This is a genomic window from Streptomyces sp. NPDC031265, from assembly GCF_055570295.1.
Genome location: NZ_JBVIHM010000001.1, coordinates 406,283 through 463,953, shown reverse-complemented (window position 1 = coordinate 463,953; position 57,671 = coordinate 406,283). Strand labels below are relative to the sequence as shown.

Below are 57,671 nucleotides of genomic sequence, written 5' to 3'. Positions count from 1 at the left end.
ATTCGCAGTGCGTCCTGGGTCTCGAAGTCTCGCTGCCCCCGTTGGAGTTCCCAGGAGCGCCGCTCGTCGCGCAGCTTCTGCTCCCAGTCCCGCAGGTCGTCCGACGCGTGCACCTCGGCGCTGACGAACTCCACGCTCATGCCAGCGACCCGCGGCGGCACGATCACGCTGTACGCGGTCATTCGGTGACTGACCTCGGTCCGCACCGCGTTGACCTCCTCCACACGGTGCCCTGCGCTCACCGTCGGCAGGTCGCCGTCGCCCATCAGGTAGGCGCGCAACGGAACGGTGACGTCGATGACGCCCTGCCGGGCGATGACGGCCGCGTCGGTCACCTGGCAGGTGAAGGACGCCCGCACCGTGAAGTTGTCCGCCTCGCTCAACGACGGGAGCGTGCGCTCCACCTCGACCAGGCGCGCGCGGGTATCGACCAGGCTGACCGAGGAGGCGTCGAGCACGTCGAGGTGGGACGGGTCGAACACCATGCCCTCGGGAAACGTGCGGTAGTTCCCGCCGACCCTGAAGACGTAGACCGCACCGGGCGGTAGCTCTGGCACGTCGTCGCGTTGGCGACGCCGAGACCACCAGGTGCCCTGGACCGTGGCCAGGATGTGCTCGGCGATGACCGGGTAGTTCACTTGCTTCGGCCTCCTTGAACGGAAGTGAAGTGGGAGGTGGGTATGAGGGACGAGGTGGAGCGGCGGGAGTCCGCCGGCGGCCGGCCGCGCAGTGATCCGAGGAGTACCTGAGCCAGTTGGTGGGCGCCGGGGATCGCATAGTCGGGATGCTTCAGAGCGATGGACAGGTGGTGGCGCAGCGCGGCCCACTGGCGTCCGCTCATGGCGCTCTGCATGGCCTCGCCGAGTTCACGTACAGCGCCGGTGACGGACGGGTCGTCCCGCAGCTGCACCAGCGTCCGGCACAGCCCGCTGACCGCCCGGCTCCGGTTGCCGCTGTGCAGGACTTCCGCCCACAGGGACCCGAGGTGGCGGGCGCTGTCCGGGACGGTGCGCAGAAGTGCCGCGGTGACGGGTTCGGGGGCCTCGAGTCGCGCGACCTCCAGGAGCTGAACAGCAGTTCGCAGTGCGATCGACCGCTCTCGGGATCCCGGCGCCGCCTTGGCGATCACGGTCCGTACGTACCGGAGGACGAACAGCGCGCGTTCCGAGTCCTGTTCGGCGGTCTGCAGCAGCAGAACCAGGGAACGTTGCGCCGCGAAAGCGATCCGCTCCCCGCGCTGCGTCAGGAACCAGAGCCAGTTGAGCGCCTCCAGGCGATAGAGGGAGCCCAGGCGGCCCGTGAGCGCCATGGCCGCAGTCACGGCACGGCCCTGCCCGCTGTTGTCCGTCCAGCTCAGGGCGATGTTCAGGGCCTGCGGCGCGAGATGCTCGACGTCGCACATGAACTGCAGCGTCAGCGCGGCGGTCACTCGCTGGCTGGCAAGCCCCTCGGACCACACCGTCAACATGTTCTCGTCGACCTCGACGAGCGCGTGCCGGGCCAGGAGCGCGACGCCACGGGCCACCTCCGTACGGGTGTCCAGGTCGCCCAGCAGGGCCAGCTCGCCCAGCCACTGGCGCAGCGGGTACCAGAGCTCGTAGCCGTACAGGTCGTGCAGCTCCTTGATGACGAGCTCGCGGACGCGCGGCGAGGTGAACACCAGACGACGCTCGCTGCGCCCGGCGCACCCACCCGGCTCGGCCCGGTGCTCGGTCGTCACGAGCCCCACAGCCCGTTCCTTCCACCGGGCCCGGGACTGCTGGGCGACCGCACCGCGCAAGACCCCCGCGGCCTCGTCGTCCCGCTCCGCCACCGGTGTCTCGCCGCTCCGCTCCCAGTTGCGTACGTGAGCGGTGAGGGCGGAGCACTCCTTCTCGAACGTCCGCTCCGGGATGCCCTCCAGAAAGACCAGGGCCGCGAGCGGGATCAGGTCGTCCGCGGACGGCTGCTTGCGGAACAACTCCTGGACCAGCTCCCGATGACGGTCCCGCAGGTGGTCCAGCGCCTTCTCCGCACCCTCCCGGGACAGGACCACGGCCGCGGCGACGGCATCCGCCGGCCGCCTCAGTTCGCCGACCCGCTCCAGCAGCTCCTTCTCGGTGTCCGGCTTGAGGGCGGAGTACGGCAGCTTCTCCCGGCAGCGCTCGAACAGTTCCACGGAGTCCGGAGCCTGCCACGGCACACAGTGGTCCCGCAGCGCCAGCCGCCGACGGATCGTGCCGCCCGCCGTGATCACCAGGTACGACCCCTTGCGGCGCAGTTCCTCGCTCAGCCGCCCGATCGCGTACGCCTGCACGGCCTCGACATGCAGCTCGCCGACGTAGTCGAGGATGACGTACCCCTGCCCCGGCTTGAGGTCACGCGACACTGCCAGCTCGGCCAGGGCGTTGGCGGGCGACAGGCTGCGCAGCCTGGCCTCCTCGCCCAGGGTCTCCCTGAGCAGGGCGAGGGAGCCTGCGCCCCGGCCGCAGTTGTCGTCGCCGATCAGCACCACGAGGGCGTCCTCACGCAGTTTGCTGAGCGCCTCGTCGAAGCAGGGCTGCGGCGGGGCGTAGAACTGCAGGGTCCGGTCCGCCTCCTCTGGCTCGATGGTGCCGGGTGCGAGACCAAGAGACGAGGCGGCGCCGAAGCCGAACGCCGCTCCGGAGGCGTCGACGACGCCGTAGAAGTTGTTGTTGACGAGTTGCTGGACGCGGCGCAGTTCGTCATAGCCCCGGTCGTCTTCCTCGCGTTCGTCCGGCCACTTGCGTCCCTCGGGGGCCACGTCCGGTCCGGCACCCGGGCCGCGGGCGCCCTCCAGTGCCTCCGGCTCACCGTCGGCGTCCTCCGGTGGGGGCGACGCGACGTCCACGTCGGGTTCGGATACAGGCGGTACCACCGCCCCGTCGTCCGGGTCCGAATCGTCAGCCACCGACGCTCCCGAAGCCGAAGACAGCGCCCCGGGCGTCCAAGGAGCCGGCGACGTTGGTGACGTTGATCTTGTCGGCCCGGTACTCGTTGCTGATTCCCGTCCTGCTGTCGGCTCCGCCCGCGGCAGCCGGCTCCGTCCGGTCCGCTGCGGGCTCCCCCGGCGCCGGGACCGCGGGCTTCCCCGCCTCCAGGGCCACGGGCTCGTGCGAGGCGGCGGCCGGCGCGCCGAGCGCGGGCACGCAGAGCCAGGCCGTGGCCTCGTACTCCTTCACCTGGACGGTGACGCGGCTGAAGTCGCCAGTGGACAGGGTCGTGTGACCGCCCGCCACCGTGGTCCGGAAGACGTCGTCGGACAGCAGCAGCGCCAGGTCGACCTCGGGGTGCGCGGCCAGGGCGTCGTAGAGCGGACGTGCGTTCAGCAGGCGCGCCGTGGCCACCACGGCCGTGCCGGCGAAGCCGTTGTCAGCCAGCTCCACCAGTCCCTGGTGGATGACGGCCCGCAGCCGCATGCGGGCCTCGGGAACCCGCTGGGCGTTGTACTCGCGCAGCTCAGCCACGAGATGGCGGATGTAGTCGTCGACCAGTCGCGGTTCCTTGCCGTCGACGGGCCGCACCGCCAGCTGCTCGTCGCCCTTGCGCTGGATCTGCCACTGCGCGCGGTCCAGGCCGGCGCCCCTGGCGGCGCGGTCGAGAAGGCGCGGTAGATCGTGCTGGATGTCGGACTGCCTACGGTCGTTGTTGCTCCCGTATGCCTGTGCGTCCACGGCTATGCAGGTGCAGGGATAAAAGTCAGGCCACGCAGCCACCCGATCATTTCCTCTCTGGGCAGGCGATGGGCAAACACTGCCCACGAAGTGCTGCCCGAGAGGCTAGGAGACGCTGCGTGAAGTGATCCCGTATCAGTACGGGTTGTCAGCAAAGATTTTGGCGAATTTCAGCAACTGCGGAACGTCACATATGGTTATGCGTCGGTAACGGCGTTCCACCAGTCCATGAGCTGTCAGCACGGCCAGGTTCTTTTCTGCCGTGTTGAGCTTCAGGCCGGCCAGCGACGCGAGTTCCTTCTGTGTCAGCGTCACGCCGAGGTCGCACCGCTTGCCATCACTGTCCGGGGCGAGCTGGGCGTACGCCTGGCACAACTCGGCGAGGACCCGGGCCAGCCGGGTGAGCGAGTCGTAGGCCTGGAAATCGACCCTGCGCCGGTTGGCCCAGCGCAGCCGGGCGGACAGCATGTGGAGGATGGCCCGCATGGCGTCCGGGCGGCGGGCGAGGAAGGCCTCCAGCGCACGCACCTGGATGATCCGCGCGGTCACGTCACTGCACGCGATCACTGTGCCGGACCTGGGGCGCTCCTCGAAGGCTGCCATCTCGCCGACCAGGTCACCCGCTATACGCACAGCGAGCAGCATGTCGTAGCCGCTCTCGGCGCTGGCAACGACCTTCACGACGCCGCTCGTGATCAACAGGACATGGCGGCTCTCGTCGCCCTGTTGCAGCAGGGCGCGATGCGACGGATAGGTGATCGGGGTGCCCTCACCCAGGAGCTCTTCCCGTGTCGCGTTCCGTAACCGGCCGAGAAAGGTGGACGGCGGCCATGCCTGATTCACCAACACCCCCGGCGATCTCACTCCGCGGCGCAGCGCGCCGCTCAAGTGGCTGTCCATGCTGCCGTTGAGTCGTGTGCCAGCAAACAGACAGGACAGGATGTGGCCTGTTTTCTCGCTTCACAGCCGGGATTGACTGAATGCGCGTTCTTTACAAGAACCGTCGGCCCAGGATGGCAGGAGGGGAGGACTTGACAGCTGTTGCCTGAGGTCGCGCTGAGAGCCGTCTGGGAGCCATCCCGCTCCCCGACCCCTTCGCGACCACGCCAGCCCGATCCCCTGACCAGGGGAAACATCATCTGCACTGGCAAGGTCACTAAACGGACCTCATTCGAATCCGCAAATGCCGTAGCCCGACGTGCCGTTCCGCTCCGCATCGTTTGTGATGGGGGTGTACGAGCCGGACTGATGGGGCCAGTGGGGTCCCGGCAGCGGCTGTGTGAGTACCGGCTGCCGTGGAGAGCCCATGTCCGCACCTTCTCCCTCCGCGCCGTCCTCGCCGGGATGGCTGAGGAGGCTCGGGCAGTGGTGTGCCCGGCATTTCGTCGTGGTCATCTGTCTGTGGCTGGTCGCGCTGGGTGGGGTGCAGGGGCTGAAGCACGCGTTCGGCGGAACGTACACCGACAACTTCTCGCTGCCCTCCACGCAGTCGCAGAAGGGCTTCGCCATCTTCAAGGCGCACGATCCGACCGCCGGCGGATACGGCACGCAGATCGTCCTGCACGACGCCCGGGCACCGTTGACCGGCGTCCGCGACCAGGTCGACGGGGTCGTCAGCAGCCTGGGGCGGCTGCCGCACGTGGTGTCCGTACAGAATCCGCTGGCCGCGCCACCGCCGCCCACCGGGCAGCCGGACACCGGGCCGCTGTCCAGGGACGCCGCCACCGGCTACGTCACCGTACGTTTCGATGTCCTGCCCGCCACTCTGGGCGCGTCCTACCTGGACGGCGTGGACCGGGCCGTGGCACCGCTGCGTCAGGCGGGGGTGCAGGTCGAGTACGGCGGGCCGCTGGGCGAGCTCGCCCGGCCGGAGCCCAACGACCTGGTCAGTGAGCTGATCGGGTTCGCGGTGGCGGTCGTGGTACTGCTCGTCGCGTTCGGCAGCGTCCTCGCCGCCGGGCTGCCGCTGGTGACCGCGCTGGTCGGGGTGGTCGTCGGGCTGGGGGTGCTGGGGCTGCTCGCGGCGGCGTTCACCCTCTCCACCGTCTCGCCGACGCTGGCCACGATGATCGGCCTCGGGGTGGGGATCGACTACGCCCTGTTCCTGCTCACCCGGCACCGCCAGCAGATCATGGACGGGATGGATCCGGCCGAGAGCGCGGGGCGGGCGGTGGCCACCAGCGGGCGGGCGGTGCTGGTCTCCGGCTGCACCGTCATCGTCGCCCTGGCGGGCCTGTGGTTCTCCGGCATCGGCTTCATCGGCAAGCTGGGCGTGGCGGCCATGGTCACGGTGATCTCCGCGGTCCTTGGCGCGCTCACCCTCGTGCCCGCCCTGCTCGGCCTGGTGGGGCGGCGCATCGACGCGCTGCGCGTCCGTACGCCGATCGCCGAACCCAGCACCGAAGCCGGTACCGAAGCCGGTACCGAGGGCGCCCACGGCTGGCGCGGCTACGCGCGGCGCGTGGAGCGGCGTCCCTGGTGGTTCCTGGCCGGCGGCATCCTAGTCATCGCCGTCCTGGCCATCCCCGTGTTCTCCATGCGGCTCGGGCACATCGGCGACGGCGCGGACCCCACGAGCTTCACCGACCGGCGTGCCTACGACCTGATGTCGCAGGCGTTCGGGCCCGGCTCGAACGGGCCGCTGACCATCGTCGTCGACCAGAGCCGGGTGCCGGACGCCGACCGGTCGGCGCTCACCCAGACGGTGACCAAGGCCCTCACCGGTCTGCCCGGCACGGCCTCGGTCTCCCCGCTCAAGCCGACCTCGGACGGGCAGGTCCTTGCCGCCACCGTGATCCCGAAGGCCGCGCCGCAGGCGGCGTCGACCACCGACCTCGTGAACCACCTGACCGGGGACGTCCTGCCCGAGGCCGTCTCCGGCACCGCCGCGCACGGCTATGTGACCGGCACGACCGCCACCCAGGTCGACTTCGTCGACGTCCTCGCCAGCCGCCTCCCCCTGATCATCGGCGCGGTCGTGGCCCTGGCCTTCCTCATCATCCTGATCGTGTTCCGCGGACTGCTGGTCGCCGTGAAGGCGGCGCTGCTCAACCTGGTGTCCATCGCCGCCTCGTACGGGGTCGTGGTCGCCGTCTTCCAGTGGGGCTGGGGCGGCCCGGCGCTCGGCGTCTCGGGCACCGTCCCCATCGAGAGCTATGTGCCGATGATGATGTTCGCCATCGTGTTCGGCCTGAGCATGGACTACGAGATCTTCCTGCTCTCCCGCGTCCACGAGCAGTGGCTGCGCACCGGCCACCCCGGGGACAGCGTGGCGCACGCCCTGGAGATCACCGCCCGGGTCATCACCTGCGCGGCACTGATCATGGCCAGCGTCTTCGCGGCCTTCCTGCTCAGCGAGAACATCGTGGTCAAGATGCTCGCCCTGGGCCTGGCGGTGAGCGTCCTCGTCGACGCCACTGTCGTCAGACTGCTCCTCGTCCCCGCCGTCATGACCCTCCTCGGCAAACGTGCCTGGTGGACCCCGGGGTGGCTCGACCGCGTGCTTCCCCACCTGGATGTGGAGGGGAGCGACGTCGAGTGAGGGCGCGCCCTGCTGCTGGTGAAGGGTCCCGTACCCCTCCCGGGGCACCCCCGAGCGCGTCCCCCACTCGCCTCCCCCTCCCCCGCGCCCCGCCCGCCAGCTTCCGGCCATGGACACGCTGATCTTCGGGGGCTGCTGGTCGTCGTCCCTGCCCGCTCTGCACGGTGCAGCGGATGTTCATGCTGCCGGCCGCGCTCGGGGCCGCGTACGTCGTGCGGCAGGGGATGACCGGGCGGGTGCCCGGGAGCGACCACATGACCGGGTGGGGGCTCGCGCTCGTCGCTGGTTCCTTCCTGACGACCCGCCGCGCTGTCAGTTCTTCTACGACATCCATCTGCTGCCCTGAGTCCTCTCGGGCGGCACATCACGGCGTCGGGCCCGGGCCATCTGCTTTCTGGCCCGGGCCCCGTGCGCGGTCGGCCGGTTACTGCATCGGCCTCGACGCCTCTATCTCTATCCCCTTCACCATCATCCGGTCGTCGTACGCGACCCGTACGAACTGGCCGTGGCGGAACGCGCTCAGGACCCGCTCGATCACGAACTGGCTCGGGTGCGGCAGACGCACCTGACGCCCGTTGACCACCAGCGTCATGGCCGCCTCGATCCCCGGGAACGCGGCGATCGGAGCCTGCACCGCCGTGGCGTACGCCACGAAGTACTGCGCCTGGGACTGGGGCTGGGGCTGGGGCTGCGCCAGAGGCTGGGGCTGGGGCTGCGCCAGAGGCTGGGGGTGCGCCTGGCCGCCCTGGTGCTGGCCGAACTGCTGGAGCAGCGACTGGAACGGCTGCTGCTGGCCCAGCTGGTGCAGCTGCTGGAGGTGCTGCGGGACGCCCTGGCCCTGACCCTGGCCCATTCCCTGGCCCTGGTTCTGGCCGAAGCCCTGACCCTGACCCTGGCTCATCCCCAGGCCCTGCCCCATGCCCTGCTCGAACTGCTGCGGTACGAAGGACGTCATCTCTGTTCCCCTTTCGTCGTGTTGGGGTTCACCTCTCGCCCGTCACCGTCACGCCCACGACCTCGTCGTCATCGGTGTACCGGACACGTACGGCGTGGCGGCCGCCCGCGAACGCGGTGTGGACCGCGAGGCGGACGTGCGGCTCGGGGTCGCCGAGGGTGCGCCACGCCCCGTTCACGTACAGGCGCAGGCGCGTGGTGCTGTCGTGCGGGTCGGGCAGCAGGTCGTCCCGGAAGCGTTCCGCCAGGCCCTCCGTGATCCGGCGCGGTACGAGGTGGGCCACCGCGGCGCGCAGGTCCGGGCGGGTGCCGATGCGCTGCGAGGACGGGCGGCCGGGCGCCTCCCGCTGGGGCGAGCCGGTGCGGCGCAGGAGCTCACGCAGGGGCTCGGGCGCCAGCGGGGCCAGGCCCGCCGTGCGCAGCATGCCCTGGAGCGAGGCGAGCACGCCCGCGACCTGCGCGGACGCCGGTGATGTGCCGGAGAAGGCGTCCGTGTACCAGGTGTCCTCCGACTGGCCGCCCTGCAGTTCGCCCGGCCGGTTCCAGAAGCCGCCCGCCGTGGTGACCTCGTGGCCCCAGCCCTGGGCGTCCACCCGCGTACCGAAGTTGGAGAAGCCGAGGCGGGAGCGGTCGGGGCCGTGGTCGCGGCCGTGCGTGCCCGGGGGCGGGGCGCCCGCGCCGACCACGATCGCGCCGGAGGAGGGGGCCGCCGGGTCGAACGGGTTGCGCCACCAGGCCGGGAAGCCGTCCGGGCGTGCCTCGTACAGCGCGTCGTCCAGGCTCTCCGCGCCGTTGCCGGCCGCCTCGACGACCACCACGCCGCGCGCCGTCGCGTACCGTACGGCCGCGAAGTCGTCGGGCCACCACTCCAGCGGGATGTGGCCGCGCTGGTCGTCGTCGGCCGCGTATCCGAAGCGCGGGCCGGGGCGGTGCAGCGGGACCAGCAGGATGTCGCCGGGGGTGAGGCGGTCGGCGGCGCAGGTGATGGCCCGGGCCGTGCCGATGCCGTGGATCGACGCGAGCGCGAGGACGGCCTCCGGGGCGATGCCCAGCGTGCCGCTGCCGGTGCGGCTGCCGCCGAGCACCCCGAGCACACCGGTGCCGTGGTTGCGCCAGGCCAGGTCCTCGACGGGGGTGCCCGCGACGATCCCGGCGAGCCTGGGCCCGAGGTCGCGGTGGCCGAGCTGCCACGCGGCCTCGACGTCGACGATGCTCACGCCCTCGCCGGAGCCGCCCGCCTGGAGCCATGCCCAGGCCGCGTCCACGCCCTGGGGGGCGGGCCCCAAGTAGCCCTGGCGGCCGCTGAAGTCGGGGGTGGCGGCCCCTTCCTTCTCCCGCCGCCCTTCATCCGTACGCCCGTCCCCGTCGTCCCCGTCGTCCTTCGCACCGAACGGGCCCGTCGCCGGGAACGCGCTCGGCTTCACGTACGCCGTCTCGATCCCGGGGAGCCCCGCGAGCCGGGAGGCGAGCTCCTCCAGGCGGTCCTCGCCGCCGCGCACCCGGTGGAAGAGCGTGAGGTCGGGTACGTCGACGCCGTGCCGGGGGAGCAGCGCCAGCGCCTCCCGCACCCGGGCCTCACTGCCGAACAGCGGCTCCAGAGCCAGCTGTTGGTCCATCAGGAACATGTCCAGGGCCGACGATTCCAGGGGCGCGCCGGACGCCGAACCGTTCTCGGCGAGCTCGGGGCGGGCCACCACGATCAGCTCCCGCTCGACCGGGTGATACGCGAAGCCCGCGCCCTCGGGCCCGGGGTCCTGGGCCCCGGCCGAACCGGCCGAACCAGCCGAACCAGCCGAACCGAGCGAGTCGCCCATGGTTCCCACTCCCCATCCGTCCGTCGGTATCCATCCGTCGGCACCCGTCCGCCGGGGAGAACCCTGCTGCGGGGACCCCGACCTGTACAGGACGCAATCTCGACAAAGGCCGACGCGGCCGAATCGATGGGGACGGATATGAGACATCCCGGCCGACCGGCCCGGCCGGGGTCGGTGAGCAACCCGAACATCCAGGTCAGACCCCTTGTTGATACATCTCTGCATCGGATACGTTCACGTATCCGAGAGACCGGAGCCCAGTCCATGACCACAGCCACCGCCCCGGCGCAGCCGCCCACGCCCAAGCGCGTCACCACGCGTCGCGCCCGCACCCGGCGGCGGCTGCTCGACTCGGCGCTCGAAGTGTTCGCCGACGAAGGGTTCGGCCGGTCCACCGTCGAGCAGATCTGTGAGCGGGCCGGATACACCCGCGGCGCCTTCTACTCGAACTTCACCTCGCTCGACGAGCTGTTCCTCGCCATGTGGGAGGAGCGCTCGACCCGGCTGCTCGCGGATGTGCGCGCCGCCCTCGACGAGGCGTCGGCGGCCGCGCCCGAGGACGCCGTACGGGCCGCGCTGCGGGCCATCCCGGTGGACGACGCCTGGTACCGGGTCACCGCCGAGTTCACCGCGCACGCCCTGCGCAACCCCGCCCTGCGGCGGGTGATGGCCGCCCGGGAGCAGGCGATCCAGGACGCCGTGCTGCCCGCGGTCGTGGCGGCGCTCGGGCGCACCGGGCGCCGGGTGACCGACGAGGACGCGCTCGGGCAGGCGCTCGTCGCCGTCCACGACGGCACCGCCGTCCAGGTCCTGCTCGACCCCGGCAGCGAGGCCGCCCGGGCCCGCCGCGAAGCGCTCTTCCTGCACGTGCTCCAGGCCTACAGCACCGCAACCTCCTAACCCCTACCTCCCAGGAGACCGCCGTGAGTGACGACGCCGATGTCATCGTCGTGGGAGCCGGCCTCGCCGGGCTCGTCGCCACGTACGAACTCGTCCGCGCGGGCCGCAAGGTGCTCGTCATCGACCAGGAGAACGAGGCCAACCTCGGCGGCCAGGCCTTCTGGTCGCTCGGCGGGCTGTTCTTCGTCGACAGCCCCGAGCAGCGCCGGATGGGCGTCAAGGACTCGTACGACCTGGCGCTCGCCGACTGGATGGGCTCGGCCGGCTTCGACCGCGAGCGCGAGGACCACTGGCCGCGCCAGTGGGCGAAGGCGTACGTCAACTTCGCCGCCGGGGAGAAGCGGAGCTATCTGTACGGGCTCGGGCTGCGTGTGACGCCGACCGTCGGGTGGGCCGAGCGCGGCGCGGGCACGGCGGGCGGGCACGGCAACTCGGTACCCCGCTTCCATCTGACGTGGGGGACCGGGCCCGAGGTCGTCCGGGTCTTCCGCGAGCCGGTCCTGGAGGCCGCCGCGCGCGGGCTCGTGACGTTCGAGTACCGCCATCGCGTGGACGAGTTGATCGTCGAGGGCGGGGCGGCGGTCGGGGTGCGCGGGAGCGTCCTGGTGCCGTCGGCCGAGCCGCGCGGCGTCGCCTCCTCGCGGGAGGCGGACGGCGAGTTCGAGCTGCGCGCGCAGGCCGTCGTCGTCACCTCGGGCGGCATCGGCGGCGACCACGACCTGGTCCGCAAGAACTGGCCGGTCGAACGGATGGGGCCGGCGCCGCGCTCGATGGTGACCGGTGTGCCCGCGTACGTCGACGGGCGGATGCTCGGCATCACCGAGGGCGCGGGCGGCTCGATCGTCAACCGCGACCGCATGTGGCACTACACCGAGGGCCTGAAGAACTGGGACCCCATCTGGCCCGGCCACGGCATCCGGATCATCCCCGGGCCCTCCTCGCTCTGGCTGGACGCGACCGGGCGGCGGCTGCCCGCGCCGCTCTTCCCCGGCCACGACACCCTCGGCACGCTCAAGCACATCGTGGGGACCGGTCACGACCACACGTGGTTCGTGCTGACGCGGTCCATCGTGGAGAAGGAGTTCGCGCTCTCCGGGTCGGAGCAGAACCCCGACATCACCGGCAAGGACCTGAAGCTGGTGCTCTCGCGGGTGCGCAAGGGCGCGCCCGGCCCCGTGCAGGCGTTTCTCGACCGCGGCGAGGACTTCGTCGTCCGCCGCACCCTGCGCGACCTCGTCGACGGCATGAACGCGATCTCCCCCGGCCCCAAGCTCGAACTCGGCCAGGTGGAACGGGAGATCCTGGCGCGCGACCGCGAGATCGACAACGGTTACGGCAAGGACTTCCAGGTCATGTCGATGCGCAACGCGCGCGCGTACTGGCCGGACCGCATCACCCGGGTCGCCAAGCCGCACCGGCTGCTCGACCCGGCGCACGGGCCGCTCATCGCCGTACGGCTGCACGTGCTGACGCGCAAGACGCTCGGCGGCCTGGAGACGACCCTGGAGTCGCAGGTCGTACGGCCGGACGGGACCCCGTTCGACGGGCTGTACGCGGCCGGTGAGGTCGCCGGGTTCGGCGGCGGCGGGGTACACGGCTACAACGCGCTGGAGGGGACGTTCCTCGGCGGCTGCATCTTCTCGGGCCGGGCGGCCGGGCGGGCGCTGGCGCGGCGGCTGGCGTGAGGGCAGCGGGACCAAACCCTGTCTGGGAGTTACTCGTTGACCAGCACCGGCACGGACAGGACCGCGCTCGCCGCCTTCCCCGTCAGCGGGGCCTTCGGTACGGCGGTGAAGTCGATACCGGCGCCCTCCGCACGGGGCGCGGCGTGCCCGGCGGTGCCGTGGGCGGCCTCGCCCGCCTCGCCCTCCTCCGCGTACTGGAAGGATCCGGTGCCGACGAGGCGGCCACGCTCGTCGTAGAACGCGGCGCGCAGCTCCAGCGCGAGCACGTCGCTCACGTCGGAGGTGATGGCGAAGTGGCCCGTGACGGACGGCTTCTCGGAGGATTTCCCGGAGGGCTTCTCCGAGGACTTCTCTGAGGACTTCTCTGAGGACTTCTCTGAGAGCGTGAGCTTCGTGATCCGCACCCGGTCCGTGAACGGGCCCGGCTCCAGCCGTACTTCACCCGTCGCCGGGATCTTGGCGAGGGTCGCGGCGGGCGCCGGTGCACCGCTCGGCGCGGGGAAGGTGACGGCCGGGGCCGCTGCCTGCTCGGCCTGCACGGGGCGCTGCCCGGCGTCGGCCTTGTCGCCGTCGGAGCCTCCGCAGGCCGTGGTGAGGGCCAGGGCGGTCAGGGCGAGGGCGGCCAGCCGGATCGAGCGGTTCACTGCGTACTCCTGTGTCGGCGGGTGCGGGGCCGGGAGAAGGATGGTCCCCCGGCCCCTGGTATGGCTGGCCACGGCGGGTCAACCGCCGGGCGGGAGCGGGCCGTTGGGGCGACGTTTCACGTGAAACAGTGCGCGTTTCACGTGAAACGTCGCGCCGCCAACGGCCCTGTCGTGTCAGCCGCGCGGCGCCCGGCCGAACAGCGAGCGGTACATCTTGCCGTACAGCTCGGTGTTGATCTGGCTCGCCGCGAACTTCTCGGCGCCCGGCCCGTACGCGAAGATCGGCACGTCGGCGCCGGTGTGGTTGCCGGAGAGGTAGGTCAGCCAGAGGCTCGCGTCGGGGCTGCCGTCCTTGACGCCCGCCGCGTCGTCCGGCGTACGGAAGGTCGCCGGGGCGAAGTTCTTGGCGTCGCCGGAGCCGGCGCCATTGAGGATGCCGGACGAGCGGACCGGGTCCTTGGCACCCGACTTGTCGCGCGACGGCGTCGAGTTGTTCGCCGGGTTGCCCGCGTCCGTGTTGGCCGGGGGCGCGACGGACTCGGCGTTGGTGTACGTGCCCTTCTCGATGATGTTGAAGCCCGCGCACTCGTGGTCGGCGGTGACGACGACCAGCGTGTGCCCGTCCTTCTTGGCGAAGTCGTACGCGGCCTTGACCGCGTCGTCGAACGCCTTGACCTCGGCGAGCGTCTGGGCGGCGTCGTTGGCGTGCGAGCGCTTGTCGATCTGGGCGCCCTCGATCTGGAGGAAGAAGCCCTTCTTGGACCGGCCGTTGAGCAGGTCGATCGACTTCTTCGCCATGTCGGAGAGGGTCGGCTCCTGCTTCTGCGGGGCGTCCGCCGGGAGCCCGGCCTTGGCCTGCTCCACGGTCAGGTTGCCGCGGTTGAAGAGGCCGACGACCTTCTTGCCCTTGAAGCCGTCGAGGTCGGCCTTGGTGGCGACCTTCTGGCTGGCGGCGGTCTGGGCGGGCAGGTTCGCGTCGCCGAAGCTGCCGAGCACCTGGTAGCCCTGGGCCTGGAGGGCCTTCTGGTCGTCCGGCTCGAAGCGGGCGAGGCCGCCGCCGAGGACCACGTCGGCGGTGCCGTTGCGGGCGATCTGCTCGGCGACCGGGGTGATCAGCGTCTTGTCCTCGGGGGCCTTCTCGTACGAGCCGTCCGCGTTCTTCGGCAGGCAGGCCGCGTCCGAGTACACCGGGCCCTGGCAGCCGCGCAGCAGCACATGGCTGAACTGCGCGCCCGGGGTCGCGTCGGTGATCTCGGCGGTCGAGACGTTGCCGGTGGCGAAGCCGGCCTTCTTGGCCTGCTCCATCAGCGTCACGCGGCGCTTCTCGTACGCGTCCACGCCGAGCGCGGCGTTGTAGGTCTTCACGCCGGACGACCAGGCGGTGGCGGAGCTGGCCGAGTCGGTGACGAGCGCGGGCTGGTCGGTGCCCTTCTCGACGGCGTACGTGGCGACCGCGCCGGTGTAGGGCAGGCGCTCCATGTTCAGCTTGCCCTGGGCGCCGTAGTAGCGCTCGCGGCCGGCGGTGACATGGGTGCGGCCCATGCCGTCGCCGAGGAGGTAGATGACGTTGTGTATCTCCTGGCCGTGGCCCGGGAACGGGCGGGCATCGTGCTGCGGGGCGGAGTTGGCCGTGACGGCGCTGCCCGCCGCGACGGCGGAGGCCAGCGCCACCACCGTCAGCGCCTTGCGGCGCTTGTGTCCCATGGATCTCATGGCCGCGAAGCTATGAGCCGAATATGAACGAGTTGTGAGGTGCGGGCGTACGGCGAACGAACGGCTTCGCCTTTCCATGGTGTTGCTTCGTGGTGGTGCTCCGAAGTAGGGCGTGGTGCTCCGTGGTGTTGCTTCACCCGTACGAGAGGCCGGAGCAGATGCCGTCGTCCGCCGAGCGGGCCTTGTCCACGACCTCGGAGGGGACGGCGGGGGCGGCGGCCGTGGGGTCGGCCGCGTACTTCGAGCCGAGGATGACGCTGAGCCCCGCGCCCTTGGCCGGGCGCAGCAGCGCGCCGGGAAAGCGCTGGGCGAGCGCGTCGGCGTGGGTGCGGCCGCCCGGCCCGTACTCGATGACGGTGTGGACGAAGTCCTGGGTGGCGGCGGTCGCCGTGCCGGTGACCGTGTAGCCGCCCGTCTTCAACCGGCACGGCCAGCGCCAGGCGCAGTCGGCTGCGTCTGCGCCGCCGGGCCGGGGGCGCGCCGATGGCGCCCTTCCGGCTCCCGCCGCGCGCGTGTCCCGCCTTGTGGCTGCCTGCCATCCGTACGCCCCATCCGTGTCCGTTTGGTTGTACAGTTGCGCAATGTAGCAAGTCTTTCTGAGAGCAGCCGAGAGGGAAGGACGACGGGATGTTCCTGCGCAATGGCCTGGAGCCCTGGCATCTGCTGATCGTTGCCGTGGTACTGATCCTGCTCTTCGGCTCCAAGAAGCTGCCCGACACGGCCCGGGCGCTGGGCAGGTCGCTGCGGATCCTCAAGAGCGAGACGCGGGCGATGAAGGACGAGTCGGGGGGCGGGCCGGAGGCGCCGGGGGCCGCGGCGCCGAGCGTGGCCGCCCAGACCCCCGCCCAGACCCCCGCCCAGACGCCCACCCAAGCCTCCGCCCAGACGCCCCACGCCGCCGCCCAGACCCCCGCACCGCACCCCTCCGACGCGCCGCGCCCATAACCGCCACGACACCCGCTCGGCATGTACATGCGCCAAGTTGTCCACAGGCTGAGGACGACGTGGGCGGCTTGTCGGCGGGGCGGCGCATGATGGGGTCCATGAACGAGATGCCGGAGTGGGAGAAGCGGTTCAGGGCGCCCAGGGTCGGGCTCCCCGACTGGGCGGAGGACGCCCCGGACCGCTCGCTGTTCGTGTCCAACGCGACGGGGACGTACGAGCTGTACGCATGGGACCGGGCGACCGGCGCCCAGCGCCAGGCGACGGACCGGCCGAACGGGACGACGGACGGGGTGCTGACGCCGGACGGCGAATGGATCTGGTGGTTCAGCGACAGGGACGGGGACGAGTTCGGCGTGTGGATGCGCCAGCCGTTCGGCGGCGGTGACGACGAGCCCGCCGTGCCCGGTCTGGAGCCGTCCTACCCGGCGGGCCTCGCCCTCGGCCGGGACGGCACGGCGGTGGTCGGCCGCTCCACCGACGACGACGGCACGACGGTCCACGTCATACGGCCCGGGGCCGCGCCGGCCGAGATCTACCGGCACCGCGAGTCGGCGGGCGTCGGCGACCTCTCGTACGACGGGGCGCTGATCGCCCTGGAGCACACCGAGCACGGCGACGCGATGCACTCGGCGCTGCGCGTGCTCCGGCTCGACGGCTCCACGGCCGCCGAGCTCGACGACACCAAGGGCGGCGCGGAGGAGCTCGGCCTGGAGGTGCTCGGCTTCGCGCCGCTGCCGGGCGACACCCGGCTGCTGATCGCGCACCAGCGCCGGGGCCGCTGGGAGCCCATGGTGTGGGACGTGGCGTCCGGCGAGGAGACCGAGCTCGCGCTCGAACTGCCGGGCGACGTCGTGGCGGAGTGGTACCCGGACGGCTCGGCGCTGCTCGTCGTCCACAGCTTCGAGGCCCGCAGCGAGCTGTTCCGGTACGACCTGGCGGCGGCCGAGCTGGTCGAGGTGGAGACCCCGGCCGGTTCCGTCTCGGGTGCCACGGCCCGGCCCGACGGGACCGTGGAGTACCTGTGGTCGTCGGCGGCGCGCCCCTCCGAGGTGCGCTCCACCACGGGCGCGGTCGTCCTCGATCCGCCGGGGATGAAGGCACCGGGCTCGGTCCCGGTGGAGGACGCGTGGGTGGAGGGGCCCGGGGGCCGTATCCACGCACTGGTGCAGAAGCCGGCCGGATCCGGCCCGTTCCCGACCGTCTTCGAGCTGCACGGCGGCCCGACCTGGCACGACAGCGACGCGTTCGCGGCGGGCCCGGCGGCCTGGCTGGACCACGGGTACGCGGTGGTGCGCGTCAACTACCGAGGCTCCACGGGATACGGCAGGGAGTGGACGGACGCGCTCAAGCACCGGGTCGGGCTCATCGAGCTGGAGGACGTGGCGGCGGTCCGGGAGTGGGCGGTGTCGTCCGGCCTCGCCGACCCTTCCAAGCTGGTCCTGTCGGGCGCGTCCTGGGGCGGGTATCTGACCCTGCTCGGCCTGGGCACCCAGCCGGACGCGTGGACGCTCGGCCTCGCGGTGGTGCCGGTCGCCGACTATGTGACGGCGTACCACGACGAGATGGAAGCCCTGAAGGCAATGGACCGCACGCTGCTCGGCGGCACCCCGGAGGAGGTCCCGGAGCGCTTCGAGGCATCGTCGCCGCTGACGTACGTGGACGCGGTGAAGGCCCCCGTCTACATCTCGGCGGGCGTCAACGACCCGCGCTGCCCGATCCGCCAGGTCGAGAACTATGTGGACCGCCTGGCCGCGCGGGGCGCGGTGCACGAGGTGTACCGCTACGACGCGGGACACGGCTCGCTGGTCGTGGAGGAGCGGATCAAGCAGGTGCGGCTGGAGCTGGAGTTCGCGGGGAGGCACTTGAACAAATAAGCCCCTCCGGCGATTGAGGAGCGGGGGTCCCGGGGCACCGGTCCGGGGGCAGCGCCCCCAGCAGACGGCCTCGGCGGGCGGGGTCCGGGGCGTAGCCCCGGGGAGACGGGCGGGCACCCCGCAGCCCGGCCCCCCGGAGGGATTCCGTACCGTGGTGGTGTGTACCGGTTCCTGCTGACGCCCCGCTGGTGGGGGATCAACGTCTTCGTCGTGCTGGCCATCCCCTTCTGCGTGTTCATGGGGTCCTGGCAGCTCGGCCGCTTCGAGGACCGCGTGCAGTCGCACAACGCGGCCGAGAAGGAGCCCGACGCCTCCGAGCTGAAGGCCGCACCGCTGCGCGACCTGCTGCCCGTCGACCAGAAGACCTCGGGCCGCACGGCGAGCGCGACCGGGCGGTACGGGGAGCAGTTCCTGGTGCCGGACCGGCAGGTGGACGGCAGGAGCGGCTCGTATGTGCTGACCCTGCTGCGCACCGACGGCGGCAAGGCGCTGCCCGTGGTGCGCGGCTGGCTGCCCGAGGGGCGCCCGGTACCGGCCCCGCCCACCGGCGAGGTCACCGTCGACGGCGCGCTCCAGGCCTCCGAGACGCCAGGGACGGACGGGGTGAACGCCTCGGGCGGGCTTCCGCAGGGTCAGCTCGGGATGATCAGCGCGGCGTCGCTGGTCAACCTCGTGCCGTACGAGGTGTACGACGCGTGGATCACGCTCAACAAGGCCGACTCGGGGATGGCGGCCGTGCCCGCCGCCAAGCCGCAGAACACCGGCCTGGACCTGAAGGCGTTCCAGAACCTCGGCTACACCGGCGAGTGGTTCGTCTTCGCCGGGTTCGTGGTGTTCATGTGGTTCCGGCTGCTGCGGCGCGAGGCCGAGGCGGCGGAGGACGCGGAGCTGGGCCTGGCGCCCGAGCCGACCGGTACGGGCTGAGTTCTTCTGCGGGCCCGTGGGGGCTTGTCGCGCAGTTCCCCGCGCCCCTTTGGGCACGGATCCGCAGCGCACCACGTGCGAGGGAGTGGGGCGGGGCTGGAACCGGCCTCGCCCCCTCGTGCTCCTCCCCCTCGGGATGAGGAGCCGTCAGGGTGTGGCCGGGGCCGGCGCCGGGGCCACCAGGACACCCGTGCGGTAGATCGTTCCGGCACAGGCGTTGGGGATGGTCGCCTCGGCGGTCGGCGCGCCGGGCTCGGCGACATGGGTCACCGCGACCTTGCCGTCCGTCGGGGTGCCGGGCGTCACCGGGTCGACGGCGCCCATCTGGGGCTCGGTGCCCGTCGGTGCCGTACCGGTCCCGGTGCCGGTGGTCGCCCCGCCGCCGCCTCCGCTGACCGTCGACGGCGAGGGGTCGGGCGAGGGCTGCGGCTTGGGACAGGTCTCGGACGGCACCCAGGCGAACTTGACCTCGTACGCGGCCGACGGCTTGAGCACCAGACCGGTGGCTTCGAGCGAGGGGTCGGGCAGCCGGGCCGCCGGGTCGCCGGTGGAGTGGTCCACAACGGTGATCCGGGAGGCGTCGGCGGCTCCCAGCGCCTGGAAGTCGACCTTGCCGGCCCCGCTGATCTGGCAGAGCTTCTGCGAGACATTGGCGACGCGGAACGTGCCGTAGACCTTGCCGTCGACGTCGGGCTTGCTGATCCGGGCGGACTTCACGCCGAGTTCGGTCGCGTCGCAGACCGGTGAGCCGACGACCACGGGCCCGCCGACGGGTCCGGTCTCGCCGCCCACGGTGCCGCCCACGGCGGTCCGGCCGGGCTCCTCGGGCTTCACGGTCCCGGTCGGCGCCGGGGTGCGGGTGCTCCGACCAGAGGGCCTGTCGGCCCCCCGCTCACCGCCCTCCACGCCCGGCGCGGCGCCGGTGCCGCCGTGGGCCTGCTGGCCGTGCCCGGCGATGGTGGGCCGGTCCTCGGAGGCCGCACCGGTGTTGGCGACGTGCAGGAACGCGGGGATGGCGGTGCCGATGAGCAGTGCCGCGGCGGCCGCGCCGACCACCGCCTGCTTCTTGCGGGCCTGGCGGGCGGGGACGGCCCGGCGCAGCTGGTCCAGGGCTCCCTCGGACGGCTCCATGCCGTCCACCGCGCCGTGCAGCATCCGGCGCAGCGCGTCTTCGTCCGGGGTGAGGCCAGGTGGGAAGGGGTCGTTCACAGTTCTGTTTCCAGTCCGGTCGTCCAGAGGGCGGTCGGGCCCGTATGTGCTCTCCCCGTGGCGGCGTCCGTGGCCGCGGTCGCCGTGTTCGCCGTGGTGCCCGTGTTCCCCCCGGGCCCCGGCCGCGCCGTACGTGTCGTGTGTGCCGTCGTCCCGGCGGCCGCGGTGGTCACCGCGCTCCTCGCCGTCTCCCCGCCGTTCCTCCCCGTCCCCGAATCCCGCATTCCACTTGGCGCTCATACCGGTGCCTCCATGGCTATCCGGAGTGCCGCGATGCCGCGCGAGCCGTACGCCTTCACCGAACCCAGGGATATCCCCAGCGTCTCGGCGACCTGGGACTCGGTCATGTCCGCGAAGTACCGCAGCACGAGGACCTCGCGCTGGCGGCGCTGGAGGCCGCGCATGGCCTTGATCAGCGCGTCCCGCTCCAGCTGGTCGTACGCACCCTCCTCGGCGCTCGCCATGTCGGGCATCGGCTTGGAGAGCAGCTTGAGCCCGAGGATGCGGCGGCGCAGGGCCGAGCGGGACAGGTTGACGACGGTCTGGCGCAGATAGGCGAGCGTCTTCTCGGGCTCGCGCACGCGCGAACGGGCCGAGTGGACGCGGATGAAGGCCTCCTGGACGACGTCCTCGCAGGAGGCCGTGTCGTCGAGCAGCAGGGCGGCCAGCCCGAGCAGCGAGCGGTAGTGCGCGCGGTAGGTCTCGGTGAGGTGGTCGACGGTGGTCCCAGCGGCCATGGCGTCGTCAGTGCCCTCGCGGGCCGACGTCGGCTGGGCGGGGACGCGGGTGGGGCGCGCGGTCGGCATGGGGGCGATCACCGGCATGCCGCCGGCCGGCCGGGGCCGCCGGAGCGGACGGACCACTGCGCCGCGCACCGGAAGAGCGCTGATGTCGAGAACCTCTGCCACGCCAGTTGGACACGTTTCCCCCCGTCAGGGTTGTACGCGTACGACACCGTTTTTGACAGTGCGACAAATGTCCTCATGCGTACCCGATCTTCCCCAATGCCCGAATATTTACGGCACCTTGATGGGCGACCGCATAGACGCTCCATGCCGGGCTGCCAGTTGCAGGGACACGGAAATGAATCGTGTAACAGGGCAACAGCGCAGTTCAAGTGGTACAGACCAGCGACTTGCTCACAGAGCGTTCACAGATCCTACAAACTCTGTGGCCTTCTCGGCGGCGAAATCGCGCCGGTATTCAGCCGTTGAATTCCCCGGCCGCCAGCTCGGCGATCTGAGCGGCGTTCAAAGCCGAGCCCTTGCGGAGGTTGTCTCCGCAGACGAAGAGATCGAGCGCGTACGGATCGTCGGGCGAACGCCGCACCCGTCCCACCCACGCCGGGTCGGTGCCGACCGCGTCGGCGGGCGTCGGGAACTCCCCCGCCGCCGGGTCGTCCAGGAGCACCACGCCGGGCGCGGTCGCCAGGATCTCGTGGGCCCGCGCCACCTCCACCTCGTTCTCGAAGGTGGCGTGCACGGAGACCGAGTGGGTAGTGATCACCGGGACCCGGACACAGGTCGCGGCCACCGCGAGCCGCGGCAGGCCGAGCACCTTGCGGGTCTCCTCGCGCAGCCCCAGCTCCTCGCTGGACCAGCCGCCGTCGGCCGGGTCCCCGGACCAGGGCACCACGTTGAGCGCCACCGGCGCCGCGAACGGCCCGGTGTCCTCGCCCACGGCCCGGCGCACATCGCCGGGACCGGTGCCCAGTTCCGTACCCGCGACGAGGGAGAGCTGTTCGCGCAGGGTCGCGACGCCGGCCCGCCCGGCGCCGCTGACCGCCTGGTACGTGGAGACGACGAGCCCGCTCAGGCCGTACTCGGCGTGCAGCGCGCCCACCGCCACGATCAGCGCGAGGGTGACGCAGTGCGGGGAGGCCACGATGCCGCGCGGACGCAGCCGTACGGCATGGGGGTTGACCTCGGGCACCACCAGCGGCACGTCCGGGTCCATACGGAAGGCCGACGAAGTGTCGACGACCACCGCGCCCTTGGCCGCGGCGACCGGCGCCCACTGGGCGGCGACCTGCTCGGGCACCAGGAAGACGGCGACGTCGACGCCGTCGAGCGCCTCCTCGCCCAGGGCCAGGACCTCGGTCTCCTCGCCGCGCACGACGAGCTTGCGGCCCGCCGAGCGCGGGGAGGCGATCAGCCTGATCTCGCCCCAGACGTCCGCGTGCTGGGACAGGATCTGGAGCATCACCGCGCCGACGCCCCCGGTCGCTCCGACGACCGCGAGCGCCGGCTTGCGGTTCATCGTCCGGTGCCTCCGTAGACCACGGCCTCGTCGGAGTCGGAGTCCAGCCCGAAGGCGGTGTGCACGGCGCGCACGGCCTCGTTGACGTCGTCGGCGCGGGTGACCACGGAGATGCGGATCTCGGAGGTGGAGATCAGCTCGATGTTCACGCCCGCGTCGCTGAGCGCCTCGAAGAACCCGGCGGTGACGCCCGGGTTGGTCTTCATCCCGGCGCCGACCAGCGAGATCTTGGCGATCTGGTCGTCGTAGCGCAGCGACTCGAAGCCGATGGTCGCCTTGGCCCGCTCCAGAGCGTCTATGGCCTTGCGGCCCTCGGCCTTGGGCAGGGTGAACGAGATGTCCGTCAGCCCGGTGGAAGCGGCGGAGACGTTCTGGACGACCATGTCGATGTTGATCTCGGCATTGGCGATCGTCCGGAAGATGGCCGCGGCCTCGCCCGGCTTGTCGGGGACCCCGACCACCGTGATCTTCGCCTCCGAGACGTCGTGGGCGACTCCGGAGATGATGGCGTGCTCCACCTGCTGATCCCCTCGCGGTTCGTTGCTGACCCAGGTGCCCTGAAGTCCGCTGAAGGACGACCGCACATGGATCGGAATGTTGTAACGGCGTGCGTACTCGACGCAGCGGTGCAGCAGCACCTTGGAGCCGGACGCGGCCAGCTCCAGCATGTCCTCGAAGGAGATCCAGTCGATCTTCCTGGCCTTCTTGACGACACGCGGGTCCGCGGTGAACACACCGTCGACGTCGGTGTAGATCTCGCAGACCTCGGCGTCGAGCGCCGCCGCGAGGGCGACGGCCGTGGTGTCCGACCCGCCGCGCCCGAGCGTGGTGATGTCCTTGGAGTCCTGCGAGACCCCCTGGAAACCGGCCACGATCGCGATGTTGCCCTCGTCCAGGGCGGTACGGATCCGGCCCGGCGTGACGTCGATGATCCGCGCCTTGTTGTGGACCGAGTCCGTGATGACGCCGGCCTGGCTGCCCGTGAACGACTGGGCCTTGTGGCCCAGGTTTTTGATCGCCATGGCCAGCAGGGCCATGGAGATCCGCTCTCCGGCGGTCAGCAGCATGTCGAATTCCCGGCCGGTGGGCATCGGGGATACCTGCTCGGCGAGATCGATCAACTCGTCCGTCGTGTCGCCCATCGCGGAAACCACGACAACGACCTGATGGCCGTTCTTCTTGGCTTCCACGATCCGCTTGGCGACGCGCTTGATGCCCTCGGCATCCGCAACGGAGGAGCCTCCGTACTTCTGCACGACAAGGCCCACGTGCGCTCCTCGCTCAGTCCATTACTACGGTCGGCTCAGTCTAACGAGCGGCCCGGGTCCGCCCGGGAGGTGCCACATCGTGAGATGTCCCGCTCGCGATGTGATCTTGCCCCGGGTGGGGGGATCGGATCCGGTCCGCTCGTGAAGGGGCACATGCCCGGCCGGGCGGGTTGTACGCGGAGGTGTGGGGCGGCTCACAGGCGGACGCCGACGGGCAGAGGGCGGGGCGCCCGCCGGGAGGGGGCCGAACGGCCTTGTGCGCGGGCTCACTTGACCGTACGAGACCACTTGGATCCTCCGGGGCCACTTGGCCGTACGAGGGCTACTTGACCGTACGCAGGCCCAGCGGGCCCGCGATCTCCTCGGCCATGACGCGGCCCGCCTCCTCGGCGAGCGACTCCTCGGTCAGGTCCTCGTCCGTGTCGAGGCCGTCCAGCTCCTGCAGGGGCTGGTTGAGGCGGACGTGGGCGACCAGGGCCTGGAGGGCGCGCAGGGTCGCCGAGGCGGTCGAGCCCCAGTTGGAGAAGTAGGAGAACTGCCACCACCACAGCGCCTCGGTGGTGCGGCCCGCGCGGTAGTGGGCCAGGCCGTGGCGCAGGTCGGTGACGACGTCGGCCAGGTCGTCGGAGATCCGGCACGGCACGGGCGCCTTGCGCGGCTCGTACGGGTCGAAGACCTCGGAGTACACGTCGATGGGTTCGAGCAGGGCCGCGAACCGCTCGCGCAGATCGTCGACGTCCGGCTCGGGGCCGAGGTCCGGCTCGTACCGCTCGTCCGGGACGATGTCCTCGTGCGCGCCGAGGCGGCCCCCGGCGAGCAGCAGCTGGGAGACCTCCAGGAGCAGGAACGGCACCGCGCTGTCCGGCTCGTCGCCCCTGGCCACTTCCGTGACCGCGACGATGAACGACTCGATCTGGTCCGCGATCTGGACCGCGAAGTCGTCCGGATCCTGGTTGGCCGCGTGCAGCGTTGCGTCAGACATCGAGAAGTCGCCTTCCTTCAAAGGCCCGCCCCAGCGTGACCTCGTCCGCGTACTCCAGATCTCCCCCGACGGGGAGTCCGCTGGCCAGCCGGGTGACCCGCAGGCCCATCGGCTTGATCATGCGGGCGAGGTAGGTCGCCGTGGCCTCGCCCTCCAGGTTCGGGTCGGTGGCCAGGATCAGCTCGGTGACCGTGCCGTCGGCGAGCCGGGCGAGCAGCTCGCGGATGCGCAGATCGTCCGGGCCGACTCCCTCGATGGGGCTGATGGCGCCGCCGAGCACGTGGTAGCGGCCGCGGAACTCACGGGTCCGCTCGACCGCCACGACGTCCTTGGGCTCCTCCACGACACAGATGACGGCCGGGTCGCGGCGCGGGTCGCGGCAGATGTTGCAGCGCTCCTCCTGCGCCACGTTGCCGCAGACCGCGCAGAACCGGACCTTGTCCTTCACTTCGAGCAGGGCGTGCGCGAGCCGGCGCACGTCGGTGGGCTCGGCCTGGAGGATGTGGAAGGCGATCCGCTGCGCGCTCTTGGGACCGACGCCGGGCAGCCTGCCCAACTCGTCGATGAGGTCCTGGACCACGCCTTCGTACAACGGACTGCCTCTCGTGGGTCGTCTGGGTGCTTACGGTAGTTGGTGGGCGGGCGCCGCAGAAGGGCGGACCCGCGTTGTTCACCACTGTTCAGGAGCGCGTCTTCAGGAGCGGTCCCGCCCCTCGGCTCAGAAGGGCAGGCCCGGCATGCCGCCGAGGCCCTGCGCCAGCGGGCCGAGCTTCTGCTGCTGGAGCAGCTGCGCGTTCTCGTTCGCGGCCTGTACGGCGGCGACGACGAGGTCCGCGAGCGTCTCGGTGTCGTCGGGGTCGACCGCCTTCGGGTCGATGACGAGGCCGCGCAGCTCACCGGAGCCGGTCACGGTCGCCTTCACGAGCCCGCCGCCGGCCTGGCCGTCGACCTCGGTCGCGGCGAGCTCCTCCTGCGCGCGGGCGAGGTCCTGCTGCATCTGCTGCGCCTGCTGGAGCAGCTGCTGCATGTCGGGCTGGCCACCACCAGGGATCACGGTGCACTCCGTCTTCAGCGTCGTCGTCTGCCGGAAGGCTCCGGCACTCCGAGCCTACGTGGTCTACCCGCGCCCTGCTCCGCAACTCTTTCGAGTGAGCCGACGGAGGTTTGCCTACCTGATCAAGGCCCACTTACGGGGGGAAATACCGCGATATCGGCCCTCGCTCCCACCATTCGGCGGTAGGAAGGGCAGTCACGTCTCGGGGGAGGTCGGAGGTCGTCGCTCATGGTGATGTGTCGTAACTGTACGTTACGTCACCGAGTCGGACGGATGCCGATGATTTCGATACGCACCGCGGAGGGAGCGCCGGGTGAGCCAGCCGGAGATGCAGCCCGAGGGGCCCCCGGGACCGCCCCGGGACGAGCGCGACCTGACCGGGCGCCCGTTCCCGCTCGGCGACTGGGGCGAGCCGGCGGAACGGCTGGACGAGCTGTACCGGTGGGTCGAGGCGGGCGCGCTGCGCACGGCCGAGTGGTACCTGGCGGACCGGCTGTGGAAACGGCGGGGCGCGCGGGTGCTGCGGGTGTGCACGGCGGCGGGCGCGATCGCCGGGGCGACGCTGCCGCTCCTCGACGTGACGGGGGCGCTGTCGGGCGCGTCGGGCTGGGGCTACTTCTCCCTGCTGCTGGGGGCGGCGTGCCTGGCCTGCGACCGGCACTTCGGACTGACGTCCGGGTGGATGCGGGACGTGGCGACCGCGCAGGCGGTGCAGCGGCGGTTGCAGGGGCTGCAGTTCGACTGGGCGTCGGAGAGTGTGCGGGAGGTTCTGGGGCCGACGGAGGGGACGGCGAGTGAGGCGGCGGAACGCTGCCTCACCGTCCTCCGTCGGTTCTCGGAGGACGTCACGGAGCTGGTGCGCTCCGAGACGGCGGACTGGATGGTGGAGTTCCGCTCCGGCCCGGCCCCCTTGGTGATGCAGTCCCTGGCGTCCTCGTCCCCCCGGCCGGACGCGGCCCCCGGCCCCGGCCGCTTCCCCCTCCCCCCGGGCGCCCGCCCCAACATGCCCCGCCAACGCCCCCCGGAGGCTCCGCGCTGACGGTCCTGCGGCGGCTTTCCCCCACCCCGCCCCTTCCCGAAACCCTCCGGGGGTGGGTGGGGGTGGAGGAGGGTTTCCCGGGGGCTACGCCCCCGGCCCCCGTGGCGGGGCCTGCGGCCCCCGCACCCCGCTTACGGGGGTTACGCCCCCCCAGCACCCCCACTGGGGCTGCACGCCCTGCACCCCGCCTACCGGGGCTACGCCCCCGACACCCCCACTGGGGCCGCACGCCCCCGCACCCCGCCTACGGGGGCTTCGCCCCCCCGGCACCCCCGCTGGGGCTGCGCCCCCGCACCCGCTTCGGGGCTCCGCCCCGGACCCCGTTCGTCCGCGGGCCGTCTGTGGCTGGGCACGCAGTTCCCCGCGCCCCTGCCCACCCAGGGGCGCGGGGAGCTGCGCGACCAGCCCCCACCGGGCCCGCAGACGAACGCCGGAGTCCCGCGGGCGGAGCGCCGACCCACCCCCGGAGGTCACGCGGCGGACCCGCACAGCGGGAACGGGCGGGGTGGGGGCAAAGACCCCTCAGCGGCGCGGCAGCAGCGTCCTCGCCAAGCGGCGGGCCAGGGGCGACCGGGGCTTCGGGGGCGCCGCCGGGGCCGTCACCCGGGGCGGGGTCGAGGCAGCCGGCGCAGCACCCTCGTGCCGGGACCTCGGCGCCTCCGGCGCCACCGCCTTCTTGCCCGCGATCCGGATCAGCGGCGCCCCCGCCACCTCCTCCACCCCGTGCCACATGTCGGGGCGGGTCGAGAGCCAGGAGAGGAGCTCCGTGCGCGCCGGCTCGGGGTCCGACCACGTCCCGTAGAACTTCGTTCCCGTGATGCAGATCGGCCGCAGCCCGGTCGTCGCCACCGCGCCCCACACCGCCGCCGCCACCCCCGGACAGTGCTCCGCCCGGAAGTCGTCGAACGCCACGATCGCGTCGGGGGCCACCAGCGCCCGCGCCGCCTCGATGTCCCCGTACACGTGCTCGTACAGGTGCGACGCGTCCACGTGGACGAAGCGGCAGGTGGACGGGGAGACGCGGGACGTGATCACCGATGTGGGGGCCTGGACCACCACCGGGAGGTCGTCGTGGAAGGAGAGGTAGTTCGCCTCGAAGGCCCGCCGCGTGAGCGTCGCGTACGAGCGGTCCATCTCCTCGCTGTTGGGGTCGTCCGGCGCGGGCGAGTCGAACAGGTCGCAGACCGTGAACCTCTCGCCCTCCCGCAGGTACGACCCGAGGAAGATCGCGCTCTTGCCCAGGTACGCACCGAGTTCCAGCAGGTCACCACGGAGTTCCTGGCGCTCCTGGCGCGCCAGGAACCAGTCGAAGAGCAGTTGGTCGGCGGGCCAGAACCACCCCTTGACGTCGGAGAAGCGGGCCGGGGCGGCGGCGCTCTGGGCGCTCGTCGTTTGTGGCATGGAGGACATGAACCGGTCCTACTCCCGCCAAATGGCGCGGAGTTTACGGTCAGGGGTGGGGCCGGTGGTGCTCCGGCGACATCCCCCGCACGAGCCGGACCGGAGACGGACCGGAGAGGGACCCGAGACTGCGCGGCGCCGCGTCCCTCAGCTGAAGATGATCATAGAGCCCTGCGCCAGCGACCGCGTCGCCGCCGCGTGCAGCCCCAGCCACACGTGCCGCTCCCGCGCGAAGGGGCTCTCGTCGTACGGGATCGGGCCCGCCGGCTCCTCCAGCGAGGTCGGGCGGTCCGGCGGGGCGGGGGCCATCGGCGGGTTGACGGGGTCTATTCCGATCGCCGGGGCCACGAACTCCAGCTCCCGCAGCAGCCCGTGCGTGGAGCCCAGCGGACCGCCTCCGGCCAGCAGTTCCTCGTTGGCGAGCGGGGTGCGGAAGTCGACGGGCACGTACGCGCCCGCGTGGTCGTAGTGCCAGACCAGATGGGACTGCTGGGCCGTCGTCTCGAACATCTCCAGGAGCTGTTCGTAGTCGCCGCCGAGCTCGTCGACCGGGGTCACGGCGAGGCGGCAGAGCTGGAGGAGGTAGGCGCGGCGCAGGAAGTGCAGCGCGTCGTAGTCGAAGCCCGCGACCGGGGCGACGTCGCCCGACAGGCCGGGCATGTACGCGAAGACGGGCACGGGCGGCAGCCCTGCCTCACCGAGCGCCTTGTCGTACGAGGCGATCTCCTCGGCGAACGGGTTGTCGGGGCTGTGGCACAGCACGTCGACGAGGGGGACCAGCCACAAGTCACAGGCCACGGGGCTCCTTACGAGGTCGCTATGGTCGGGACAGCGTAGTCCGCCGAGCACGCTCCGCGAAGCTCGCCCGTCAACTCCCGTGCGGGGCAGGCGTCAACGCGGCGCGAAGCCATCGGCTCAGGCGCCACACGCGTATCAGAAGACGCATCACGACCGACCGGGAAGGGGCTCAGCGGCCTACGTCCCAGATCCATACCCCGTCCACCTGGCGGCCCTCCCTGCCGAGCAGCCGCGCCACCGTCGTGTACAGCGCCCGGTCGTTGTCCTGCGGGGGCAGGACGACGAGCCCGGCCTTCCAGTACGCCAGGTCCGCCCTCGCCTGGGCGCGCCAGGCGTCGCCGATGTCGGGGATCTCGCCGCCGTAGCGCACATCGCGCAGCAGGTTGGAGGTCCAGCGCGGGGAGGCGCCGTAGATGCCGATGCGGTCCGGGCCCCAGGGGCCGTTGAAGTAGCCGCCGGGGAGCGGGAAGCCGAGGTCGGCGCGGACCTGCCAGTGCAGGGCGTCGGCGGCCGCCGGGTCGGGCAGCGGCACCGTCACCACGGACTCGCCGGGCTTCACGTACGTACGCCACAGCCCGTCCGCGAAGAACGACGGCACCGGCGCCCGCTCGGTCACCGTGAACGGGGTCGGGACGATCGGCAGCAGCGCCAGGGCCACCGCCGCGAGGCCGCTCAGCCGGTTCACCCGGCCCGCCTCGGCCAGACGCCCCACCGCCAGCGCGACCAGCGCGCCGAGTGCCGGTGCGCAGATCATGCCGACCCGGCCCTCGATGACCGACTCGAAGAGCGGGCGATGGGCGAGCGCCCGCCAGGGGCCCGGCAGTTCGACGTCCGTGTACGGGATGCTGATCTTCTGGCCGAGCGAGAGCAGCGCCGCCGCGACCGCCGTGCCCGCGAGCGCCTTGACCAGGGCGTGGCGCCACAGCCGTACGGTGATCGCGAAGACCAGCGCGATCAGCGGCCAGCCGTAGAACGCGTTCTGCTCGGTCCGGTTGAGCGCCAGCTTGTCCGCCGTCGCCTCGTCGCCGAGCAGCGCCCGCCCGGAGAACTTCAGGAAGGAGAGCGGGCTGTTGCCCGCGCTGTCGCCGTGCAGCACCGAGTGGTAGCTCTGGTCCCCGAAGAACTGCCAGGTGAGGGGATACGCCACCAGGGGCAGACAGACCAGGGCGGCCACCCCGAGGCCCTTCGCCAGCGGGCGGGCCGCCTCGCGTATGACATCCCGCCGCGCCAGCGCGTACGACAGCGCGAAGAGCAGCATGCCGACCGAGGCGAGCAGCAGGACCTCCTCGCCGAGGAAGATCTGGTACGCGGTGAACAGCCCGAGCAGCACGCCGTCGCGGCGGACGTCCGCGGCCGGTGAGCACAGCCGCAGCGCGCGGTCGACGATCACTGGGATCATGAACAGGACGCAGAAGTTCGGGTGCGCGTTGGCGTGCGAGACCATCGGCGGCGCGAACCCGGCGAGCGCGCCGCCGAGCCCGGCGGCCCACGGGTTGCCGGTCACCCACCGCGCGAAGAGCCGGGACCAGGCGTACGCCGTCGCGGTCAGGCCCAGCGTGAGGACCAGCGCCCAGGTGACGGTCGGCCCCAGCGCGAGCGTGACGGGCGCGAGCGGCACGGACAGGCCCAGCATGGGGGTGTTGCCCATGAGGTTCACCCCGTCCGGGAAGCCCTGGAGGGTGGTGAAGAGCGGGTTGCGCAGATGTCTGACGTTGTCGGCGGTGACCGAGAAGAACCACTCCCACTGGTTCTGGTCCTGACCGGAGTCGGCGAGGTAGCCGCGGCCGAGGTCGGTCCAGAGGTCCTTGTAGAGGAGGACCGAGGAGAGCAGGAAGAGGGCGAACAGGGCGAGGTTCGGGCGGCTCGCGGAACGGGCCTTGAGGCGTACGAGTTCGAGCAGCACCCGGCCGTAGTCGGCGGGGCCGACCTTGGAGCCCTCCTGGTGGGACCAGCGGACCGGGACCTCGGCCACGGGCCAGCCGTGGCGGCGGAAGAACTGGAGGATCTCCACGTCGATGCCCCAGCCGTCCAGGCGGGCGTCCGCGAAGGCCGCGCGCGCCTTGTCGCCGTCGAAGAGCTTGAAGCCGCACTGGGTGTCGTGGATGCCGGGCACCGCGACGGCGCGTATCAGCCGGTTGCCCATCCGCCCCAGCCACTCGCGGACCCGGCTCTGGTGGACCGCTATGTCGGCCTCGGGGTGGGCGCGGGAGCCGATCGCGGCGGCCGCCTGGGCGCCGTCGAGCTCCTTGGCGAGCCGGTCGAGCTCGGCGACGGGGGTGGCCAGGTCGGCGTCGGTGAGCAGCACCCGGGCGCCCCGGGAGGCGGCGACGCCGAGCCGCAGGGCGTGCCCCTTGCCGCGGTTGCGGCCGGCGGCGACGAGGCGGATGCGGGGGTCGGCGGCAGCGGCGTCCTGGGCCACGTCCGCCGTCCCGTCCTCGGACCCGTCGTCGACGACGATCAGCTCCCAGGAGAGCGGCGCGTCGTGCAGGTGGTCCCGGATCGCGTCCAGGGTCGGTCCCAGGCGCCGCTCCTCGTTGTACGCGGGGACGACGACCGAGAGATCGAGGGGGCCGCCGTCCGTCACCGCTTCAGCCGCTCCGCCCAGGTGAGCGAGTGGTCGTTGTACGCGCTGATCACGGCGTACGCGGCGTCGCCGTCACCCTGGACCACCGCGTCCACGAGGTCGCCGTGGCCGTTCCACAGCCAGTCGCAGAGGTCGGAGCGGCCGCGCAGATACGGGACGGCGAAGACCCAGCACTGCATGCGCAGCCGATGCAGGAAGTCCGAGATGTACGGGTTCCCGGCGAGAGCGCCGAGCTCGCGCCAGAACCGGAGGTCGTAGCCGATGAGTATGTTCAGATCGCCGCTGCGGGCGGCGCGGGCGCACTCTTCGGCGCGGCGGCGCACGGAGACGAGGGCGGGGCCGTGGGCGGCGCCGAGCTCGGTGATCTTCCGGAAGATCCCGTTGACGACGAGAGACCGGGCTTCCACCATGCCCTTGTAGTCCTCGACGGTGAACTCATGGACGCGGAAGCCGCGGTGCTGGTCGGAGTCGAGCAGACCCTGCGCGGTGAGGTCGACGAGGGCCTCGCGGACGGGGGTGGCGCTCACCCCGTACTGCTCGGCGATCTGCTTGACGGTGAACTCCTCGCCGGGCTGCAGGCGCCCCGCCAGTATTTCGTCACGCAGCGCGTCGGCGATCTGCTGCCGCAGCGTACTGCGCGTCACGCCTCCACTCGCGGGCACGGCGCCCCTCCCCTCGTCGGTATCCCGCACACGATAGGCCAGGGCCCGGGCGGACTCCCCCACCCCGCCCCTTCCCGAAGGCCCTGGGCGGGCGGCCGGGTGGGGGTGGAGGCTTGCTTGCCGGGGGCTGCGCCCCCAGACCCCGCTTCGGGGCTTCGCCCCGGACCCCCGTGTTTTTCTGCGGGTCCGGTGGGGGCTGAGCGCGCAGTTCCCCGCGCCCCTTCTTGCCCGGGGTTCGTCTGCGAGCCGGTGGCGGCTGAGCGCGCAGTTCCCCGCGCCCCTAAGGGGGCCAGCCCCCGGCGTGCGAGAAGCCAGGGGGCAAGGAGCGAAGCTCCTGCCCTTCAGGGGCGCGGGGAACTGCGCGACCAGCCACCGACAGCCCGCAGAAGAACACGGGCCCCGAAGCGGGGTGCAGGGGCCGCAGGCCCCGCGACGGAGTCCGGGGGCGTAGCCCCCGGGGGACCACCCCACCCACCCCCGGAGGGTTTAGGGAACGGGCGGGGTGGGGGGCTCAGACCGTGTACTCGTCCGCGACCGACAGCGCCTCGTCCAGCACCGCGAGGCCCTCCTTGGCCTCGGCCTCGGTGATGTTGCAGGGCGGGACGACATGCGTGCGGTTCATGTTGATGAAGGGCCAGAGGCCGTTCTTCTTGCAGGCGGCACCGAACGCGGCCATGGGCGCGGCGTCGGCGCCGGAGGCGTTGTACGGAACGAGCGGCTCCCGCGTCTCCCGGCTCTTCACGAGCTCAAGCGCCCAGAAGACCCCGGTCCCGCGCACCTCGCCGATGGAGGGGTGGCGGGCGGCGAGCTCGCGCAGCCCCGGCTCCAGGACGGTGGAGCCGATGTGGGCGGCCTGGCCGACGATGCCCTCGTCCTCCATGACGTTGATGGTGGCGACGGCGGCGGCGCAGGCGAGGGGGTGCCCGGAGTAGGTGAGCCCGCCGGGGAAGGGCCGCTTGTCGAAGGTGGCGGCGATCTCGGCGGAGATGGCGACGCCGCCGAGCGGGACGTAGCCGGAGTTGACGCCCTTGGCGAAGGTCATGAGGTCGGGGGTGACGCCGTACAGATCGGCGGCGAACCACGAGCCCGTACGCCCGAACCCGGACATGACCTCGTCCAGGACGAGGACGATCCCGTACCGGTCGCAGATCTCGCGTACGCCCGCGAGGTAGCCGGGGGGCGGGGTCATGATGCCGGCGGTGCCGGGGACGGTCTCCAGGATGATGGCGGCGATACCGGCGGGCCCCTCGAAGGCGATGGTGTCTTCGAGGTGGGTGAGGGCGCGGGCGCACTCCTCGGCTTCGGTGGCCGAGTAGAAGGCGGACCGGTAGAGGAACGGCGCCCAGAACCGGACGACACCGGCGGAACCGGTGTCGGAGGCCCAGCGGCGGGGGTCCCCGGTGAGGTTGATCGCGGTGGAGGTGGCCCCGTGGTACGAGCGGTACGCGCTCAGCACCTTGTGGCGGCCGGTGTGCAGGCGCGCCAGCCGGATGGCGTTCTCGACGGCCTCGGCGCCGCCGTTGGTGAAGAAGATCTTGTCCAGGTCGCCCGGGGTCCGCTCGGCGATGAGGCGTGCGGCCTCGGAGCGGGCCTCGACGGCGAAGGCGGGCGCGAACGTGGTGAGCTTCCCGGCCTGCTCCTGGATCGCCGCGACGACCTTCGGGTGCTGGTAGCCGATGTTGGTGAAGACGAGGCCGCTGGTGAAGTCGAGGTAGCGGTTTCCGTCGTAGTCCCAGAAGTACGAACCCTCCGCGCCGGCGACGGCGAGCGGGTCGATCAGGCCCTGGGCGGACCAGGAGTGGAACACGTGCGCACGGTCGGCGGCCTTCACGGCCGCGCCGGCCCGGGGGTCGGGTTCGACATGTGGGGTCATCGGGCCAGGGTAAGGAGCGGCAGGTGGGGGTGGGGATAGCCAGGTTGTATGGAGTGGCGCGCGTGGCTCGGCAAGGTGTCGGGTCCCCCACCCCCGGAGGGTTCAGGTAACGGGCGGGGAGGGGCCGGACGGGGGTAAGCCCGCCCCGCGCGCACTATCCTCACCCCGATGAGCCCGTTCGAGGGGGCTCGTTCGAGCGGGGGGAGGCGGCGGGCGCCATGGAGAAACTGGGGGCCGGGGATCCGCAGCGGATCGGCGCGTACAGGCTGCTCGCGCGGCTCGGCGCAGGCGGCATGGGCCAGGTCTATCTGGCCCGCTCCGACCGGGGCCGCACGGTCGCGGTCAAACTCGTACGGCAGGAGCTCGCCGAGCGCGAGGAGTTCCGGGGAAGGTTCCGCCAGGAGGTGCAGGCCGCCCGCCGCGTCGGCGGCCACTGGACCGCGCCCGTGCTCGACGCGGACACCGAGGCCGCCGTGCCCTGGGTCGCCACGGGATACGTGGCCGGGCCCAGCCTCCAGGCCGTCGTCTCGGGGGCCCACGGCCCGCTGCCCGAGCGTTCCGTACGCATCCTCGCGCGCGGCCTGACCCACGCGCTCCAGGACATCCACACGGCCGGGCTGATCCACCGCGATCTGAAGCCGTCCAACGTTCTCGTGACCATCGACGGGCCGCGCGTCATCGACTTCGGCATAGCCCGGGCCCTGGAGACCGTCGTCGACGGCGCCCTGACCCGTACCGGCGCACTGGTGGGCTCGCCCGGCTTCATGGCGCCCGAGCAGGTGCGCGGCGACCGGATCACGCCGGCGTGCGACGTCTTCTGCCTCGGGTCGGTGCTCGCGTACGCGTCGAGCGGGAAGCTGCCGTTCGGCGGGAGCGACAGCGGCGTGCACGCGCTGATGTTCCGGATCGCACAGGAGCCGCCGGAGCTCGACGGGGTGCCGGAGTCGCTGCGCGAGCTCGTACGGGACTGTCTGCACAAGACCCCCGCGTCCCGGCCCGCGCTCGCCGCGATCCTGGAGCGCCTGGGCCCCGAGGACGCGTCGACGGGCCCATGGCTCCCGGGCCCCCTGGTGGCCGAACTCGGCAGCCATGCCGTGCAGTTGCTGGACGTGGAGAACCCGGAGGGCGGCACCGCCCAGACCCCGGTCCCGCCACAGAGGCCCGCGCTCCCGGCCCCACCGCCGATGCCCGCGCTCCCGCCGGGCCCTCCGGCGGCCGGTAGCGCCGACGTCCACCCGACCCCGACCATGATCTCCCCGAACGGGGCGGGCCCGGCGGACCCGGCGACGACCGACCTGGCGCGCCCCGGCTCAGCCGCCCCGTACGCCGCACCCACGCCCCCTCCTCCCGCGCCCTGGGTCAACGGCGGACCCGCCCCCGCCCACAGCTACCCGCCCCAGCACCAGTCGCCGTACCAGCACCCGTACCAGCACCCCGGGTACGGCTACCCGCACCCGAATCCCCCCTACGGATACGGCCCGCCCCCGCCCAACGGGCAGGAGCCGCCGCGCCGCAGCGCCAAGTCGACGATCGCGCTGATCGCGGTGGCGCTGGTGGTGGCGGTCGGCGCGGGCGGCGCGGTGTACGCGTACATGAACCACCCTCTGGCGAAGAAGAAGGACACGGCGGCGACGAGTCCGTCGGCCTCCACGTCGCCGTCCTCCACGCCGGGTTCGGACAGCGGTGAAAGCCCCTCCGCCTCGCCCTCCCCGAGCGCGAGCGCCCCCGGCGACATCCCGCAGAAGTACCTCGGCACCTGGTCGGGCTCCATCGACAACGCGGGCGCGTCCAGCACCCGCCACCTCGTCCTCCAGCCCGGCAAGGTCGGCGACCAGGTCATGACCCTCACGGCGGACGGGCCGCTGGACGGCGGCGGCACCTACCACTGCGTGTTCCGCGCGCCCCTCACCGCGACCCCGTCCAGCCCCGACGCCCCGCTCAAGCTCGGCCCCTCCACGGTCGAGTCCGGCCCGACCACCTCCTGCTCCCCGGGCGCGGCCACCACCCTCACGGTCCTCCCGGACGGCCGCCTGCGCCGCCAGAACGACGACAACGGCGAGCAAGTGGTCTACGACAGGCTGTCGGAGGCGCAGTAGGCCCCCGCCTCCGATCACCCCTGGACGGGCTCGGACGACCTTGGACAACCTTGGACGGGAGAAATGGGTTCGTCAGCGCGGCGAGCGGCCAGGCTGTCCCCCTGAGCAGCGGCAACATCGCCGTATTCGAGGGGGAGAACCCATGAACGTACCTGGGCTGCGGGCCGGTTCGAGGTCCAAGCGCGCCACCGGACTCGCGCTGGCCGCGCTGTCGCTGACGGCCGTGAGCACGACGGGCGCGCACGCTGCGGGCGCCGACGCCGAGACCGGTTGCCGATCGAGCAACCTGGTTCTGATCGACCAGGAGCGCCTCTATGACAACCGCGTCCCCACCACCCGCATCGGCACCGTTCAGCACTTCTACGACCAGGGCTGCTACGCCGCGTTCGCGCGCTACGCGCCCTACCAGCAGCCGTTCAACGCCAACATCGGCGTGGCCGTCTACGACCCGGACGGCAGCTACCACATCACGTTCGTGACGAACGTCCCCGCCCAGAACTACGGCGCGGTCGTGGACTCGCCTCACGTCTGGATCGGCCACTGGAACGCCTGGACGGACAACAAGTGGTTCCACGCCCGCGCGGACATCACCAACACCGCCCGGGGCTGCCACATGACCGGCGACACCCAGAACCACGACTACTCGGACGGCCAAGTGAGCGGCAGCAACTGGAACTCTCCCGGCTGCTGACCTGCGCAGCGTGAACGACACGGCGCCGCCCCCACCCGGGGGCGGCGCCGTGCTCATTCTCCGGGCGCCGGGGCCAGCACCCGCTGCGCGACCGCGCAGAGCAGCAGGGTGTGGACGAAGCGGTCCGGCGTCGTCGGTGGGCAGCGCCACGACAGGGGCCAGGTCGTGCCCCGCAGCGCCGGTACGGGTACGTAACTGATCCTCCCCGCGGCCGCGTTGAAGCGGGTCGCGCCCGGGGGCCAGCTGCGGTGGGACGTGGTGCGGGGGGCCACCAGGAAGTACACCCCGCGCCTTCCGTTCGCCTCCGCGACGATCGGGCCGGGGTCGCCGCCCGTCATCTGCTCCAACGCGTCCGCGATCCGCCGCCCGGCGTCACCGTCCACCCGTACGGCGTCGAATTGCACTCCCGCTTTTCTGAGGTGGAACCCGGAAAACGGAATCCAGTCCGGGACGGAATCGAGGTTTACCAGACGGTTTCGTGTATCCACGAAGACAGCTTCGCCCCGGCCCGCTAGCGTTTTCCATGACCGCACCGAGGGCGTCGCGCATGCGTTGACCTGCTCGAACTCCCCTTGTATGCAGTCGAATTCGGCGGGGCTGAGTTGAGACCGGTTGAGTCCGGTTGAGTCGAAATCGGTGGTCGAAAATGGCACGAGCGGAGAACAAGGAAACGGCAGGTCCGGTGGCCCGGATGGTCGCCGAACTGGCGCGCACGTTGCGTCTGCGGAGGGGGTGGACGCAGGAGCAACTGGGCGCGGAACTGGGTTTCTCCGGCGCGGCGGTGAGCGCCATGGAAACCCTCGCCCAGCCCGCGAGCGACGAGATGCTGGTGAAACTGGAGGAGGTGCTCGGGGAGGGCATGGGGATCTTCGAGGGTGCGCGGAAGTACATGCGCCTGGAGAAGTATCCGGTGCAGTTCCAGAGCTACTCGCTGCTTGAGCAGGAGGCGGTGGTGCTGCGGCTGTACTCCACGTTCGTCATCCACGGGCTGTTCCAGACCGAGGCGTACGCGCGGGCGCTGATCGGGGGCGGGTATCCTCCCCTGCCGGAGGCGAGGGTGGAGGAGCTGGTCGAGGCGAGGATGGCGCGGAAGGTGCTGTTCGACCGGGAGCCCACCGCGCTGGTCGAGGTGATGCTGGAGGAGTCGGTCCTACGGCGGACCATCGGCAGCCCCGAGATCATGCGCGATCAGTTGCTGCACCTCGCGGAGTGCGCCCAGAGGCGCAATGTGACGCTCCAGGTGCTGCCGCTCGACTGCGGGCTAAGTGGCGAGCAGGCAGGTGCGTACGGCGAGATGACGCTGGTGGAGACGCCGGAACACGACCACCTTGTCTACCTGGAACCCCAGGAGGAAGGCTTGCTGATCTCCGACCCGACAAAGGCGAGCACGTATGCCCAGCGCTATGCGAAGATCCGAGCACAGGCCCTGGGTCCTCGCGAATCGCTGGGCCTAATCCGGCAGTTGGCGGGAGATCATCAATGAGCACCACGCTCCAGTGGTTCAAGTCCAGCTATAGCAACCCAAGCGGCGGCGAGTGCGTCGAGGTCGCCTTCGACTGGCACAAGTCCAGCTACAGCAACAGCAGCGGCGGCGACTGCGTAGAGGTAGCCACCTGCCCCCACGCCGTCCACGTCCGGGACAGCAAGATCGCAGACGGCCCCACCTTCGAGGTCGCCCCGACCGCCTGGACTCAGTTCGTCGGCTGGGCCGCCTGAGCGGCGGTCGTGGTCGGGGCGAGTTCGCGGAACGGGTCCGCCGACTCCGTACCCGACCTGCCGAACGGCGCGTCGAAGCTCCAGACCAGGAACAGCAGGAAGGCGATCAGCCCGCTGAAGATCCCTGCGAGCAGCAACTCCCTTGCCGATCGCCGGATCTGGAGCGTGAAGATCAGCCCGATGGTCACCACGGCCCCGGCGACAAGGCCGAACCAGACGACCCCCGGCAGCGTGGACCCGGCGCTGTCGATCCGTGTGTGCCGGGCGTCGTCGGCGGTGGCGATCTGGTCGAGCAGTGGCTGATAGGCCTGCGCCTGGAGGTCGTTGGCGGGCGCGCGGTGGGTGACGTCGGTGCGTACGGCCGCGAGCAGTGCGGCCCCTTCCGGCGACGGCTCCTGACCCTGGACGAGCTGGGGCCACTCCGCCGACACGGTGTGGGCGGCGTACGCGCCGATCTCGCCCCGGATGCGGTCGCGCACGGCGGGCGGGTACACGTCGACCCGCTGGCCGACCTCGTACAGCGCCTGGGCCTCGCGCTGCACTGAATCCTCGGCCGCCCCCCGGGCCTCCCACACGCCCGCGATCGCGAGACCGAGCACGATGGCGTACACGACGCCGACCATCATCACCATGTACTCGATGACGTCGGGCGTCTCACTGGGGTCCTCGGCGTCGGCCACGCGGCGGTGGCGCAGGACGGTGGCGGTGAGGACGACGGCGCTGACGAGCGCCATCGCGGCGACGAGGACTAGCCATTGCGACACGGGCGGGCTCCGGAACGGGATCGGGGGCGGAGGACTGCGGCGGCCAGGACGGCGGGGGTGGTGACGACGAGCATCATCGTGACCGTGGAGAACCCGGCCGGGGCGGGGCGCGTCAGCGCGGTGGAGCGGTAGGGGTGTACGAGCCGGTGGGGGCTCGGGTGTGCGCGGGCCTTCGCGGCGGGCTGCGGCACCGGCACCGTCGGCACCACCGTCGGCACCACGGTCGGCACCACCGGCGGCCGCACCGGTTCCGGCGGGCGCGGGCGGGACGTCGGTACGCCGATGTCGGCCGGGGGCGCGACTGCCCCGGCGCCGGGGCGCTCGCGGCGGGCCCCCGGCCGCACCACGTGAGGGGCGGCGGGTGCGGGCGCGGCGGCCCTCGGCGGGACGGGGCCCACCGGGCACTGCCCGGCGCCCGCGTACAGCTGCGCGCCGAGCGGGTTCAGTGCCACGGTCACGCCGAGGCAGAGGAGCAGCTGACGGGTGATCACGCCTGGCGAACGATCACTTGGCCCCCGCGATACGGCCTGCGGCCCGCGAAGCGCCCGGCCGCCGACCCCGCCGATCACCTGCCGCACCCGCCCCCGCTGTGCCACGATCCCGTCATGCATCCCGTCATGGGTGAGCTGGTTGCGGGGGATCCCTCACACATCGGCCCGTTCCGGCTGCTCGGCAGACTCGGGGCCGGGGGAACGGGGCGGGTCTATCTGGCCCGGTCGCCGGGCGGGCGTGCGGCTGCGGTCAAGGTCGTACGGGAGGAGTACGCGCACGGGAACGAGTTCCGCGCGCGGTTCGCCCAGGAGTTGACGGCCGCGCGGCAGGTGGACAGCGAATGGACCGCCCGCGTCCTCGACGCGGACGCGACAGCCGAGATCCCGTGGGTCGCGACGGCGTACGTGCCCGGCCCGAGCCTCCGGGACGTCGTGGACCGGGACTTCGGGCCGCTGCCGGAGCCGTCGCTGCTCGTGCTCGCCGACCGGCTCGCGCTGGCGCTGTCCGACATCCACGGTGTGGGGCTGGTCCACCGCGATCTGAAGCCGTCCCACGTCCTGCTCGCCGTGGACGGGCCGCGCGTCATCGACTTCGGGCTCACGGGCGCGCTGGGCGCGTCGGCGGACACCGGGGTGATCGTCGGGTCCCCGGGCTTCATGTCGCCCGAGCAGCTGCGCGGCGAGCCGGTCACCCCGGCCGGGGACGTGTTCTGCCTGGGCGCGGTGCTGGCGTACGCGGCCACCGGGCGGATGGCCTTCGGCCGGCCCGACGGCGGCCTCGGGGAGCTGATGTTCCGCATCGCGCACGAGGAGCCGGACCTGGTGGGCGTTCCGGCGCCGCTGCTGCCCGTCGTACGGGCGTGCCTGCACAAGGATCCGGCGCGGCGGCCGACGCCGGAGCAGATCGCCGGCCACCTGGCGACGAACGGCGGCCCGGGGCACTCCTGGTTACCGCGCGAGGTGCTGGCTCAAGTCGCCCGGCACGCGGAGGTGTTGCGGGAGGCGGGTCTGCCTCGCGGTCACCGGCGGCAGTACCTGCCGCCCGTCCCCGAGGACGGCTACCGTCCCGATCCGCCGCCCCCGGCGCCCGCGAGCGCGAGCGAGCCCTCGACGTGGGCCCTCAAGCGCCCCCGGGAGCAGGCGCGGAGTTCGCACGGGCGCCGGCGTCGCACAGGCACCCTGCTCGTCGCCCTCGCTCTGCTCGCCCTCGTCGCCGCCTGGTTCGTCGTCCGGTCCGTCACCTGACGACCACATGACGGCGGGGCCGTCGGGAGTGCATCCCGGCGGCCCCGCCACCACAACCGAACTTCGCGCCTACAGGAACGAGTTGATCTCGATCGTCTCGGTCCGGCCGGGGCCGACGCCGATCGCGGAGATCGGCGCGCCCGACATCTCCTCCAGCGCCTTCACGTACGCCTGCGCGTTCTTCGGCAGGTCGGAGAAGGTCTGGGCCTTGGTGATGTCCTCGGACCAGCCCGGCAGCATCTCGTAGATCGGCTTCGCGTGGTGGAAGTCGGTCTGGGAGTACGGGAGCTCCTCGACGCGCTTGCCGTCGATCTCGTACGCCACGCAGACCGGGATCTGCTCCCAGCCGGTCAGGACGTCGAGCTTGGTGAGGAAGAAGTCCGTCAGACCGTTGACCCGGGTCGCGTAACGGGCGATCACCGCGTCGAACCAGCCGCAGCGGCGGTCGCGACCGGTGGTGACACCGCGCTCGCCGCCGATGCGGCGCAGGTCCTCGCCGTCCTTGTCGAACAGCTCGGTCGGGAACGGGCCCGCGCCGACGCGCGTCGTGTACGCCTTGAGGATGCCGATGACGCGGCTGATCTTCGTGGGGCCCACGCCCGCACCCGTGCAGGCGCCGCCCGCAGTCGGGTTCGACGAGGTCACGAAGGGGTACGTGCCGTGGTCGACGTCGAGGAGCGTGCCCTGGCCGCCCTCGAAGAGGACGACCTTGCCCTCGTCGATCGCGTCGTTGAGGATCAGCGTGGTGTCCGCGACGAACGGCCGGATCTGCTCCGCGTACTGGAGCATCTCCTCGACGATCTTCTCCGCCTCGATCGCGCGGCGGTTGAAGACCTTGGCCAGCAGCTGGTTCTTCGACTCCAGCGCCGCCTCGACCTTCTGCTCAAGGATCGACTCGTCGTACAGGTCCTGGACGCGGATGCCGACGCGGTTGATCTTGTCCGCGTAGGTCGGGCCGATGCCGCGACCGGTGGTGCCGATCTTGCGGGAGCCGAGGAACCGTTCCGTCACCTTGTCGAGCGTGACGTTGTACGGCGTGATCAGGTGAGCGTTACCGCTGATGAGCAGCTTGGACGTGTCGACGCCGCGCTCGTTCAGCCCGCTCAGCTCGGAGAGCAGGACCGCCGGGTCGACGACGACTCCGTTGCCGATGACCGGGGTACACCCCGGCGAGAGGATCCCGGAAGGGAGAAGATGCAGCGCGTACTTCTGGTCGCCGACGACGACCGTGTGGCCGGCGTTGTTGCCGCCCTGGTAGCGCACTACATAGTCAACGGATCCACCGAGCAGGTCGGTGGCCTTTCCCTTGCCTTCGTCACCCCACTGAGCACCGAGCAGCACAAGTGCGGGCACAGGCGTACACCCCTTCCGGGCGGGGCATGTCCAAGGTCAGTGGGCCGAAGCCGCCAGACCGGTGTGCCCCGGAATAGACGAAGCCCCTGGCGCAATAGCGCAAGGGGCTCTTGCATAAAGATGCTACCCGAGGAAGGACCGAAGTGTCGGCTGCCGACCAGCTACTGGTGGTCATCGACCCGGTCGCCCGCCGTATCGACGGCGAGTCCGTACGGATCGCGAAAGATGTGCTGTGCGCGGGTGCGCAGGCGAAAATATGCTGGCCGGAGGGGGTGGAGGAGTTCTCGCGGGCCCTCGCCCGGCGGGGTGGGCGGCGGCTGGTGGTGGTGGGTGACGACCGGGTGCTGCTACGTACTGTGACGTTGTTGCAGCGGGAACGTGATGTCCTGGGCCCGGCCCTGGCGCTGGTGCCCGTGGGCACGGCCCCTCTCGTGGAACTTGCCAGGTCACTGGGGGTGCCGATGGGCGCGGTGGCGGCGGCGCGAGCCGTCCTCGACGGGGCCCCGCGCCGGCTCGACCTGCTGGTCGACGACAGCGGGGACGTCGTCCTCGGCGGCCTCTGCATCCCGGCGGCTCCACCGCCGGTGCGGCCTTCCGCCCCTACCGTCTGGGGTACGTGCCGCTCGCTCGTACGCACCCTGGTGCGGGCGCCCGTGCCCACGCCCGTCGCGGCGGCCGTCGCGCACCGGTTGCGGGTGGAGGCGGACGGGGTGCTCCTGTCCGACCTGGACCGCCCGGTCGCGGGCGTGTCGCTCGCGTCCGGGGACGGGGTCGCGCACGTGGTGGTCCAGCCGCACGCGGGGGCGTTGGTGGTGCGGGCGCGGGCGCGGGCCGTGACGGTTTCCGTGTCGGGGGACGGTTTTCGGTACCGGGCGGGGCAGGTGGTGGCGGGGCCGGTGCGGAGCCGGACGTGGACGGCGGGGACGTGGACCCTGACGCTGCCCTCCCCCACCCCGCCCGTCACCTGAACCCTCCGGGGGCGGGCGGGGGCTGAGACTCGTTTCCCGAGGGCTGCGCCCCCAGCCCCCTGTTGCGGGACCTGCGGCCCCCGGACCCCGGGCGGGGCTACGCCCTTGCACCCCCTTGTTGCGGGGCCTGCGGCCCCTGCACCCCGCCTCGAGGCCGAGCCCCGGGGGCCGGGGACGGCGGAGGCCGGTAGCCCCCGCCCGGGGTACCGGCCTCCGCCACCCACACCCGACCCCTCAAGCCACCAGCTCCGCCTGCACCGCAGGCGCCCGCTTCGGGTCCCGCATCACCAGCGCCGCCAGAACCGCCGCCGCCAGGACACCGACCGCGCTGACCGCGAAAGTCGTCGACATCGACGTCGTGAAGGCCTCGTGGGCCGTCCGAACCAGGGACGGGTCACCGCCCGCCGTCGACAGCGCGCCCGCGATCGAGTGCCGAGCGGACTCCGGCGCATCCACCGGCATCTCCGCCGCGAACCCGCTCGACAGCATCGAGCCGAGGATCGCGATGCCCAGCGCCGTACCGGCCTGCTGGATCGTGTCGTTGAGGGCCGACCCCACACCCGCCTTGTCCGCCGGGATCGTGCCCATCAGGGCGCCTACCGCCGCCGGCATCGCCAGGCCCGCGCCGAGGCCGAGCAGGCCGAGGGCGATCGCCGGGACGGTGAAGCCGGAGGACGCGGTGACGGTGGTCAGCAGCGCGAAGGACGAGGCCATCGTCAGCATCCCGGCCACGATCAGCCAGCGGTTGCCGATCCTCGCGGCGAGCGACGCACCCGCCGTGTTGCCGGCCAGCGCCGTGACCGCCAGCGGCACGAACGCCAGGCCCGCCTTGACCGGCGAGTAGCCGAGGACGAACTGGAGGTACTGGGTGAGGACGAGCAGCAACCCGCCCGTACCGATCTGGACGAGCGCCAACGACACCGAACCGCCGCTGAAGTTGCGGTGCTTGAACAGGACCAGCGGCACCATCGGCGCGGAGGTGACGTTCTCCCAGACCACGAACCCGGTGAGGGCGACTACCGCGACCGCCAGGGTGACCAGCGAGCGACCGCCGAACGCGCCGTGCTGCGGGATCTCGATGATCCACCAGATCAGCGCGGTCATCCCGGCCGCCGACAGCACCGCGCCCAGCGGGTCCGGCTTCTGCCACGGCGCCTTCGACTCGGGCATCAGGACCAGGCCCGCCAGGATGGCCAGCGCCACGACCGGGATGTTGATGAAGAAGATCGAGTGCCAGGAGAAGTGGTCGATCAGTACGCCGCCGAGCACCGGGCTTCCGACCAGGCCGAGCATCGACACAGAACCCCACGCCGCCATCGCCTTGCCGCGCTCCTCCTCGTCGAAGACGGTGATGAGGATCGACAGCGTCGAGGGCATGATCAGCGCCCCGCCGACGCCCATCGCGACCCGTACGGCGATGACTTCGCCCGGGTTGGTGCAGAACACCGCCGCCAGCGACGCCGCCCCGAAGAGCAGCAGGCCGATGATCATCACCTTCCGGCGGCCGAACCGGTCGCCGAGGCTGCCGGAGGTGAGCAGCAGGCCCGCGAACACCAGGATGTAGGAGTCGAGGATCCACTGGGTGTCCTGGGCGCTCGCGCCGAGGTCCTCCGTCATCGACGGCACCGCCACGGTCAGCGCCATGCTGTCGATCACCAGCACCAGCGAGCTGAGGCACAGCACGATCAGGATCCACCAGCGGCGTGGGTTGCGGGTCTCCATGGGGTTCTTCCTCTCGGCTGCGCACATCGTTCCGTCGATGCGCACACTGTACGCAGATACGCACAGCGTGCGCAACCGTCAATGCCTGTACGCTAAATGCGAACGTCGTACGCACGCACGCGCACATGCCCGCACGCACCGCGAAGCGAAGGAGTGTCATGGCCGCCAAGAGCGCGAACCCGATCCCGTCCGTCTGGGCCCGTCGGCAGCGCGAGCCCGACCAGCCCGCGCTCAGCCGGGCCGCGATCGTCCGCGAAGCGGTCGTGATGCTGGACACCGACGGCATCGAGGCGCTCAGCATGCGCAAGCTCGGCGCCCGGCTGAACGCGGGCGCGACCTCCCTCTACCGGCACGTCGCCACCAAGGACGAGCTGATGGAGCTCGCGGTGGACGAGGTGTTCGGGGAGATCGCCGTACCCCCCGCCGACAGCCCCGACTGGCGGGCCGCCACCACCGAGGCCGCCCAGTCCTTCCGCGCGACGGCCCTGCGCCACCGCTGGCTGGCCTCGGTCCTCGGCCAGGCGGGCCTCGCCTATCTGGGCCCCAACCTGATGTCGTTCTCCGAGCGGCTCGCCGCCCTCTTCGCGGGCGCCGGGTTCCCCGAGCCGGAACGCGCGATCGAGACCGTCCTGTCGTACGTGATCGGGATGAGCACCACGGAGGCGGCGTGGCTCACCACGGTCGCCCGCTCCGGCGAGTCCGAGGCGGACTTCATCGCCCGCCTCATGCCCGCCGCCCAGCAGGCCGCGGCCGACCACGAGCACCTGGCCGAGGCGTACGCGACCGTGCAGGTCCAGGACCCGGCCGGGCTGCGCGACGGCAAGTTCGCGTACGGGCTTGAGGTGGTGCTGGACGGCCTGGCGCTGCGGCGCCCGAACGTGTCCTAGACCTCCACTTCGAGCGCTTCGAGGCCCCGGATCACGTACCCCGGCTTCCACCGCGGCTCGGTGAGCAGCCGCATGCGCGGGGCCTCGCGCATCAACAGGCCGAACGAGGCGGCCAGTTCGAGGCGGGCGAGGGGGGCGCCGAGGCAGTAGTGGATGCCCGCGCCGAAGCTGACGTGCCGGTTGGCGGCGGCAGGACGGCGTACGTCGAAGGTGTCCGGGTCCGCGAACACGGCCGGGTCCCGGTTGGCGGACCCGAAGAGCAGCGCGACCTCCGACCCACGGGGGATTTCCGTCCCCCCGACCTCGATGTCGTCGAGCACCCACCGCTCGAAGAGCTGCAACGGGGTGTCGTAGCGCAGCAGTTCCTCGATGGCACCGGGCAGCAGACCGGGCTCGGCGCGCAGCAGGGCCAGCTGCTCGGGGTGGCGGAAGAGCGTCCACCACCCGTTGGCCGTGGTGTTGACGGTGGCCTCGTGGCCCGCGTTGAGGAGCAGGACACAGGTGGAGATCATCTCCTGCTCGGTGAGGCGGGTGCCGTCACCGTCGTGGACGGCGATGAGCGCGGAGATGAGGTCGGGGGCGGGGGAGCGGCGCCGCTCGCGGATCAACTCCCGTAGGTAGGAGGTGAACTCCATGGACGCCCGGACCGCGCGGGTGGCGGTGTCCTCGGTGGGGTTCAGCTCGTACATCCCGCAGATGTCGGCCGACCAGGGCCGCAGCAGATGCCGGTCGGCTTCGGGGATGCCGAGCATCTCCGCGATCACGGCGACGGGGAGGGGCTCGGCGACGTCGGCGAGCAGGTCCCCGCCGCCGGCCGCGACGAAGTCGCCGACGAGGCGGTGGGCGATCCGCTCGATGACCGGGCCCAGCTCTTCGACGCGCCTCGGGGTGAACGCCTTGGCCACAAGCCGCCGGATGCGGGTGTGATCGGGGCCCTCCAGGTCGAGAATCCCCTGGTCATTGAGGGTGTAGAACGGCTCGTGCGCGGGGGGTGGGGGTGTGCGGCCGAACTCCTCGTGGGTGAAGCGGTGCAGGTAGGTGCGGCCGAGGCGGCGGTCGCGGAGGAGGGCGGAGACGTCGGCGTGGTGGGGCACCAGCCACTGGTCGGTGCGGGGGTGGTGGTGGGTGCGGCCGGTGCGGCGGAGTTCTGCGTAGGCGGGGTAGGGGTTGGCGATGAAGGGGGTGGAGGTGGGCTGGAAGGGGGTGGAGGTGTCCATGGGGTTTCTTTCCCCACCCCGCCCGTTCCCTTAAGCCCTGGGCGGGCGGCCGGGTGGGGGTTGAGGCTTGCTTGCTGGGGGCTCCGCCCCCAGACCCCTGAGCGGGGCCTGCGGCCCCGACGCCGTTTGTCTGCGGGTGGGTGGAGGCTGGTCGCGCAGTTCCCCGCGCCCCTAAAAGCAGGCAGAAGGGGGCCCGGCCACATTTCAGCCCCTCCGGCGCTTGAGGAGCCGGGGGCAGGGAGCGAAGCTCCCGCCCCTCCAGGGGCGCCAGGGGTGCAAGGGGCGCCAGGGGTGCAGGGGGTGTCGGGGGTGCAAGGGGCGCCAGGGGTGCAGGGGGTGTCAGGGGGTGTCAGGGGGTGTCAGGGGGTGTCAGGGGGTGTCAGGGGGTGCAGGGGGTGCAGGGGGTGCAGGGGGTGTCAGGGGTGCAGGGGGCGGAGCCCCGCCCAGGGGTCCAGGGGCGGAGTCCCTGGGACCCCTCCTTCCTCCACCCCCACCCACCCCCGGAGGGTTCAGGGGAACGGGCGGGGTGGGGGCTAGGACGGGGTTATCAGGCGGGATTCGTACGCGTACACCGCCGCCTGCGTGCGGTCCCGCAGGCCCAGTTTCACCAGCACCCGGCTCACATGCGTCTTGATCGTCGACTCCGCCACCACCAACCGGTCCGCGATCTCCGCGTTGGAGAGGCCCTGGGCTATCAGGATCAGGACCTCCGTTTCGCGGTCGGTCAGTTCCTCGACCTCGACCGCTCCCGGCACCCCCCGCCGCACCGGCGTCGAACGGGCGAACTCCGTGATCAGGCGGCGCGTCACCGACGGGGCGAGGAGCGCGTCGCCGGAGGCCACCACCCGTACGCCCTCCGCGAGTTGACGCGCGGACGCGTCCTTCAGGAGGAACCCCGACGCCCCGGCCCGCAGCGCCTGGTACACGTACTCGTCCAGGTCGAAGGTGGTCAGCACCAGCACCCTCGCCTCCGTGTCCGCCGCCACGATCTCCCGCGTCGCCTCGATGCCGTTCATCTCGGGCATCCGGATGTCCATCAGGACCACGTCGGGGCGGAGTTCGCGGACCTTGGCGACCGCCTCCCGGCCGTCGACCGCCTCGCCGACCACCTCGATGTCGCGCTGGGCGTTGAGCAGGACCGAGAAGCCCTCGCGGACCATCATCTGGTCGTCGACGATCAGGACGCGGATGTCCGTACTCGCATTCGTACTCATGCCTTCGGTCCCTCCTCCGTCACCGGGATGAAGACCGTCACCTCGTAACCACCGCCGTCCTCCACCTCACCCGCCGTCATCTCGCCGCCCAGCATCGCCACCCGCTCCCGCATCCCCGTGATCCCGTGGCCGCTGCCGGGCGACGCCGCGGCCGTGCCCGTCGGCGGGCCGTTGACCACGCGCAGACCCACCCCGCCCAGCACATAGCCGACCTCCACCCGCGCGGCCGCGCCCGGCGCGTGGCGCAGGGCGTTGCTGAGGGCCTCCTGGATGATGCGGTACGCCGACAGCTCGACGCCCTGCGGGAGTTCGCGCACCGCGCCCGTGACCGCCTTGGTCACGTCGAGCCCCGCGTCGCGTACGTTCGCCAGCAGCCGGTCGAGGTCGGCGAGGGTGGGCTGGGGGGCGTCCGGCGCCTCGTAGTCCTCCGCGCGTACGACACCGAGCACGCGGCGCAGTTCCGTCAGCGCGGCCACCGCGTTCTCGCGGATCGTCGCGAACGCCTGCGTCAGCTCCGGCGGCGGGTTCTCCACGCGGTACGGGGCCGCCTCGGCCTGGATGGCGACCACCGACATGTGGTGCGCGACCACGTCGTGCAGCTCGCGCGCGATGGTGGTGCGCTCTTCGAGCACGGTCCGCTTGTCGCGTTCGACGGCGGTGACCGACTGCTGGACGGTGATCTTCCGCTCCGCGTCCCGGCGGACGTTCACGACGACGGCGATCAGGAGCAGGATCGCGGACGTGACGGCCATCGCCCTGTCGTCCGTACCGCCTTCGCCGCGGCCGGGGAACTGCATCACCGTGCCGAGCGCCAGTGTGAGGACCCACATCCACACGGCGGTCCTGGGCCGGGTGCGCAGCGCCACCACCACCATCACGGCGAGCTGCGCGAGGAACGCGCCCGCCGGCCACGGCCAGCTGGAGAAGCCGAGGCGACCCGGGCTGAGCACGCCCAGGAACACCGTGCTCGCGCACATCAGCCACCAGGCGCCGACCGGCCGTATCAGGGTCATCGCGACGGGCACCCCGACGATCAGGCCCATCGCCGCCCACACGAGCACGTACGGGCCCCCGCCCGGACTCCCGTCCGTGTACATGATCATCGCGGCGCAGAACGCCACGAAGAGCACGGCCGCGTGCGGGCTCCAGGCGGCGTACGCGCGCAGCCGGCCGGGCAGATGGCGGGTGAGCGGTCCGTCCGTACGTATCGGTGGCAGCGGCCGGTAGGCGAAGGCGTCCCGGAACAGGTCCCGGCGGAGCCCGCCGAACGCGTCCATGGCGAGCAGGAACTCGGGGCTGCGCCCGCCGTTGCCCGGCGTGCTCCCCGGCGGCGTGGGGCTGATGGTCTCGGTCACGTGCCCACGGTAGGCGGGGGCGGGTGGCCGGGGCGTCCCCTGCGATACGGATCCGGCGGGGTCCGCCTCAGGTACTACGGCGGCGGTCCCTAGTACGCCAGCTGGGCGATCTCCTCGGCGACGACCGCGCAGGCGTCGGCGGCGGGGTCGATGAGGGGGAAGTGGCCGACGCCGTCGAGAAGGGTGAACCCGACGGTCTCGCCCGCGTTGGCGGCTGCGTCTACGTACGCCTCGGCCACGGCCTGCGGCACGACGATGTCGTCCCGGCCCTGGACGAGGGTGGTGGCGACGCCGGTGGGGAGGAGGGCAGCGGGGTCGGAGAGGAGGGCGCGGGCGCTCAACTGCCCTTGTCCCCCCAGGAGTTGGACGACCGCGCCGTCGCAGACGTCCAACGCCACCGCCGTGGTGAAGTCGGCGATGGGGGCGAGGGCGACGACGCCGCGGAGGAAGGCGGCGGCGGGGGTGTGCCAGGGGGAGTCGGGCGGCAGTACGTGGCGGGCCGCGGCCCACAGGGCGAGGTGGCCGCCGGCGGAGTGCCCGGTGAGGACGGTACGGCGGAGGTCGGCGGCGGGCAGGTGCGTGCGGGCGAGGGCGGGGAGGGCGTCGAGGGCGGCGGCCACGTCGTCGAACGTGTCCGGCCAGCGTCCGGCGACGGGGCCGCCGCCCTCGACGCCGCCGCCCTGCCGTGGCAGCAGGCCGCCCCGCCGGTACTCGACGTTGGCGACGGCGAACCCGCGGCGGGCGAGGAAGTCCACGAACGGGGTGAGATGCGCCCGGTCGTACCGCTCGCGCCAGGCGCCGCCGTGGAGGGCGACGACGAGCGGGGCGCCGTTGCCCTCCCCCCTGGGCGCGTAGAAGTCGACGACCTGGTCGGGGTGGGGGCCGTACGGGGCGGTGCTGTCGGGGGCGACGGGCAGATGCGAGAACGCCGAGGCGGCCTCGGCGGCGTCCCGGGCGGCGGGGTCGTGCATGGGTCACCTCTCAGTGGGTCGCTGGCGGACGCTATCAGCGATGTTGGGGGGCGGTAGGGGGGGACGCGGTGGGGGAGGGTGGACGCGGTGGGGGGCGCGGTGGGGGTGGACGCGGTGGGGGGCTGCGGTTGGCTCCGGCCGGGGATCCCCCACCTCACCCCTTCCCGAAACCCTCCGGGGGTGGGCGGGGGTGGAGATGGCTCTCCCGGGGGCTACGCCCCCGGCCCCCCGAGGCGGGGGCTCCGCCCCCTGCACCCCTTGCGGGGCCTGCGGCCCCTGCACCCCGCTTACGGGGCTCTGCCCCGGTACCCCCCGCTCGGGGCTCCGCCCCGGACCCGTTCGTCTGCGGGTCGTCTGTGGCCGGTCGCGCAGTTCCCCGCGCCCCTGAAGGGCGGGAGCTTCGCTCCCTGCCCCCCGCTCCGCAAACGCCGGAAGGGCTGAAATGTTCCCCGCGCCCCCTCTGCCTGCCTTTAGGGGCGCGAGGAACTGCGCGACCAGCCCCCATCGAACCCGCAGACGAACGGGGTCCGGGGGGAGCCCCCGCAAGCAAGCCTCACCCCCACCCAGCCGCCCGGCTGAGGGCTTAAGGGAAGGGGCGGGGTGGGGGGGCTAACCCAGCGCCGTCGACAGCGCCCGCGCCGCCCTCTCCGCATCCCCGAAGCTCACGTACAGCGGCGTGAAGCCAAAACGAAGGACATCGGGGCGGCGGTAGTCGCCCACGACCCCCGCCGCGATGAGCGCGCGCATCACCGATCCCGCTTCCTCGCACCGCAGCGCGACCTGACTCCCCCGCGAAGCGTGCGCGGCCGGCGTCACCGACTCGACAAGACCCGGCGCCACGTACGCCGACACGCATTCCAGGAAGAAGTCCGTCAGCGCCAGCGACTTCGCCCGGACGGAGTCGATCGTGACGCCCGTCCAGACGTCGAGGGCCGACTCCAGGGCCAGCATGGACAGGATGTCCGGCGTGCCCACCCGGCCCCGCACCGCACCGGCCCCCGGCACGTACTCCGTACGCATCCCGAAGGGGTCCTCGTGCGAGTTCCAGCCGGGGAGGGGGGAGTCGAAGGACGGTTGGTGGTCGCCCCGTACGTACAGGTACGCCGGCGAACCCGGGCCGCCGTTCAGGTACTTGTAGGTGCAGCCCACCGCGAAGTCCACCCCGTGCGCGTCGAGGCCCACCGGCAGCGCGCCGGCGCTGTGGCACAGGTCCCAGACCGTGAGCGCCCCCGCCGCATGCGCGGCCGCGGTGATGCCGGGCAGGTCGTGCAGCCGGCCCGTGCGGTAGTCGACGTGGTTGACCAGGATCGCCGCCGTACGCGGGCCGACGGCCGCGGCCATCTCGCCCGGGGCGACCGGGCGCAGCCGACGGCCCGTCATCCGCGCCGCGGACCCCGCCACGTACCCGTCCGTCGGGAACGTGGACTCGTCGACCAGGATCTCGTCACGGTCGGAGGGCGCCAGGCGCACCGCCGCGACCAGCGCCTTGAAGACGTTCACACTCGTGGAGTCGCCCACCACGATCCGGCCGGGCGCGGCGCCGACCAGCGGCGCTATGCGGTCGCCGATCCGCTCCGGCGCCGTCCACCAGCCGCTCTCGTCCCATGAGCGGATGCGCAGCTCACCCCACTCGTGGGCGATGACCTCCTGCATGCGCGCCGCGACGTGGCGCGGCAGCGCGCCCAGCGAGTTGCCGTCGAGGTAGACGGTGGCGTCGTCGAGTGCGAACAGCTCGCGGTGCTTGGCGAGTTCGTCTGCGGCATCCAGCGCCGCGGCCTTGCCGGCCAGTGCCTCAGACATGGCTGCGCGCCGTCCACAGCTCGGGGAACACGTTCTTCGCGGCGCGCTTCTCCAGCCAGGCCACGCCCGCCGAACCGCCCGTGCCGGTCTTCGCGCCCATCGCTCTCCTCGTCGCCACCAGATGGTCGTTGCGCCAGCGCCACACCAGCTCGCCCACATCGGTCAACGACTCGCCCAGGCGCACGAGTTCCCCGTTCTGGTCCCCGGCGTAAAGATCCGCCCAGACCGCCTCGACCTCGGGCGAGGGCTCGTACCGCTGGGAGAGGTCGCGGCCGAGGACCGCGGCCGGGACGGCGTACCCGCGGCGCGCGAGCAGCGCGAGCACCTCGTCGTACAGGCTCGGCTCCTGGAGCGCCTTCTCCAGCTCGGCGTGCACGCGCGGCGAGCCGCGGTGCGGCACCAGCATGGACGCCGACTTGTCGCCGAGCAGGAACTCCATCCGGCGGTACATCGCGGACTGGAAGCCGGAACCCTCGCCGAGGGCCGCGCGGTAGGAGTTGAACTGCGCCGGGGTCAGCTGCGCGAGCGGCGTCCAGGACGCGTTGAGCGCCTCCAGCTCGCGTACGGAGCGCTTGAGCGCGTCCACGGCCACGGGCACCCGGTCCTCGCGCAACGCGCGCGTGGCGGTCTCCCACTCGTGGACGATCACCGTGAACCACAGCTCCATGACCTGGGTGGTGACCAGGAAGACCATCTCGCCGGGGTCGTCCGAGCGCAGGTGCTGGAGGTGGGTGAGGACGTCCGCCTGGACGTAGTCCTCGTACGGCGTCGTGCCCGCGAAGTCCAGATTGGGGGCGTCGGCCGGGTCGGTGGATCCGGCGGTGGCTCCGGGGGCGGTGGCTCCGCCGGTGTGGGCGGCTCCGGCGGTTTCGACCGGTTCGGACATCTTTGATGACATCGCTGTCTCCTCGACGTGTCCGGGTAGCGGTCCGCCCCTTCCTTCATCGGCATCGGAGCCCCGGTCCCCACCCGCATCATAAGCACGCCCGGCCCACCCTCGTCAGGGCACGGAGGACGCCTCTACGGCACGGCCGGGCCCTCCACGAACGCGCCGCCCTTGGTGTACGGCCACGCGTTGGACCTGCAGCCCTTCAGGCCCTTGATCTGCTGCATCATCACCGGCGCCGCCTCGCCCTCGCCCGGGCAGGCCATGTGCTGGCGGAAGCCGATCATGTGGCCGATCTCGTGGTTGATGATCAGGTGCCGGTACTCGGCGGGCGGCCCGTCGTACTGCGGCGAGCCCTGCACCCAGCGCTTGAGGTTGACCACGACCCCGCCCGCGACCTCGCAGTTCAGCTCGCCGTGGGTGTCGCCGTTGACCGCGCAGAGCCGGTCCGTGGTGGCCGGGGTGGCGATCTTTATGGTCACGTCGGCGCTGTCGCCGCCGGAGACCAGCTGGAACCGGCCACGTCCGTGCGCGGCCCAGCTGCGGGGGTGGGCGAGTATCGCCTGGACCTCGGTGGCGGCCTGGCGCGGCGAGACGTCGACACCGTCCTCGACGAGCACCTTGTAGCGGCGCAGCGGGCCACCGGTGCCGACGGGGGAACCGGAGGAGCCGGCGGGGGTGAAGGTGCCGGGGCCGGAGGCGGGGACGTCGGCGCCCTTCTTCTTCCCCGACGCGTCGCCCTTCTTGTCTTTGTCCTCGTCCTTCGGGGGCTTCGGCGGCGGAGCGGCCGGGAGGGGGGCGCGGGAGCCGAGGGGGGTCTCGGCGGCGTACCCCGGCTCGGGGACGCCGGCGTCCTTGCCGGGCCACTCGGCGAGTGCGGCGCCGCAGATGAGGGCGAGGCCGAGGAGGCAGCCTACGAGGAGGAGGGCGCGCGGGTGGCGCCGGGCCGAGCGTCTGCCACGGCTACGGGGTCGGGTGTGGCCACGGCCACGACGGTCTCCGCTGCGGGCTGCTCGCTTGCCCAAGACAGACTTCTCCCCTTGTCACGGCTGGAGTTGGGGGGAGAGGTGTGGGGCCTCGTGCGCCAGCGCCGGATGCGATCCGTTCGATTCTTCGGTTGTCCTGTAATCGATGGTGCGTGCGATCGTACCGTCCGTACGGGAGTTGTCCGGACGGTACGAATCCGCGCAGGTCAGCCCAGCGTGTCGGCCGCGAGCGGCGAGGAGTCCCGCAGGAACGTGGTGCAGCGCTCGAACTCGGCCTGCTCGCCGATGGCTTGGGCGGCGCGGGCCAGCGCGTGCAGGGCGCGCAGGAAGCCGCGGTTGGGCTCGTGCTCCCACGGCACCGGGCCGTGACCCTTCCAGCCGGCACGGCGCAGCGAGTCGAGGCCGCGGTGGTAGCCGGTGCGGGCGTACGCGTACGACTCGACCGTGCGGCCCGCGTCGAACGCGTCGTCCGCGAGCTGGGCCCAGGCGAGGGAGGACGTGGGGTACTTGGCGGCGACGTCGGCGGGGGCGGTGCCCTGCGCGAGCAGGTCGCGCGGTTCGGGGTCGTCGGGCAGGTGCGTCGGGGCGGGGCCGCCGAGCAGGTTCTCGTGAATGGACATGCCCCCAGTCTGCCGCGTCCGCCTGCCGCCGGGGGTTCGGCCCCTCCCCGCCCGCCCCCGGAGTCCACGCGGGCGGAGCCGCAAATGTCACAGCGGGAACGGGCGGGGCGGGGTCAAACCCCCCGGTCGCGTTCCAGCGGCGGCCCCGACACCCCGCAAGACACCCGGCACTCCGGATGACACACCCCCGCCGCCGGACGGCGGACCGTCGCGTACGCCACGACCGAACCCAGCACCAGCACCCCCGCACACACCGGCATCGCCCGCCGGAACGTCGAGCCGAACTCGGCCGCAGAGCGGTAGGCCGAGGGGGACATGCCCGCGATCAGCGGCAGCGCGGCCACCGCGATCAGCCCCGCCGCCCGCGCCGCCGCGTTGTTGATGCCGCTCGCCAGCCCCGCCCGCCCCGCGTCCACCGACGCGAGGACGGTCGCGGTGAGGGGGGCGACCAGGGTGACCATGCCCAGGCCGAGGACGACGACCGCGGGGAGCACGTCACGTACGTAGGACGCGCCCACCCCCACCCGCAGCATCAGCAGCATCCCGGCCGCGCACAGCAGCGGCCCCACGGTCAGCGGCACGCGCGGGCCGATGCGCTCGCCCAGTGCGCCCGAGCGGGCCGAGAGCAGGAGCATCAGGACCGTGGTCGGGAGCAGGGCCGCCCCGGCGCCGAGGGCCGAGTACCCCGCCACCACCTGGAGCTGGAGCGCCGCCAGGAAGAAGAAGCCGCCGAACGCCGCGTACACGCACACCGTCACCAGGTTCACCGCCGTGAACTGGCGCGACGCGAAGATCTCCGGCGGCAGCATGGGGTCGGGGAGGCGGCGTTCCAGGTGGACGAAGGCGGCCCCCAGCCCAACCCCCGCCGCCGCCGCGCCGAGGACCAGCGGCGACGCTCCCTGCCCGGGCGCCTCGATCAGCGCGTACGTCACCAGTGCGAGCGCCAGCGCCCCGAGCACCGCCCCCGTCACATCGAACCGGGCCGTGTGCACGCGCGTGTCCTTGGACTCCGGTACGTGCCGCAGCGCCACGGGGACGCACAGCGCGGCGAGCGGGACGTTCAGCAGGAAGACCCAGCGCCAGCCGGGGCCGTCCACCAGCCAGCCGCCCAGGAACGGCCCGACGGCCGCCCCGACCCCGCCGAGCCCGGACCAGACGCCCACCGCCGCGGCCCGGTCGTCGGGGTGGAAGCTCGCCTGGATGAGGGCGAGCGAGCCGGGGGTGAGGAGCGCGCCGCCGATGCCCTGGAGGGCGCGGGCGATGATCAGTACGCCCGCGTCGGGCGCGACGCCGCACAGCAGCGACCCGGCGGCGAACCAGACGACGCCGAAGACGAAGACCTTGCGGCGTCCGTAGCGGTCGCCCAGCGCCCCGCCGAGCAGGATCAGCCCGGCGAGCGTGAGCATGTACGCGTTGACGGTCCACTGGAGGACGGCCATGTCGGCGTCCAGGTCCGCCCCGATGCGCGGCAGGGCCACGTTGACGACGGTCGAGTCGAGCATCGCCATCCCGGACCCGAGCACGGTCGTGAACAGCACCCACCGGCCCGCCGCCGTGCCCATCCGTACGCTCATGCGTTCCACTCTCGCCGAACGCACCGGGCCCGGCACCCCCTGGAAGGGGTACCGGGCCCGTACAGCGAAGGAGAGCGAAGGGCTACTTCAGCTTCGTGCCGGTGGAGCGCAGGTTGGCGCACGCCTCGGTGACGCGCTTGGCCATCGACGCCTCGCCGAGCTTGCCCCAGGTGCGCGGGTCGTACGTCGACTTCTTGCCGACCTCGCCGTCGACCTTCAGGACGCCGTCGTAGTTGCGGAACATGTGGTCCGCGACCGGGCGCGTGAAGGCGTACTGGGTGTCGGTGTCCAGGTTCATCTTCACGACGCCGTTCTCAAGGGCGGTCGCGATCTCCTGCTCGGTGGAGCCGGAGCCGCCGTGGAAGACGAAGTCGAACGGGGAGGCGTTGCCGTACTTCTCGGCGACGCCCTCCTGGAGGTCCTTGAGGAGCTCCGGACGCAGTACGACGTTGCCCGGCTTGTAGACGCCGTGGACGTTGCCGAAGGAGGCGGCCAGCAGGTAGCGGCCCTTCTCGCCCAGGCCCAGGGCCTCGGCGGTGCGCAGCGCGTCGTCGACGGTCGTGTACAGCTCGTCGTTGATCTCGTGGCTGACGCCGTCCTCCTCGCCGCCGGTCGGGGTGATCTCGACCTCAAGGATGATCTTGGCGGCGGCGGCCTTGGCGAGCAGCTCCTGGCCGATGGCCAGGTTGTCCGCGAGGGTCTCGGCGGAGCCGTCCCACATGTGCGACTGGAAGAGCGGGTTCAGGCCCTTGGCGACACGCTCGGCCGAGACCTCCAGGAGCGGACGTACGTAGCCGTCCAGCTTGTCCTTGGGGCAGTGGTCCGTGTGCAGCGCGACGGTGATGCCGTACTTGGCGGCGACGACGTGGGCGAACTCGGCCAGGGCGACCGCGCCGGTGACCATGTCCTTGTTGTACTGGCCACCCAGGAACTCGGCACCGCCGGTGGAGATCTGGATGATGCCGTCGCTCTCGGCCTCCGCGAAGCCGCGCAGGGCAGCGTGCAGGGTCTGGGTCGAGGTCACGTTGATGGCCGGGTAGGCGAACTTGCCTGCCTTCGCCCGGTCGAGCATCTCGTTGTAGACCTCGGGGGTTGCGATGGGCATCTGTCCGCTCCTTGTGATGTGCGGGGTGTGCGATATGTGCTGGCCCTGACCTGGGGGCGACGTCATCGTCGCGGCCCATCTTTCCAGACTCTGCGCCCGGCTCCACCCTGCGGACGGACGAGGGGGGGGGGGGGGGGGGGGGGGGGGGGGGGGGCGGGGGGGGGGGAGGGGGGGGAGAAGGGGGGGGAGGGATGGGGGGGGGGGGGGGAGGAC

50 protein-coding genes and 1 pseudogene (1 of these 51 cut by a window edge) are annotated in these 57,671 nt (G+C 72.1%); 15 read left to right on the top strand and 36 right to left on the bottom strand.

Annotated features, from left to right (window positions below; all coding sequences use genetic code 11):
• The 4 genes from ACZ499_RS02185 to ACZ499_RS02170 all read right to left on the bottom strand — a co-directional run.
• On the bottom strand, positions 1–638 hold the 5' portion of the coding sequence (locus tag ACZ499_RS02185) for a hypothetical protein (protein WP_468671249.1). Its footprint begins 433 nt before the window's first position; the window shows 638 of its 1,071 coding nt (coding positions 1–638); its start codon is at positions 636–638; the stop codon falls past the left edge of the window.
• A complete protein-coding gene (locus ACZ499_RS02180; protein WP_468671247.1) occupies positions 635–2,911 on the bottom strand; it encodes a hypothetical protein in 2,277 nt (758 codons plus the stop codon). The genes ACZ499_RS02185 and ACZ499_RS02180 overlap by 4 nt, the downstream gene beginning before the upstream one ends.
• Complete coding sequence (locus tag ACZ499_RS02175) at positions 2,904–3,674, bottom strand: hypothetical protein (protein WP_468671245.1); 771 nt, start codon at positions 3,672–3,674, stop codon at positions 2,904–2,906. The genes ACZ499_RS02180 and ACZ499_RS02175 overlap by 8 nt, the downstream gene beginning before the upstream one ends.
• A 135-nt stretch (positions 3,675–3,809) precedes the next feature.
• Positions 3,810–4,574 (bottom strand): Crp/Fnr family transcriptional regulator, encoded by a 765-nt coding sequence (locus tag ACZ499_RS02170; RefSeq protein WP_468671243.1) that lies wholly within the window; start codon positions 4,572–4,574, stop codon positions 3,810–3,812.
• Positions 4,575–4,980: 406 nt separating this feature from the next.
• On the opposite strand from ACZ499_RS02170, the gene ACZ499_RS02165 reads away from it, so the two are divergent.
• Positions 4,981–7,215 (top strand): MMPL family transporter, encoded by a 2,235-nt coding sequence (locus ACZ499_RS02165; RefSeq protein WP_468671240.1) that lies wholly within the window; start codon positions 4,981–4,983, stop codon positions 7,213–7,215.
• Positions 7,216–7,364: 149 nt separating this feature from the next.
• Positions 7,365–7,517: pseudogene (locus ACZ499_RS02160) on the top strand (disulfide bond formation protein B); the annotation flags it as partial.
• Between the two features lie 122 nt (positions 7,518–7,639).
• Here the strand turns inward: ACZ499_RS02160 and ACZ499_RS02155 are convergent.
• Positions 7,640–8,170 (bottom strand): hypothetical protein, encoded by a 531-nt coding sequence (locus tag ACZ499_RS02155; RefSeq protein ID WP_468671239.1) that lies wholly within the window; start codon positions 8,168–8,170, stop codon positions 7,640–7,642.
• Positions 8,171–8,198: 28 nt separating this feature from the next.
• Positions 8,199–9,983: a S8 family serine peptidase gene (locus ACZ499_RS02150; RefSeq protein WP_468671237.1), complete on the bottom strand. Its 1,785-nt coding sequence runs from the start codon at positions 9,981–9,983 to the stop codon at positions 8,199–8,201.
• A 264-nt stretch (positions 9,984–10,247) separates the two neighbouring features.
• Here ACZ499_RS02150 and ACZ499_RS02145 point away from each other — a divergent pair, with 264 nt between their 5' ends.
• Positions 10,248–10,883 carry a TetR/AcrR family transcriptional regulator gene (locus ACZ499_RS02145; RefSeq protein ID WP_468671235.1) on the top strand — a complete coding sequence of 212 codons (636 nt, stop codon included), beginning with the start codon at positions 10,248–10,250 and terminating at the stop codon, positions 10,881–10,883.
• Between the two features lie 23 nt (positions 10,884–10,906).
• Positions 10,907–12,568 (top strand): FAD-binding dehydrogenase, encoded by a 1,662-nt coding sequence (locus tag ACZ499_RS02140; protein WP_468671233.1) that lies wholly within the window; start codon positions 10,907–10,909, stop codon positions 12,566–12,568.
• Positions 12,569–12,597: 29 nt separating this feature from the next.
• Here the strand turns inward: ACZ499_RS02140 and ACZ499_RS02135 are convergent, their stop codons facing one another.
• The 3 genes from ACZ499_RS02135 to ACZ499_RS02125 form a co-directional block, all read right to left on the bottom strand.
• Positions 12,598–13,212 carry a hypothetical protein gene (locus tag ACZ499_RS02135; RefSeq protein WP_468671230.1) on the bottom strand — a complete coding sequence of 205 codons (615 nt, stop codon included), beginning with the start codon at positions 13,210–13,212 and terminating at the stop codon, positions 12,598–12,600.
• A 174-nt stretch (positions 13,213–13,386) separates the two neighbouring features.
• Positions 13,387–14,925, bottom strand: coding sequence for an alkaline phosphatase (locus ACZ499_RS02130; RefSeq protein ID WP_468407862.1), 1,539 nt, complete (start codon positions 14,923–14,925; stop codon positions 13,387–13,389).
• A 133-nt stretch (positions 14,926–15,058) separates the two neighbouring features.
• Entirely contained in the window at positions 15,059–15,346 is a 288-nt protein-coding gene (locus tag ACZ499_RS02125; RefSeq protein ID WP_468671228.1) for a LytR C-terminal domain-containing protein, read from the bottom strand.
• A 206-nt stretch (positions 15,347–15,552) separates the two neighbouring features.
• Between ACZ499_RS02125 and tatA the strand changes: the two genes are divergently transcribed.
• From tatA to ACZ499_RS02110, 3 genes are all read left to right on the top strand, one after another.
• The gene (gene tatA, locus ACZ499_RS02120) at positions 15,553–15,870 is read left to right on the top strand and encodes a Sec-independent protein translocase subunit TatA (RefSeq protein WP_468671225.1); all 318 of its coding nucleotides are present in this window, start codon (positions 15,553–15,555) and stop codon (positions 15,868–15,870) included.
• Between the two features lie 98 nt (positions 15,871–15,968).
• Positions 15,969–17,744 carry a S9 family peptidase gene (locus tag ACZ499_RS02115; RefSeq protein ID WP_468671223.1) on the top strand — a complete coding sequence of 592 codons (1,776 nt, stop codon included), beginning with the start codon at positions 15,969–15,971 and terminating at the stop codon, positions 17,742–17,744.
• Between the two features lie 159 nt (positions 17,745–17,903).
• Entirely contained in the window at positions 17,904–18,668 is a 765-nt protein-coding gene (locus tag ACZ499_RS02110) for an SURF1 family protein (protein ID WP_468671221.1), read from the top strand.
• A 147-nt stretch (positions 18,669–18,815) separates the two neighbouring features.
• Here the strand turns inward: ACZ499_RS02110 and ACZ499_RS02105 are convergent, their stop codons facing one another.
• The 7 genes from ACZ499_RS02105 to ACZ499_RS02075 form a co-directional block, all read right to left on the bottom strand.
• Positions 18,816–20,117, bottom strand: coding sequence for a hypothetical protein (locus ACZ499_RS02105; RefSeq protein WP_468671219.1), 1,302 nt, complete (start codon positions 20,115–20,117; stop codon positions 18,816–18,818).
• Positions 20,114–20,785: a SigE family RNA polymerase sigma factor gene (locus ACZ499_RS02100; protein ID WP_468671215.1), complete on the bottom strand. Its 672-nt coding sequence runs from the start codon at positions 20,783–20,785 to the stop codon at positions 20,114–20,116. The genes ACZ499_RS02105 and ACZ499_RS02100 overlap by 4 nt, the downstream gene beginning before the upstream one ends.
• Positions 20,786–21,080: 295 nt before the next feature.
• Positions 21,081–22,136, bottom strand: a complete 1,056-nt coding sequence (locus tag ACZ499_RS02095; RefSeq protein ID WP_468671212.1) for an aspartate-semialdehyde dehydrogenase — start codon at positions 22,134–22,136, stop codon at positions 21,081–21,083.
• Positions 22,133–23,404, bottom strand: coding sequence for an aspartate kinase (locus ACZ499_RS02090; protein ID WP_283142804.1), 1,272 nt, complete (start codon positions 23,402–23,404; stop codon positions 22,133–22,135). Before ACZ499_RS02090 ends, ACZ499_RS02095 begins: the two co-directional genes overlap by 4 nt.
• Positions 23,405–23,726: 322 nt before the next feature.
• Complete coding sequence (locus ACZ499_RS02085) at positions 23,727–24,386, bottom strand: DUF5063 domain-containing protein (protein WP_468671208.1); 660 nt, start codon at positions 24,384–24,386, stop codon at positions 23,727–23,729.
• Positions 24,379–24,978, bottom strand: a complete 600-nt coding sequence (gene recR / locus ACZ499_RS02080) for a recombination mediator RecR (protein ID WP_371653518.1) — start codon at positions 24,976–24,978, stop codon at positions 24,379–24,381. Before recR ends, ACZ499_RS02085 begins: the two co-directional genes overlap by 8 nt.
• Positions 24,979–25,104: 126 nt before the next feature.
• A complete protein-coding gene (locus ACZ499_RS02075) occupies positions 25,105–25,440 on the bottom strand; it encodes a YbaB/EbfC family nucleoid-associated protein (protein WP_468671202.1) in 336 nt (111 codons plus the stop codon).
• Positions 25,441–25,753: 313 nt separating this feature from the next.
• Between ACZ499_RS02075 and ACZ499_RS02070 the strand changes: the two genes are divergently transcribed.
• A complete protein-coding gene (locus tag ACZ499_RS02070) occupies positions 25,754–26,479 on the top strand; it encodes an SLATT domain-containing protein (RefSeq protein ID WP_468671201.1) in 726 nt (241 codons plus the stop codon).
• A gap of 522 nt (positions 26,480–27,001) precedes the next feature.
• On the opposite strand, the gene ACZ499_RS02065 is transcribed toward ACZ499_RS02070, so the two are convergent.
• The 5 genes from ACZ499_RS02065 to ACZ499_RS02045 form a co-directional block, all read right to left on the bottom strand.
• Entirely contained in the window at positions 27,002–27,880 is an 879-nt protein-coding gene (locus ACZ499_RS02065; protein WP_468671199.1) for a class I SAM-dependent methyltransferase, read from the bottom strand.
• Between the two features lie 147 nt (positions 27,881–28,027).
• Positions 28,028–28,678, bottom strand: a complete 651-nt coding sequence (locus tag ACZ499_RS02060; RefSeq protein WP_283142795.1) for a hypothetical protein — start codon at positions 28,676–28,678, stop codon at positions 28,028–28,030.
• Positions 28,679–28,847: 169 nt separating this feature from the next.
• Complete coding sequence (locus ACZ499_RS02055) at positions 28,848–31,262, bottom strand: glycosyltransferase (protein WP_468671197.1); 2,415 nt, start codon at positions 31,260–31,262, stop codon at positions 28,848–28,850.
• A complete protein-coding gene (locus tag ACZ499_RS02050; protein ID WP_468407883.1) occupies positions 31,259–31,924 on the bottom strand; it encodes a GntR family transcriptional regulator in 666 nt (221 codons plus the stop codon). The genes ACZ499_RS02055 and ACZ499_RS02050 overlap by 4 nt, the downstream gene beginning before the upstream one ends.
• A gap of 511 nt (positions 31,925–32,435) precedes the next feature.
• Positions 32,436–33,797 (bottom strand): aminotransferase class III-fold pyridoxal phosphate-dependent enzyme, encoded by a 1,362-nt coding sequence (locus tag ACZ499_RS02045; protein ID WP_468671192.1) that lies wholly within the window; start codon positions 33,795–33,797, stop codon positions 32,436–32,438.
• A gap of 218 nt (positions 33,798–34,015) precedes the next feature.
• Between ACZ499_RS02045 and ACZ499_RS02040 the strand changes: the two genes are divergently transcribed.
• Together ACZ499_RS02040 and ACZ499_RS02035 are read left to right on the top strand one after the other, a co-directional pair.
• On the top strand, positions 34,016–35,893 hold the full coding sequence (locus tag ACZ499_RS02040; RefSeq protein WP_468671190.1) for a serine/threonine-protein kinase: 1,878 nt from the start codon (positions 34,016–34,018) through the stop codon (positions 35,891–35,893).
• Positions 35,894–36,035: 142 nt separating this feature from the next.
• Entirely contained in the window at positions 36,036–36,584 is a 549-nt protein-coding gene (locus ACZ499_RS02035; protein ID WP_468671188.1) for a hypothetical protein, read from the top strand.
• 53 nt (positions 36,585–36,637) lie between these two features.
• On the opposite strand, the gene ACZ499_RS02030 is transcribed toward ACZ499_RS02035, so the two are convergent.
• The gene (locus ACZ499_RS02030) at positions 36,638–37,072 is read right to left on the bottom strand and encodes a hypothetical protein (RefSeq protein WP_468671187.1); all 435 of its coding nucleotides are present in this window, start codon (positions 37,070–37,072) and stop codon (positions 36,638–36,640) included.
• A 158-nt stretch (positions 37,073–37,230) separates the two neighbouring features.
• Between ACZ499_RS02030 and ACZ499_RS02025 the strand changes: the two genes are divergently transcribed.
• Complete coding sequence (locus ACZ499_RS02025; RefSeq protein ID WP_468671185.1) at positions 37,231–38,067, top strand: helix-turn-helix domain-containing protein; 837 nt, start codon at positions 37,231–37,233, stop codon at positions 38,065–38,067.
• On the top strand, positions 38,064–38,300 hold the full coding sequence (locus ACZ499_RS02020; protein ID WP_468671182.1) for a DUF397 domain-containing protein: 237 nt from the start codon (positions 38,064–38,066) through the stop codon (positions 38,298–38,300). Before ACZ499_RS02025 ends, ACZ499_RS02020 begins: the two co-directional genes overlap by 4 nt.
• Here the strand turns inward: ACZ499_RS02020 and ACZ499_RS02015 are convergent.
• Positions 38,276–39,064: a bestrophin-like domain gene (locus tag ACZ499_RS02015; protein WP_468671180.1), complete on the bottom strand. Its 789-nt coding sequence runs from the start codon at positions 39,062–39,064 to the stop codon at positions 38,276–38,278. The genes ACZ499_RS02020 and ACZ499_RS02015 overlap by 25 nt on opposite strands.
• Positions 39,049–39,555, bottom strand: coding sequence for a hypothetical protein (locus tag ACZ499_RS02010; RefSeq protein ID WP_468671178.1), 507 nt, complete (start codon positions 39,553–39,555; stop codon positions 39,049–39,051). The genes ACZ499_RS02015 and ACZ499_RS02010 overlap by 16 nt, the downstream gene beginning before the upstream one ends.
• 126 nt (positions 39,556–39,681) lie before the next feature.
• Between ACZ499_RS02010 and ACZ499_RS02005 the strand changes: the two genes are divergently transcribed.
• A complete protein-coding gene (locus ACZ499_RS02005; protein ID WP_468671176.1) occupies positions 39,682–40,800 on the top strand; it encodes a serine/threonine-protein kinase in 1,119 nt (372 codons plus the stop codon).
• A gap of 69 nt (positions 40,801–40,869) precedes the next feature.
• Here ACZ499_RS02005 and ACZ499_RS02000 read toward each other — a convergent pair whose 3' ends face one another.
• Positions 40,870–42,153 carry an adenylosuccinate synthase gene (locus ACZ499_RS02000; RefSeq protein WP_385548918.1) on the bottom strand — a complete coding sequence of 428 codons (1,284 nt, stop codon included), beginning with the start codon at positions 42,151–42,153 and terminating at the stop codon, positions 40,870–40,872.
• Positions 42,154–42,296: 143 nt separating this feature from the next.
• Here ACZ499_RS02000 and ACZ499_RS01995 point away from each other — a divergent pair, with 143 nt between their 5' ends.
• Positions 42,297–43,121: a diacylglycerol kinase family protein gene (locus ACZ499_RS01995; protein WP_468671174.1), complete on the top strand. Its 825-nt coding sequence runs from the start codon at positions 42,297–42,299 to the stop codon at positions 43,119–43,121.
• Between the two features lie 234 nt (positions 43,122–43,355).
• Here ACZ499_RS01995 and ACZ499_RS01990 read toward each other — a convergent pair whose 3' ends face one another.
• The gene (locus ACZ499_RS01990) at positions 43,356–44,843 is read right to left on the bottom strand and encodes an MFS transporter (protein WP_468671172.1); all 1,488 of its coding nucleotides are present in this window, start codon (positions 44,841–44,843) and stop codon (positions 43,356–43,358) included.
• 158 nt (positions 44,844–45,001) lie between these two features.
• On the opposite strand from ACZ499_RS01990, the gene ACZ499_RS01985 reads away from it, so the two are divergent.
• Positions 45,002–45,730, top strand: a complete 729-nt coding sequence (locus tag ACZ499_RS01985) for a TetR/AcrR family transcriptional regulator C-terminal domain-containing protein (RefSeq protein WP_468671168.1) — start codon at positions 45,002–45,004, stop codon at positions 45,728–45,730.
• Here ACZ499_RS01985 and ACZ499_RS01980 read toward each other — a convergent pair.
• From ACZ499_RS01980 to fbaA, 10 genes are all read right to left on the bottom strand, one after another.
• Positions 45,727–46,947 (bottom strand): cytochrome P450, encoded by a 1,221-nt coding sequence (locus ACZ499_RS01980; RefSeq protein ID WP_468671165.1) that lies wholly within the window; start codon positions 46,945–46,947, stop codon positions 45,727–45,729. The genes ACZ499_RS01985 and ACZ499_RS01980 overlap by 4 nt on opposite strands.
• Positions 46,948–47,480: 533 nt before the next feature.
• Positions 47,481–48,161 (bottom strand): response regulator, encoded by a 681-nt coding sequence (locus ACZ499_RS01975; protein WP_468671163.1) that lies wholly within the window; start codon positions 48,159–48,161, stop codon positions 47,481–47,483.
• On the bottom strand, positions 48,158–49,516 hold the full coding sequence (locus ACZ499_RS01970) for a sensor histidine kinase (protein ID WP_468671162.1): 1,359 nt from the start codon (positions 49,514–49,516) through the stop codon (positions 48,158–48,160). Before ACZ499_RS01970 ends, ACZ499_RS01975 begins: the two co-directional genes overlap by 4 nt.
• Positions 49,517–49,605: 89 nt before the next feature.
• Positions 49,606–50,487: an alpha/beta hydrolase gene (locus ACZ499_RS01965; RefSeq protein ID WP_468671161.1), complete on the bottom strand. Its 882-nt coding sequence runs from the start codon at positions 50,485–50,487 to the stop codon at positions 49,606–49,608.
• Positions 50,488–51,096: 609 nt separating this feature from the next.
• Positions 51,097–52,287 (bottom strand): kynureninase, encoded by a 1,191-nt coding sequence (kynU, locus tag ACZ499_RS01960; RefSeq protein ID WP_468671159.1) that lies wholly within the window; start codon positions 52,285–52,287, stop codon positions 51,097–51,099.
• Positions 52,280–53,185: a tryptophan 2,3-dioxygenase family protein gene (locus ACZ499_RS01955; RefSeq protein WP_468671155.1), complete on the bottom strand. Its 906-nt coding sequence runs from the start codon at positions 53,183–53,185 to the stop codon at positions 52,280–52,282. Before ACZ499_RS01955 ends, kynU begins: the two co-directional genes overlap by 8 nt.
• Positions 53,186–53,307: 122 nt before the next feature.
• Positions 53,308–54,198: a DUF3152 domain-containing protein gene (locus ACZ499_RS01950; protein ID WP_468671153.1), complete on the bottom strand. Its 891-nt coding sequence runs from the start codon at positions 54,196–54,198 to the stop codon at positions 53,308–53,310.
• A gap of 167 nt (positions 54,199–54,365) precedes the next feature.
• The gene (locus ACZ499_RS01945; protein WP_190087910.1) at positions 54,366–54,779 is read right to left on the bottom strand and encodes a DUF3151 domain-containing protein; all 414 of its coding nucleotides are present in this window, start codon (positions 54,777–54,779) and stop codon (positions 54,366–54,368) included.
• 113 nt (positions 54,780–54,892) lie between these two features.
• Positions 54,893–56,353 carry an MFS transporter gene (locus ACZ499_RS01940; protein ID WP_468671149.1) on the bottom strand — a complete coding sequence of 487 codons (1,461 nt, stop codon included), beginning with the start codon at positions 56,351–56,353 and terminating at the stop codon, positions 54,893–54,895.
• Positions 56,354–56,435: 82 nt separating this feature from the next.
• Positions 56,436–57,458: a class II fructose-bisphosphate aldolase gene (fbaA, locus tag ACZ499_RS01935; protein ID WP_468671148.1), complete on the bottom strand. Its 1,023-nt coding sequence runs from the start codon at positions 57,456–57,458 to the stop codon at positions 56,436–56,438.
• Positions 57,459–57,671: the final 213 nt, after the last annotated feature.

Bases quoted from the DNA above. Each gene is read 5' to 3' on its own strand.
- ACZ499_RS02170 (WP_468671243.1), bottom strand. From the start codon at position 4,574: ATGGACAGCCACTTGAGCGGCGCGCTGCGCCGCGGAGTGAGATCGCCG.
- ACZ499_RS02165 (WP_468671240.1), top strand. From the start codon at position 4,981: ATGTCCGCACCTTCTCCCTCCGCGCCGTCCTCGCCGGGATGGCTGAGG.
- ACZ499_RS02155 (WP_468671239.1), bottom strand. From the start codon at position 8,170: ATGACGTCCTTCGTACCGCAGCAGTTCGAGCAGGGCATGGGGCAGGGC.
- ACZ499_RS02150 (WP_468671237.1), bottom strand. From the start codon at position 9,983: ATGGGCGACTCGCTCGGTTCGGCTGGTTCGGCTGGTTCGGCCGGTTCG.
- ACZ499_RS02145 (WP_468671235.1), top strand. From the start codon at position 10,248: ATGACCACAGCCACCGCCCCGGCGCAGCCGCCCACGCCCAAGCGCGTC.
- ACZ499_RS02130 (WP_468407862.1), bottom strand. From the start codon at position 14,925: ATGAGATCCATGGGACACAAGCGCCGCAAGGCGCTGACGGTGGTGGCG.
- tatA (WP_468671225.1), top strand. From the start codon at position 15,553: ATGTTCCTGCGCAATGGCCTGGAGCCCTGGCATCTGCTGATCGTTGCC.
- ACZ499_RS02115 (WP_468671223.1), top strand. From the start codon at position 15,969: ATGAACGAGATGCCGGAGTGGGAGAAGCGGTTCAGGGCGCCCAGGGTC.
- ACZ499_RS02105 (WP_468671219.1), bottom strand. From the start codon at position 20,117: ATGAGCGCCAAGTGGAATGCGGGATTCGGGGACGGGGAGGAACGGCGG.
- ACZ499_RS02095 (WP_468671212.1), bottom strand. From the start codon at position 22,136: ATGAACCGCAAGCCGGCGCTCGCGGTCGTCGGAGCGACCGGGGGCGTC.
- ACZ499_RS02085 (WP_468671208.1), bottom strand. From the start codon at position 24,386: ATGTCTGACGCAACGCTGCACGCGGCCAACCAGGATCCGGACGACTTC.
- ACZ499_RS02065 (WP_468671199.1), bottom strand. From the start codon at position 27,880: ATGCCACAAACGACGAGCGCCCAGAGCGCCGCCGCCCCGGCCCGCTTC.
- ACZ499_RS02045 (WP_468671192.1), bottom strand. From the start codon at position 33,797: ATGACCCCACATGTCGAACCCGACCCCCGGGCCGGCGCGGCCGTGAAG.
- ACZ499_RS02040 (WP_468671190.1), top strand. From the start codon at position 34,016: ATGGAGAAACTGGGGGCCGGGGATCCGCAGCGGATCGGCGCGTACAGG.
- ACZ499_RS02035 (WP_468671188.1), top strand. From the start codon at position 36,036: ATGAACGTACCTGGGCTGCGGGCCGGTTCGAGGTCCAAGCGCGCCACC.
- ACZ499_RS02025 (WP_468671185.1), top strand. From the start codon at position 37,231: ATGGCACGAGCGGAGAACAAGGAAACGGCAGGTCCGGTGGCCCGGATG.
- ACZ499_RS02020 (WP_468671182.1), top strand. From the start codon at position 38,064: ATGAGCACCACGCTCCAGTGGTTCAAGTCCAGCTATAGCAACCCAAGC.
- ACZ499_RS02005 (WP_468671176.1), top strand. From the start codon at position 39,682: ATGGGTGAGCTGGTTGCGGGGGATCCCTCACACATCGGCCCGTTCCGG.
- ACZ499_RS01990 (WP_468671172.1), bottom strand. From the start codon at position 44,843: ATGGAGACCCGCAACCCACGCCGCTGGTGGATCCTGATCGTGCTGTGC.
- ACZ499_RS01985 (WP_468671168.1), top strand. From the start codon at position 45,002: ATGGCCGCCAAGAGCGCGAACCCGATCCCGTCCGTCTGGGCCCGTCGG.
- ACZ499_RS01980 (WP_468671165.1), bottom strand. From the start codon at position 46,947: ATGGACACCTCCACCCCCTTCCAGCCCACCTCCACCCCCTTCATCGCC.
- ACZ499_RS01975 (WP_468671163.1), bottom strand. From the start codon at position 48,161: ATGAGTACGAATGCGAGTACGGACATCCGCGTCCTGATCGTCGACGAC.
- ACZ499_RS01965 (WP_468671161.1), bottom strand. From the start codon at position 50,487: ATGCACGACCCCGCCGCCCGGGACGCCGCCGAGGCCGCCTCGGCGTTC.
- kynU (WP_468671159.1), bottom strand. From the start codon at position 52,287: ATGTCTGAGGCACTGGCCGGCAAGGCCGCGGCGCTGGATGCCGCAGAC.
- ACZ499_RS01955 (WP_468671155.1), bottom strand. From the start codon at position 53,185: ATGTCATCAAAGATGTCCGAACCGGTCGAAACCGCCGGAGCCGCCCAC.
- ACZ499_RS01945 (WP_190087910.1), bottom strand. From the start codon at position 54,779: ATGTCCATTCACGAGAACCTGCTCGGCGGCCCCGCCCCGACGCACCTG.
- ACZ499_RS01940 (WP_468671149.1), bottom strand. From the start codon at position 56,353: ATGAGCGTACGGATGGGCACGGCGGCGGGCCGGTGGGTGCTGTTCACG.
- fbaA (WP_468671148.1), bottom strand. From the start codon at position 57,458: ATGCCCATCGCAACCCCCGAGGTCTACAACGAGATGCTCGACCGGGCG.